The sequence below is a fragment of the Streptomyces sp. AC558_RSS880 genome (genome assembly GCF_019049255.1).
Taxonomy (GTDB): domain Bacteria; phylum Actinomycetota; class Actinomycetes; order Streptomycetales; family Streptomycetaceae; genus Streptomyces.
The window spans coordinates 1-57,671 of the sequence record NZ_JAGMUJ010000108.1; the positions used below are offsets into that span (position 1 = coordinate 1).

Here is a 57,671-nt window from a genome sequence, read left to right on the forward strand (position 1 = left end):
CGCCTCACCGGCGAGAGCACCATCTCCTGGCGCGACCCCGCAAAGCACCATCAACCACAGATTCCGGGATGAAACAACGGGAGAAAACGACCTCTGAGTGCCCAAGCTCCAGCCATCCGTGCGCAGAGACTCCGTGGGAAGAGTTCCTCAGCCCTTGCCGGCACGCGCGCTGTCGAGTGGTCAGGTCGACCACCCTGGTTCGCCGGGCCTGTCGGGAACACGACCGGCTGAAGCGCCGGAAACGGCAGGCAGGAGAGTGGATGGCGCAAGGAGTCGTACGCTCGACGACGCTGTTCGGCCGCGCGGACAGGCGCGGTTGGGAAGGTAGGCAGCCGAGCGGGCACAGGTCCCGTTGATCATGGAGTTGCCAACGCTCTGTGCTCACCGAGGAAGCCTGTGCCTGCGCTTCCGTCATGGCTGACCGAGCCGCTCCGGGAGCGATTCGCAGTCCTGCTGCCCGAGCGGCCGGAATACCACCCGGACCATCCACTTGGCTGCCACCGCCGACGCATCAGCGACCGGATCATCTTCGACAAGACGCTGCACCTGCTGCGCTTCGGCTGTTCTTACGAGGCGATCGCCGACACCACCTGCCCGGCCACCACGATCCGCAGCCGCCGCGACGAATGGATACGACTGGGCGTCTTCGCCCGACTCAAGCAAATCGCGCTCGACGCCTACGACCGGATCGTCGGTCTCGCCCTCGACCAGATCGCCGTAGACGGCTCCATCACCAAAGCTCCAGGAGGCGGCGAGGTGGCCGGGCGTTCCCCGGTCGACCGCGGCGAACAGGGCCTGAAACGCTCGGGCATGACGGACGGATACGGCATTCCACTGGGTCGTGTTCTGGCCGGCGCCAACTGCCACGACTCCCCGCTGCTCGCCCCGACCCTGGACCGTCTGGACGACCTGGGTCCGTTGCCCGACGAGGTCACCGTCCACCTGGACGCCGGCTACGACTCGAACAAGACCCGCACGATGCTCGACGAACGCGGCCTGCACGGCCGCATCGCGAACAAAGGCGAGAAGGCGCCCATCCAGGCCAGTCAGCGCCGGCACGTCGAACGCACCCATGCATGGCAGAACGCCTTGATCGCGGTCGGCGTCGACGCCGACGGACACCGCAAGATCCTCGGCCTCGACGTCGCCACCGCCGAGGACGACACCGGCCGGCCGGCCTTCCTGCGCTCACTGATCGCCCACGGCCTGCCCGGCGTCCAGCTCGTCGTCTCCGACGCCCACGCCGGCCTGGTGGACGCGATCGGCGCGGTCCTGCCCGGCGCCCCCTGGCAGCGCTGCCGCACCCCCCCCACGCCCTGAACGGGCGAGAGCCAGGGCCCGCGCCGGTGGGCGTCACTCCTCTGCTCCCCAGCAGCGGGGCGGGTCCCGGCGCGGCCGCCCGGTCAGCCGCCGAGCGCGGCGGAAGGTGCGTCCCCGTTCTGGGTCTGTCGGGCCCGCTCCGCGAACACCGTGGCCAGGTCCCGGACACCGTCCTCGTCGATGCCTCCCTTGTCCGCGGAAGCCGCCAGGGTCCACAGCAGCGTCGTGCCGACCCGGACCTGGGTCACGGCGCCGGGCTCGCCGCGGAAGCCGGAGGAACCGAACCGGGCGTCGCGCTCGTCACCGATCGGGCCGAGCCCGAACGTCTTGGCCCTCTGTCCCGCCCTCTGGCCGTAGTAGCCGTCCCAGAGCACGTCGTACGCTTCCCGGGCGGCCTGTTCGCTGTCGTAGGCGACGATCAGAAAGGTGGCGGTGGCGGCAGTGTCGTCGTGCCGGAAGGTCGAGGCGCCGTAGAAGCGGGAGTTCTCGCAGCCCGCGTTGTCCTTGATGGGGCAGGCCTGCGACCTGTAGAGCTTGTCCATCTCGACGGCCTTGGGCCGAGCGGACTCCTTCCAGCCCGTCATGGCCTCGCCGTCCGGCAGCGTCTGCCGTGCCTGTTCCTTCGTGAGCGCCACCGCCTCGCCGTTCCCGCTGTCGCTCTCCGCGCCGCCGCCACAGCCTGCCAGCAGCAGCGTCGCCGCGGCCGCCACGCACCACCGGTAGTTTTTCATGATCATGCCACCACCCCTCGGGCGGTGATCCTACGCGGACCGTCTTCGCGTAGGGGCGCCGCCACGAACAGGGATCGTCAGCCGCCGTCGCAAGCGATCCACCGGCCGATACCGGTCCAGGTCGGCTCGGCCGCTTCCCCCGGCACGGTGCCAGTGAGGCCGTCGAGGTGCTGGACGGCCTCGTCGGCCTCACTCATGGCTCGGACACGGCGCGCACGTCCGGGTACTTCTGCCGCCGGGGACGCAGTGCGTCGGCCCTCTCGCGGGCGAACTTCTCAGAGGTCTCGCGCGGTTCGGGTCCTACGGTGCGGACGGAGGAGGACGGCGCGTTCCAGGCCGGCACGACGTGCGAGTCCGTGGTGCGGCGCTGTGATGCTCGGAAGGCGAAGTCGATGACGTGCCGTCGGGGCTGCCGGTGTCCAGGCCGAGCACGGCGGGCCGGAACGCGGTGGCGGCGGGCAGGCCCTGCGCGGTGAGGAACTCCGCGGCCGTGTCGGCGCCGTCCACCTCGAACCGCTGGTGGCGGTCGCCCGCCCGGGTCAGGCCGATGTCGTGCAGGACCCAGACCGGGAACAGCAGCTCCGGATCGTAGGCGCGTCCCGGCTTCGCGCCCTGGTGGTCGGCGCGGAGGCGGGCGAACAGCGCGCTGTGGTCGGCGGTCGTGGTGACCACGGCCGCCTCGTCGGCCAGGCGGCCCGATCCCGGTAGCTCTCCTCGGCGTGGTCCGGCCGGGGCCGCGTCCGGCTCGTGGGGCCGGGAGGCGACTGCTGCTGTGCAGGTCGACTCACTCGGCCCTCTGGACGTCAACGCGCTCGCGGGCCGCCCGCACGCGTCACCGTCTCCTCACGGAGGCGGTGGCATGCGGTGACCCGTGTCCGGATAGCCGCTTTCAGGTGGCTTCACGCATGTACAGGGCGTTCATCCGGGGTACCTGTCACCGGTCACGGCATTCGCAGACCGCCGGCGCGAAAGGCGACGTACAAGTGAGCACACGACGCGGCACGGCCCTGGTGACGGGAGCCTCCTCCGGCATCGGAGCGGCGTACGCCGGGCGACTGGCCTCCCAGGGGTGGGACACCGTTCTCGTGGCCAGAAGGGCGCAGCGACTCGACGACCTCGCGCGGCGACTGCGCGAGGCGACGGGCACCACGGTGGAGCCCCTCGTGGCCGATCTGTCCGAGCCCGACGATCTGGCACGGGTGACTCGGCGTGCGGCGGACGACGACATCGGGTTCCTCCTCAACAACGCGGGGATCAACGGCTACGGCCCGTTCGCCGGACTCGAACCGGAACTCATGGCGAAGATCCTCGGCATCAACGTCCTCGCCGTCACCGCGCTCACGCGGGCCGCGGTCCCGGCCATGCTGGAACGCGGGCACGGCACCCTGGTCAACGTGGCCTCCCAGCTGGCCTTCGCGGGCGCGCTGCCGCCGCATCCGCTGCCCGAACGCGCGGTGTACGGCGGCACCAAGGGCTACGTGGTCACCTTCACCCGCACCCTCGCCGCCGAACTGGCCGGCACACCGCTGCGGATCCAGGTGCTGTGCCCCGGCCTGACCGCCACCGAGTTCCACCGGTCGCGTGGTGACGAGCCCGTCCCTGGACGGGACCAGTCCGTGCACGAGGACGGCGGCATGCCCGTGGACCGAGTCGTCGACGCGTCACTGTCCGCACTGGGCACCGGCGAGGTGGTGTGTGTACCGGGACTCGAGAACCCGGCCTTGATCGACGGTCTGGCAGAGGCCGAGCTGGCGATCCGCACGGCGGCTCGCCGGGGCGGGAACTGACCTCGGCCCGTCGGCACGGCGGACGGCATCGGCCACAGCGGGCCCCTCCCGCCATGTGCGCTCCCCCACCGCGTCCGGCCGGACGCGAGCAGGTCCATGGTTCCGAGTACGCGGTCCGCGAAGCACAGGGGAAACACACGTACCGTCCTCACCTGCGGCAGTCGCTCGCTCATGCTCCGCCTTCCGTATCCGCCGACATCCCGCCCGTAGAGGGCAGCGCCCCGATGCGGCAGCGGGCGGGAGAGCGGTCGAACTGTCCGGCATCCGGCTGACGGTCTCCTCCGGAGGGCGCCGGCCCCGGCGGGGCCGATCAGGCCCTCACCGGCCACTTCACGCAGGAGGACACGCGCCCTGCACGGTGAGCGATGCGCCGCGGGCCGCTGTGACGGCGCGCCCGGCTCCACCAAGTGTCGATATCTCGACATCGGGTACAAGCGGTGCCATGCCGACGCCCGCATCCCCCACCGCCGCCTTCGAGGCCGCGTTCTTCGGCTCACCCGCCCCCATGGTGATCCTGCACACCGACCTGCGGATCCAGAACGTGAACCACGCCTACGCTCACGTCACACGGCGGGAACGGGACGAGTTGACAGGCCGGCACATGTTCGAGGCGTTCCCGGACAACCCGCACGACCCCCATGCGGACGGTGTGGCAAAACTCGGTGCGTCGCTGCGGCGCGTCATGCACGACCGCGCGCCCGACACCATGCACGTCCAGAAGTACGACATACCGTGGAAAACCTCTCCCACCGGTTTCACGGAGAAGTTCTGGAGCCCGGTCAACAGCCCGATCCTCGACCCCGAGGGCGCCCTGGTGGGGATCGTGCACCACGTGGAGGACGTGACCGACGTCCACATGGAGCTGCGGCGGATCCGCCAGGCCTACGAACGCACCGAGACGCCCACCGCCCACGACGCCGAAGCGCAGAGCCGGTTCGTCCGCTACCTCGCCCACGCCGACGAGGAACGCGACCGGCTGGAACGCCTGGAGAACCAGGTCGGCCAGCTGCGCCAGGCGCTCACGTCGCGCGCGGTGATCGACCAGGCCATCGGTATCGTTCAGGCCGAGCGCCGCTGCGCTCCGGATGACGCCTTCCAGGTCCTGGTCAGGATCTCCCAGCGCACCAACGTCAAACTCCGCGAGATCGCGGCCGCACTCGTGCACCACGCAGCCGCTGGGGATTCCGCTCCGCTGCTGCCGTCGACGTGGTGACGTCGCCGCCCGCCCTCATGGCTACGTGTCCGGCGAAGACGACCGGGTGGGCCTCGTCCGGGCCGACGCAGCGTCCAGGACCGCTCGGGCCTTCTCACACGGCACGCCATAGCGCGTCCGTCGAACAGGGCATCGCCCGGTGACTGCCGCCCCTCCCCCGCCGGGCCCATACAGCCGCCTCGCTTTCGAAGCGTTTCCCGTCACCCGCTCGCTTGCCCGAAAACGACACCTCGGTCCCCGGCAGTCGTCAGGAAACCCTTCAGGCACCCGGTTGACCGACCATGTCGGTGAGGACCTGCGCAAGGTCACGCAGGTCACGGTCGGTCGGCGCCACGCTCGACCGGTCCAACGGGCGCGGGCGGCGAGTTCCCCTGGCCGGCGATGGAAACCGCTTGACGAGGCACGCTGATCACGGGAAAGGATCGTGCCGCAGGCGGACGACGAACTGCTCGCCTCCGACACCAGCGACCTCGAGACGTGAACAGGCGACGTGCACGCGCCCTCAGATGCGGACGCACCTCCCTGTGCCGCGACCATTCGCGTAACGCACCGCCCCGGCCGACGCCCGCAGACAGCGTGCGTTCAGCGTGGTGCGCGGCGGTTCGGGTACTACGGACGGCCAGGAGGGAACATCATGACGCGCGTGAAGAGGTACGCCGTAGCCGCCACCGGACAGTGGACCGACCAGGAGGTGGGCCGCCGTCGGCTGCCCACAGGCGAGGTGCACGCCTGGGAGCCGGGCCTGAACCAGACCGTTTGCGGGTTGTCCCTGAGTCGCTCGCAACTGGTCCGCTTTCCGCATGTGGTCTGGCAGGACACCTTCCCCGAATCCGGAGGCGCGGCGGACCGCGTCCAGCGCGTGTGCCCCCGCTGTGCCTCCGTCGCAGGACGCCGCGGCGGTGACGCCCGTCCTCGGTGGCACCGCACGAACCCCCGACCGTGAGCGAATGGGCGAGAAGCCCCGTCCGTCAGCGGCACCGCATGGGCAAGGGCCCAGGTCGGATCTGTCGGTCACACTCCGTGCGTCTGAAGCCGATCTCCGACAGGGCCGCTTGCCTCACCCGGTGCTCGTGGACCTGTCCGGCGCCACTGTCCTGGACTCCTCCGGGCTCACCTGTCCGATCGCCGCCTGCCGCACCGTCCGGAGCGTCGGCCACCGCCTCGCGCTGATCGCACCCGGTCAACCGTGCAGTACAGCGCGTTCAGGGAAATCTGCCGACCGTGGGCGGCGTGGGGTTGACCGGTGCTCGGGGAACGCTCCTGTCCCGCAGGGCCGCGGTTCAGGGGATCAGGGGATCAGCTCGTCCTGGTGTCCGCCGCGCCATTCGGTGAGCAGGACGGTGGCGTCGTCGTCGAGTTTCCCGTCGTGGTGATCCATGACGGCCGCCATCAGCCGTCGCAAGGTTTCGTGCAGGGTGTGCCGACCGGAGTGATGGCGCCGGACGAAGTCGACGAACCGGTCCCGGCCGAACTGCCTGCCCCGGATGTCGCGGGCCTCGACCACACCGTCGGTGTACAGCAACAGGCGGTCGCCGGGCTCCAGCTGCTCGGTGCACTCGGCCACCGGCAGGCCCAGACCCGCTCCCATGGGGCCGGCCGGCGGGCAGGCCAGCTCGATCGTCCACCGGTTCCCACGGATCAGAATCGGAAGATGGTGACCGCGGTTGACCCAGGTCAACCGCCCGGTGTCCATGTCGAGGTCGGCCAGGATGCCGGTGACGTAGCGGCTCGCGTCGAACTGATCCAGCAGCGTCTGTTCAACCCACTCGCTGGTCTCGGCCAGTGACGCGCCGTGGCGGCGGGCATTGCGGCAGGCCGCCACAGCGACGTTCGCGGTGATCCCGGCAGTGGTGTCGTGGCCCATGGCGTCGAAGACACCCAGGTGGAGCACGTTGCCGGTCACGGCGTAGTCGAAGACGTCTCCGCCGACCTGGTAGGCGGGTTCCATGATCGCGCCCACCGTCACGTCGTGCCCGGCGTACGCGGGCGGAGGGGTGAGGTTCCACTGCATCTCCGCCGCCACGTTCATCGGCTCGGTGCGCACCAGGCGCGCGAAGGAGTCACTGAAGGACCGCTTGCTGAGCAGGAGCAGGGCCGTCATCGACGCCAGATCACGTACGGCTTGGCGGGTCGACTCGTCATCGGTGTCGGTGTCGGTCCGCAGCACGCCCAGGCGCTCCACGCCGTCGGTGACGGCCACCCACCACCGTCGCCGGCCGTGCGGCACGTTGTCCGTCGCCGGCTCGGCGAGCAGGTCCACGCGCTGGTACGCCTGACCGGGCAAGCTCCCCTGGACGGTGAATTCCTGCCCGTCGGTCCCGGCGTCCGGGCCCTTGCCCGTGAGCCTGCGCAGCACCGTCTCGCGGATGTCGACGACGAAGACGGCCGTGTCGTACGCCCCGGTACCGGCGGCGTACTCGGCGATGAGGTCCGGCAACTGCTCGAACGTGGCGATGTGGCTGGACTGCATCAGCCGTACCAACGCCAACGCCGCCGCACCTCTGTCAACCACGGCCGACACCCGGCAGGGAGCAACCGTCCCGAACGGGCGGGTCCAGGGGGAGCGAGGGCTTGCACCTCCGGCGCGGGTTCTCTTCGCCTCCGTCGGCATGGTCCGTACGCATGCGTCCCGGCGATGTCCCACACCCGGACAGACGTCCCGGCAGCGCAGGGCGGACGATCGGCATGACGGCTTCCCTCCCGCCCGGCACCTACCGGGCGTCCTGTTACTGCGGGGTCTACCCGTTCCCGGACAACCGCACGCAAACCGCACCGACAGGCCACAAGTGTTTCACGCGTGTGGGACAGTCGTCCGGGATCGGAGCGCGACGAGAACACGCCCCGCCCGGCGCCCCTGCGGCACGCGGACCCCGACCTCCTGAGCCGCTCCGGCTTCCGCGCCCGGGCCCTCGCCGACGGGATGCCGCAACCATTGCGCGATCCCGACCCGGCACCGGAGCCGCAGTACGGAAGTGAAGCGCGAGTGCCCGACGGGATCGCCTACCACCTCGCCTGCGCCCCGCTGGACGCCACCGTCACCGACCTGGTCCACGTCGCCGGATGCCGCTGGAAGACCGAGGAGTGCTTCCAGAGCGCGAAGAACGAGTGCGGCCTGGACCAGTACGAGGTCCGCCGCTACGTGGGCTGGTACCGGCACATCACACTCGCCGTGCTCGCCCACACCTTCCTTGAACGCCTCCTTGAGGACGTCGACCTCGCACTCCTCGCCGGTGTCCGGATCGGTGACGAGGAACCGGCCGCTGAGCGGACCGGTCTGGACGTGCGTGGTCCGCCGTCCGCGCGCGCTGAGCCCTGCTGTGGGTGAGGCGACGATCTCCTGCATCGGAGCGGGGGTCTCGGTGGCGACGTCGAGGTCGCGGCTGACGCGTTCGACCAGGCCGTGCGCCTGCACGGCGTGTCCGCCGGTGAGGACCAGAGGACAGGGGAGCCGAGGTCGAGGATGTCGGCGAGGAGACGCTCGTGGAGCGGAGTGAGCTTCACACGGCGGTCGTGTCGGCCGGAGCGGTACGGAGCAACTCGGGGAAGGCGTCCTCCCAGACCTCGCGGATGCAGGGACTGACCAAGCGCCGCAGCACCTCGGCACGGGGAGCGGTGGTCGTCGTGTCCATACGTCCAGTATCGCTGCCGGGAGGCGGCGGCACGGCGCATGTGCGGCAGCGGCCGCAGGCGACATCCGCAAGACACGCTGCTCGGGCCCGGCACACAGCCCACTCGCTCAGGATTCATGCCGCGGACGAGCTGTCGAGTCACGCAGCGAACCCTCCGAGCGGGAGCCAGGCACATGTGCCCAGGTTCCCCGTCATGGCGGTCACCAGGTCCGCAAGCCAGGACGCTCCCTCGCCCGATGCTGACCGTTTGCTGACTCGAGCGACCCGATCACGTCTCTGACCTGTGCAAATACCCAGATGCCAGATCTTGGACCTGAACAGAGTACGCAGCACTTCGGACTGCTGGAAGACGGCTCCCTGCCTGCGTTCCTGTGCGAACCAGGCTGTTGTGACGGCACGTCAGGAACTTGAGGGGCACGGGGCGAGTCGTTCCCCGAGGGGCCTTGACGGGCCTTGGGTCAAGGCCCCCCGGGGGCGGTGAGGATGCGGTTGAGCGCGCTGCCGGGGCGGCTCGTGAGTTCCTCCCAGGTTCCCTCTTCCCTGATGCGGCCCTCCTCGAGAACGGCGATGCGGTCGGCACGGCGAATGGTGGCCGGGCGGTGCGCGATGACGATCGTCGTGCGGCCCTCCTCCTGGAGCGCGGTGGCGAGTTCGGCGTCGCCGGTGTTGTCCAGGTGGGCGGTGGACTCGTCCAGGATGAGGACCCGCGGCCGGACCAGCAGTGCGCGGGCCAGGGCGATGCGGGCCCGCTGGCCCCCCGAGAGCGTGGCGCCCCGCTCGCCGACGAGGGTGTCCATCGGGGCGATCCGATCGACGCCGCACAGCCGTGCCGCCTCGGCCAGCGCCTGGTCGTCGGCCTCGGGTGCGGCGAGCCGCAGGTTCTCGGCGAGGGTGCCGTGGAAGAGGGGCGTGTCCTGTCCCACCAGTACCACCGCACGCCGCAGTTCCGCGTCGCTCACCTCCCGCACGTCCACGGGGTCGGCATGGGCGGGCACCAGCCGGACGGCGCCCGCGGAAGGGTCCCAGAACCGGGCCAGCAGGTGGGCGCAGGTCGACTTGCCGGCACCCGAGGCGCCGACCAGGGCGAGCGTCTGCCCCGCAGAGACCGTCAGCTCGACGCCGTCCAGCACGGGCCGTCCTCCGTAGTCGAACCTCAGCCCGTGCAGCCGGACGCCCAGCGGTCCGGGCGGCAGGGCGCGGGGTGCGGCGGGCGGCGGGGCGAGAGCCGGGGCCTTGACGGCCGCGTCGACGCGGGCGGCGGCGGCGCGCAGCGCCACGGCCTGGCTGAGGGCTCGGGCCGACTCCGCGACGGGGCCGAGGACGGACAGGGCCAGGGTCATCGCCGCCGGGGCCCACGCGCCGTGCAGCCGTCCGGAGGTCGCCGACTGTGCCGCCGCCGCGACCACGCCGAGGATTGCGGCCACGATGAGGAGGTCGCGGACCGCGGCCGCGACGGCCTCCCAGGTGGTCTCGGCGCGTTGGGCGTCGCCCACCTGCCGCCCTCGCTCGGCGAGCTTGCGGCGGTGCTCCGCCAGGGCGCCGAAGGCGAGCAGTTCGCGCAGCCCGTCGACGGCCTCCACCGTGTCGGCCGACAGCTTCGCCATGGCAGTGCGGGTACGGGTGCCGCGCGCCGCGCGGGCGCGTGCGTCGGCGAAGGGGGCCGCGGCGAGCAGGGCCGCGACCGGCAACACGGCAGTCAGCAGCCACGGCTCGACCGTGGCAAGGACCGCGGAACCGCCGGTGAAGACCGTCCCTGCCGCCAGCAGTTGGGCTGTCGTGTGGGCGTAGAAGAACTCCAGTGCCTCCACGTCGGCCATGGCGGTGGCGGCGAGGTCGCCGCTGCGTCGGCCCGCGACCCTGGCGGGCGCGCTGCGGGCGAGTCCGTCGAAGACGCGTACCCGCAGGGCGGCCAGTACCCGGTAGGCCAGGTCGTGCGAGAGGTCCATCTCCCGCCAGGTCGTCAGGGCACGTACGAGGACGAGGGCGACGAGCGCGGTGACGGTGGCGGCCGAGGGGGTGTGCCCTTCGATGACGGCGGTGCCCACGGTGTGGGCGGCGAGGGTCAGCAGCGCGACGAGGGAGCCCTGTTCGAGGAGCGCGGCGGCGCAGGTGCGGGCCGTCATGACGCGGTGCTCGGCGAGGGCGGGGAGGAGGGCGCGCAGTGCGCCTCGCGCGGGTACGTCCGCGGCGGCGGTGTCGGTGGTGACGGCGGTGCTCATGCGGCGCGTTCTCCTCGGTGGGCGTGTCCGGCCTCGACGAGCCTCGTGTAGACGCCGCCGGCCCCGGCCAGGTCGGCGTGCTCGCCGACGGCGTCCACCCGTCCCTCGTCGAGGACGACGATGCGGTCGGCGTGCCGGACGGCGTCCAGCCGGTGTGCGACCACCAGGACGGTCCGGCCGTCGGCGGCGTTCAGCAGTTCTCGGACGATGTCCGCCTCGCGGCGTTCGTCGACGGCGCTCGTGGCCTCGTCCAGGACGAGTACCGGGGCGTCGGCCAGCAGGGCCCGCGCGAGGGCGAGCCGCTGGCGCTGCCCGCCCGAGAGGGTGGCGCCGCGTTCGCCGAGGACGGTGGCGTAGCCGTCGGGGAGGGCGGTGATCTCGTCGTGGACGCCGGCGACGCGTGTCGCACGGGTCAGGTCGTCGTCCGTGGCGTCCGGCCGGGCCAGGCGCAGGTTGTCGGCGATGGTGGCGTGGAAGAGGTACGTCTCCTGGGAGACGACGGCGATGCCCTGCCGCAGCGAGTCGAGCGCGTACGCGGTCGTGGGGCGCCCGTCGAGGGTGATCCGGCCCGCCTGCGGGTCGTGGTGGCGCAGGAGCAGGGCCAGCAGCGTGGACTTGCCCGCGCCGGACGGGCCGACGATCGCGGTCGTCCGTCCCGCCTCGGCGGTGAAGGAGACGCCGTCCAGCGCGGGCGCCGGCGCTCCGTCGTAGGTGAAGAGGACGTCGTGGAAGCGCAGTTCGGGCGGTTCCTGCCAGTGCGCGGGTGCCGTTCCGGTGTCGGGGACGGCCGGCTCGGCGGTGCGCAGGGCCGCGAGACCGTCCGCGGCCGACGCCCCCAGGTATCCGGCGTGCCACTCGCGGGCCAGGTCGCGGACCGGCCGGAAGCACTCGGAGGCCAGCAGCAGCATCAGGTAGGTGCCGGTCGCCGTGGTGGATCCGGTGACGGCCGACCAGCACGCCAGGAGCGCTGCGGCGGCGGTGCCGCCCTGGATGGCGAGGTCGGTGATGCCGGTGTCGACCAGGGACACCCGCAGTTTGGCGACGGTCGCCCGGTGCAGCGCCGCGGACCGCTCCTCCAGGCGTGCGCGGGTGCGCCCGACCGCGCCGGCGGCACGCAGGGCGGGCATGCCCTGCAGGGCCTCCAGGTAGTCGGCGCCCAGCCCTTCGTAGGTGTCCCAGTGCTCCTTGCCGCGGGCGGCGAGGAGCCGGTCCCAGGCGCGCGGCCCGGCCAGGGCGAGGAGCAGCGCGGGGACGAGGCCGAGGAGGGCCCGCGGTTCGACCACGGCCAGGGCGCTCAGGACGAGGGGCGGCACGGTGAGGGTGATCAGGAGCTGGGGCAGGTAGCGGGAGACGTAGGCGTCGACGCCCTCCACCCCGTCGACGAGAGTGGTGCGGACGGCTCCGGCCCGCGCGGTGGTCAGGTGAGCGGGACCCAGCCGGCCCAGGTGGGCCAGGAGTTCGTCCCGCAGGGCCACCCTGACCCGGGCCCCGGCACGGGTGGCGGTGCGCCGCTGCCACACGGCGAGCCCGGCGCGCGCGGCGACGACGGCGAGCACCGCGGCCAGCAGCCACGGGAGCCGTCCGGTGTCACCGCGGGCCAGGCCTGCGAGCCCGAGGGCCAGCAGTGCGGCCTGTGCCAGGTGGGTGAGGGTGACGGCGCCCTGCAGGAGAGTGGCCGCCAGCAGGGGGCGCCGTGCGCGCCCTGCGGCGCGGCGCAGTTCGGGGTGGACGATCATGTGGGGTTCTCCTCGTCGGCGTGACGGGTGCCGAGGGCCAGGGCGTGCACGACCCAGTCCCGGTCCGGCGCGGCGCAGAGGGCGGCGACGAGGTCCACCGGGCGGTCCTCACGGAGGTCTTCCACGGTGGCCCTCACATGTGCGGCGGAGGCGCCAGCGTGAAGTCCTCCGGCGCGCTCGGCGCGGTCGTGCGCCATCCGCGGGCGACGGCGGCCTCGGCGAGGCGCGGGCAGTCGAAGTAGCCGAAGGCGGCGGGGGCGTTGGGCAGGAGTCCGGAGACGAGGACCCGGGCGACGCGCGGCGAGGTCTCGGCCACGTCCTCGGTGGTGAGGTCGAAGGTCATGACACGGTGACCGCCCGCGCGCAGCGTGCCCTCCAGCCGCTCCCGGCTGCCGGTCTCGACCGCGTCGACGGACACGGTCCCGAGGGCGGGCGCGGTGAAGCGCCGGGCCTCGGCCGCCATCCGTTCGTCCAGCCCCACCTGCACGTGCGCCCCCGGGTCCCGCACGTGCTCGAACTGCTCGCCGCACACATCGAGATAGCGGCCGTCGGCCCGGTGCTCCAGATACAGCCCACGTGCCGGCAGCCCGGCCTCGACGGCCTGGAACACCCAGCCGTCGGGGTCGGTCAGGCCCTGGGTGAGGACCCAGGTGTGGACGGCTTCGAGGACAGCCTTGCGGGCGGCCTCGGCCGGGTCGTACTCGCAGGCGAACCCGGCGGCGCACAGACCGAGACGCGGGTCGTGGACGAGTGCGGCCGTGCAGGGGGCGAACTCCGAGCGCATCTCGACGATGTGGACGTCGAGCGCGGAACCGGCCGGTTCGCGGTGAGCGGGCGTGGCGGCGAGCCGACGGGACCGGACGTGCGCCGAGGTGACGTCTCCGGGAGCGGCGGCCACCGGCTCGACGTACGCCTGCCAGCCCTCGCGGTGGCAGCGCAGCCACGCGACGCCGTGCTCGGGCAACCGATCGGCGGCGTCCCACCACCCGTCCGGCACAGGTCCGTCCAGGCACCACACGACCGCGGAGGGGTTTCCGTCGAGCAGGTCCTCGATGCCCACCGGTGATCCGTCGGAGGCGGTCACGGCCGAAGTCGTGCGCGGTCGCGCGCCCAGGGCGGCCAGCTGTGCGGCGAGCGGTTCGGTCAGCACCGGGTCGCCGAGGATCCGGATGTCCCGGCGAGCGGCGGGCCACAGCGAGGGCCACGGCCCTTCCGTCAGACAGCCGACTTCCTCGAACGCCCGCACCACCCACTCCAGTTCCTCGTCCACTGGGGCTGTGGCCCCCTCGGTGAGCAGGGAGAGCAGGGCGTCCTCGTCCGCGTCTCCTGTCCTGACGCTGAAGAACTCCCCTTCCGGGGTACGGACGGCGAGCCCTCGCCCGGGCACGGCGACGCCCTCGGCACCGGGGACCAGTCGGCTGCGGGGCACGGCGTTCCTCCTGTCGACGGTGGCTGGGACGGGCGTGGGCGGTGAGGCCCTCGCTCACTCCTCGGTGTCCTCGAAGGGGTTCTCGACGAGCGCCGTGATCACAATCTAATGAATCTGATTTTCATATTCTAGAGCGGGGAGGGGGTGATCCGGGTAACACACCGGCCAGCCGCCCTCGGGGTCCCGGCCGACCCGGCCGGCCACCTTCAGCACGTCCGCCAGCAACCGCGGTGTCACGACCTCCTTCGGTGTTCCGTCGGCCACCACCCGGCCGTCGCGCAGGGCGACGACGCGTTCGGCGAACCGGGCGGCGTGGGCCAGGTCGTGCAGCACCATCACCACCGTGAGCCCGCGTTCCTCGCGCAGGCGAACCACGGTCTGCAGCACGTCGAGCTGGTGGTGCAGGTCCAGGTAGGTGGTCGGCTCGTCGAGCAGGAGAACGCGGGTGTCCTGGGCGAGCGCCATCGCGAGCCGGACACGTTGCCGCTCACCGCCGGACAGCGCGTCGACGTCACGGTCGGCCCACTCCTCCACCCCGACGTCGCGCAGCGCCCGGTGCACGACGGGGTCGTCGCCCTCGCGCAGCATGCCCAGCGGGCCGCGGGCCGCGTACCGCCCCTGACGGACGAGGTGGCGCACCGTCATACCCGGCACGGCCGGAGCGGACTGGTGCAGCAGCGCCACCCTCCGTGCCGTGGCGCGTCTGGAGAGCCGGGCGAGGTCGTCCCCGCCGAGCAGCACGCGCCCTTCGCCGGGCTGCAGCAGCCCGGCGGCCAGCCGCAGCAGGGTCGACTTGCCGCAGCCGTTCAGGCCGATGAGGGCGGTCAGTTCGCCCGGACGGACGGTCAGGTCGACGCCCCGCAGCACAGGCCGTCCGGGGTAGCCGAAGTGGACCCCCTCGACGTGGATCCCCACGGACTCGGTCATGCTCTGTCCTTAAGTCGACTTCAGAACGTACGGTTCGGCGTGCGGCGCACGACGACCAGCAGCAACGCGGCGCCGAGACAGGCGGTGAGCGCCCCGACCGGCAGCGTGAGCCGTCCCGAGTCGAGCACCGCCGCCAGCAGCCGCGAGGACAGCTGCGCCGCCGCGTCCGCCCCGCACACCACCACCGCGCCCGTCAGGGCGGCACCGGGAAGGCTCCTGCGCAGGTCCGCGCCGAAGACGGCCACGGCCAGATGCGGGACGAGCAACCCGACGAAACCCAGCGCCCCGACGGCGGCCACCGCGCCCGCCGTCAGCGCCACCGCACACAGCAGGGCCAGGGTCCGGGCCGGGCGGGCGGAGAGGCCGACGGCGAGGGCGATGTCGTCCCCGCAGCGCAGCAGGGTCAACGGCCCCGCCAGCAGCCAGGCAGCGACCCCCCAGACCAGCGCCCACGGCCACAGCAGGTGCCAGTGCTCCCACACCCGGCCCTCCGTGGTGCCCACCAGCCACTGCACCACACTGCCGAGTTCGCCCGGCTCCACGAGCAGCACCATGGCGGTGAGCCCGCCGAGCACCGCCGACACCAGCACCCCGTGCACGGCGGTCTGCGCGGGATCACCGCGCCCGCGGCCGGCGAGCAGCCACAGCAGCGCCGCTCCGGCACACCCGCCCGCGCACGCGGCGAGGACCACCGCCAGGGGCGAGTCCCACCCGGCGAGTCCCAGGGCGGTCGCGGTGACGGCGCCGAGCACCGCCCCCGGCGTCACGCCCGTCACCTCCGGCCCGGCCAGGGGATTGCGCAGGGCGGACTGCAGGACCAGCCCCGCCACGGCCAGGCAGGCGCCCGCACAGAGGGCCACCAGCAGCCTGGGCAGGCGCAGCTGGAACAGGATGTGGCGTTCCGTCGCGTCACCGCCCCCGTTGAGGACGTCCCAGACCGCGCCCGGGGACATGCCGCGTCCGGCCACCAGTTCCACGCCGGCGCACACGGCGGCCAGTGCCGCGAGCGCCGTGAAACGCCGGGTCATCGTGCGTCCTCCACTCCGGTCGTCCTGAGAGCGCGCGAGGGGGTACCGCCGGGCCCGCCGCGCCCGGGGCCGCCCTCGCGAGCCTGGTTCGACGTCCCGGCGCGAGGAACCTCGTCCGCCGCGCCGGAAGCCGTCCTCCGCGGTCCGGGCAGCGGCTCGCGCGCCGCGGCCGGAGCGGCCGGTCCACGCCGGGCGGCCCGGCGGCGGCCGCCCGACCGCATCAGCGCGACACCGGCCGGCACCCCCAGCAGGGCCGTCCAGGCACCGGCCGGCGTCTCCACGGGCGCCAGCGCCAGCCTGGCCGGGACATCGGCGACCGTCACGACGACAGCGCCCCAGGCCGCGGACCACGGGAGCCAGCGCACCGCCCCCGCCGTGGGATCGAACCAACGGCTCAGGTGCGGAGCGAGGAACCCCACCCACGCGACGGGCCCGCACACCGCCGTCACCGGGGCGATCAGCACCACGACGATGGCCAGCGCGGCCAGCCGGGCGCGATGGGCGCGCACACCCAGCGCCTCCGCGTCCTCGTCACCCAGCCGCATCACCGACAGCACCGGCGCGCACAGCACGAGAGCGGGCACCGCGACGAGCAGCCACGGCCACAGGCCCGTCACGTCTTCCCACGTCCGGGCGGAGAGGGAACCGAGCAGGTAGCGGTAGATCAGCTGGAGGTCGAGCTGGTCGGCCATGACCATCAGGACGAGCAGCGCGGCCTGCAGTGCGGCCGCCACCGCGGCACCGGTCAGCAGCACGGCGGACGGGCTGCGGCCCAGCCCCGCGACGAACAGCGTCAGCCCGCCGCCGAGTGCGGCGCCGCCGATGGCCGACAGCGGCTGGACGGCGGCGGGCAGTGAGAGGGTCAGCACCAGCGGCGCGGCCACCCCGAGCGCGGCCCCGGACGACACGCCCAGCATCTCCGGCACCGCCAGGGGGTTGCGCAGCGCCTCCTGGAGCACCAGTCCGGCCGCCCCCAGACAGGCTCCGGCGACGAGCGCCAGCAGCAGGCGGGGCACGCGGAGTTCGGTCACGACGATCCCGGCGAGGGTGGTGTCCCCGTCCAGCACCGCGGCGACCAGCCGGTGCGGGGGGACGTAGGGGGTGCCGAGGCTGAGCGCGCAGACCGAGGAGACGGCCAGCAGTACGACCACCAGAAGCGGTTGCCACCTCCGCGCACCGCGCGACGGCCGCTGTCCGCCCGCCGCGGCACGATCGGCCGCGGTGGGCACCGAGAAGGACTTCCTCACCGCAGCGCGGCCGTGGCCTCGTCGAGGACGATGCCCAGCGAACGGGTGCCGCGCCCCTTGGCCCACACCTCTGAGTTCACCTCGTGGACGTCACCGTTCTTCACTGCCGGGATCTTGCCCCAGAGAGGGTTCTCGGCCAGCTTCTCCGACAGCTTGCCGTCCGCGTCGCCGAAGCTCATCGTCTCGACGAACAGCACGTCGACGTCCTGGGCGAGGATCTCCTCGAGGCTGTAACCGCCCTCCACACCGCGGGACTTCCACGGGTAGTCGGCGATCTTGGGGAACAGGCTGGCGGCCACGTCACCTTCCGGCGTCGCGACGCCGAAATTCTCGTCACTGCCGTAGATGACGAGCGCGGTCTTCTCGCTCGGGGCCTTCTCGGCCTCGGCGAGCTTCGTCCGGAAGGTCCGCTCCGCCTTCTCCCCCTCGGCGGTGCGGCCGGTGAGCGCGGCGACGTCGCGCAGGTACCCCACGCTGTCCTGCCACGTCTCGGGCTGCATGGCCCAGAACGTGGTGGCACCCTTGAGCGCCGGGGCGAGCTTGCCGTGGGTGTCCCCCAGGCCGATCACGAGATCGGGCTTGTGGGAGAGGATCGCCTCCACCTCCGGGGCGATGAATCCACCGGGGATGACGTCGACCTCCTCGGACTTCTCCTCCCCCAGGAAGTCGGGGTGGGCGAGCAACGCGCTGTTGGTGGCCGTCGGCACGATGCCCAGTTCCGTCAGGATGTCGTCGCACAGGGCGAACAGGCAGACGATCCGCTCGGGTTCCTTCTTCAAGGAGACCTCGACGCCGTTCGTGTCGGTCAGTTCCGTCGACGCCTTGATGGGTTCGACGGTCACCTCCGTCCTCGCCGCGGGCCCGGCCTCGTCACTCGCGGGTTCTTCGGAGGACGAGCCGCAGCCGACCAGGACGGAACCCACCGCCGCTGCGGTGATCCAACTGCGGACGAATCTCGACGGTGAGCGCAGCATCGATGCCCTCGCTTCTTTTCAGGTACCGGGAACGCATCGAAGATACATGATAATCGTTTTCACTAGACCGGTCTCCGGAGGATTCATGCCCGATGCCACACCCGTCCTGCTCGTCTCCGACCACGTGGCCGGATCCGTACACCTGCCGACCGTGCCGGACGGCGCCGTCACCGGACGCCTCACCGGCCGTCACCTCTCCGAGCACGCTGGGTTCCTGGCGCTGCCGGGAGGGCGGGTGGCCTGCGTCGACGACCGTCGCGGGGAGCTACTGGTGCTCGATCCCTTCGCCGGGAAACTCGTGGAACGCGCGATCCCGGTCGCCGTGCCCGCCGAGCACCTCGCCTGCGATCCGTCCCGTCGCCGACTGGTCGTCACCACCGACCTCGGCAAGAACAGCGAACCGTGGTCGGACCTGCCGACGGTCGTCGGCCTGGCCACCGGAGAGGCCGCGCGGGTACGCACGCGCGTCGGCGAACCGGGGGTGACGGTGCTGGGCGGCGGCGACCCGCTGGTCGTGCTGCGGCACCGGGAGCCCGACGCGCCGGCCGCCCACCGGTTCGCGGACCTCCTCGCGGCTCCGCCCGGCTGTCCTCCGGTCACACCTCGCGCGGTCCTGCCGCTGCCGGACGGCGGACACGGGGACGCCCGGGCACCCGGCTCGGGGCACGTGTTCGCGGCCACGGGCGAGGGAGTGCACCGGGCCCGGAGGAAGGGCGACGCACTCGCCGCCGAGGCGGTCATTCCGTGGGGATCGCCCGCCCGGGGCGGGTACCTCCGGCTCGACACCCGGCGGCAGGCGTGGTGGACCACGCTGCGCGGCGGCCCGGACCCGCTGCGACGGCCGGAGTGGACCAACCGGGCATGGCGCCACGATCCGGGAACGGGCCGCACGCTGCTCACGGACCTCGGTCCCGGACTCGTCTTCCGGCCGGCCCTCGCCCGGCGCCACACCGCCTTCACCCGTGTCCATCCCGACGGCGACGAGCTGATCCTCCTCGGCGCCGACGCCGTCGTCCGCCGCTCCCCGCTGCCGGCCATGGACGGTGATCCCGTGGGGCGGTGACGGCGTCCCCTCGCGGTTCCTCGCACATCACATCCGGGGAGGCGACGCGCTCGCCCTTGCGGTCGAGGACGACGAGTTCAGTGGTGCCGCCCCGAGCCGGGGTGCGCGAGTGTGGGGGAAATGAGGGCGTGCGCAGGCGCGACACCAACCACCGGGAAGATCGGGGACAGAAGGTGCCGCGCGGGCCGCTCTATATCCGCAGGAGTTGGGGTCGGGAAAGGTCGGGCGGCGCCCGACTGCCCTCGGCCGACTCCAGCATGCTGCCGCTCCGAGCGACAGCGGCGGGGACGTCTGTGAACGCGGCGCTCAGTGCCGGTGGGGTGCAGGAGGAACCGACGCCGGTGGCCGCGCACACCTGTGGGGCCCTCCTCTCACAAAGCCGAGTTGCTGGACGGACAGGTGTCGGTCGTCGCCGGCCTTCCGGGGGTGTTGGGGATCGCGGAGGACGACTGGACGGCGTTGGGTACGGCGGAGTTCCTGCGGACCTGGGTCGGGCACCCCGCCTTCCGGCTGGTCGAGCAGTCCGGACGGATCCGCGGCGGAGGTGGTGCGGTGACCTGGAACGTTCGCCATGTCGCCTGATCATGCGGCGAGAGCGGATCGGCCGCCCCAGCGGATGTCTCTCTCGCTGTGGGTGCGGGCGTGTTTCCTGCGCTCGGCTGCCAGGACGTCGGGTGGGATGTGGCCGGTTCCCGTCACCGGGTCCATCGCGTCTGTCGGCTCCATGACGGATCCGCCATGGGTCATGGAGTGCACGGCACGGCCGGCGTGCGCCGTGGAGGCCGAATGACGCGTGTCCGCCGCCGGACATCCGGCCCTTCCATGCCGCCTCCTCGCTTCCTCCCAGCAGTCGGACGGAAGAGGTGGTCGGTTCCCGGAGGGGCGAAGAGGCCGCAGGAATGCCGGGCTTCGCCTCCCTGCCGCCTGACGGCAGGGAGGGCGGCTCTCCGAACGTCGGGCAGTCGGTCGAAATGGCCCCGGGTTCAGGAGCCGAGGCGCCTCAGGTCCGCCGCGAGTGAGCTGACGGCCGCGGGGTTGCGCGGGCTCTCGACGAGGTCGACGTAGTCGAGGGTGACGATCCGGTCGTTCTTGACGGCGGAGACGTTCGCGAGCGGCTTGTAGGACGTGAGGAACTTTCGCTTCTGTTCCGCGGTGGTGTCGCCGTAGTCGTTGATCACGATGACCTCGGGGTCGCGGGCGACGACCGTCTCCCAGCCCACGGTGGTCCAGCTGTCCTCGATGTCCTTCATGATGTGGTCGCCGCCGGCCTTGGTGATGATGTCGTGGGGTCCGGCGAAGGCGCCGGACGTGAGCGGCTTGTCCTCCCCGCTGTCGTAGAGGAACACCCTCGGCCGGTCGGCCTCCTTCGGAGCCTTCGCCTGTGCTGCGGCCACCTGCTCCCGGAACGAACCGATGAGGGTTTCGGCCCTGTCCTCGACGTCGAACACCTCGCCCAGGTTCCGCAGGTCCGTGTACAGCGCGTCGAGCGGTGGCATCACGCCGCGGGCCTTGCCCTGTCCGTTGCGGCACGACTCACTGAGCAGGTACGAGTCGACGCCCAGGCGTCGCAGCGCGGCGGGCGTGAAGCCCTCGCCCTCGTTGAAGCCGTAGTTCCAGCCCGCGAAGACCAGGTCGGCACGGGCGTCCAGGACCAGCTCCTTGTTGATCCGTTCCTTCGAGAGCCACTCGGTCTTCCGGTAGCCGTCCTTCCACGGCACCTTCGCGAGGTCTCCCTTGTCGTCGGGCATGACGTATCCGGCCATGTGGTCCTCGAGACCGAGGGCGAACATGATCTCGGTGATGCCCACGTCGTTGGTGACCACGCGCTGCGGAGCCCTCTCGAACGTCTTCTTCTCACCGCAGTTCTCGATCGTGACCGGATAGTGGCTGCCGGACGCCCGGGCGCCGTCCCCCCTCCCCTCCTCCGACGAGACGTCCGCCCCGCAGCCGGTGACGGTGAGGGCCAGGACGAGGGCGAGGGCGGCGGGGCGTGCGCGGTTCGGCATGGGACGGTGACTCCTTCGAGGGGACCGGGGAGGGGGCTACGGGGAGGGGAGACGGTCGAAGAGCAGTTGGACCGCGCCTGTTTCGGGGTGGGGGACGCGGTGCGCCCGGACGCCGAAGACGTCGGCCAACAGGGCGGGCGTGAGGACGTCGTGGGGGGCGCCGGAAGCGGCGATCCGCCCGCCGTCGATGACGTGGAGGACGTCGCAGTGGAGCGCGGCGAGGTTGAGGTCGTGCAGCGCGGTGAGCACGGTCAGCCCGCTGGCCCGGACCAGGGAAAGGACCTCCAGCTGCTGGGCGATGTCCAGGTGGTTGGTGGGCTCGTCCAGCACCAGGACCTGCGGCTGCTGGGCGAGTGCACGGGCGATCAGGACCCGTTGCTTCTCGCCGCCGGAGAGCGTGAGGAAGCCCCGGTCGGCCAGGTGGCCGACGCCGACTCCGTCCAGTGCGGCGGCACACGTGCGCCGGTCCTCGTCGGTGTCCCGGGCCACCGCCCCCTGGTGCGGCAGCCTGCCCATGGCCACGACCTCGGCCACCGTGAAGTCGAACTCCGCGACCGCTTCCTGGGGAAGGGCGGCGAGCCGGCGTGCGCTCTCGCGCGTGTTCATGGCCAGCAGGTCGTCGCCGTCCAGACGTACCGCACCGGCCGTGGGACGCAGGGCCCGGTAGACGCATCGCAACAGGGTCGACTTACCACTGCCGTTGGGTCCGACGAGTCCCACCACCTGGCCACTGCCCGCCCGCAGTGAGACGTCCTCCACCACCCGCGCGCCGGAGATCTCCACGGTGACCGTGTCGATGTCGACCCGCATCACACGCCTCCGAAGGTGTAGGCGCGGCGGCGCATGAGCAGCACGAAGCAGGGCACGCCGATCGCGGCCGTCAGTACGCCCAGTGGCAGTTCGGCGGGGGCGAGCACCACGCGCGACAGGATGTCGACCCAGACCAGCAGCACGGCGCCGGCCAGGGGCGCGACGGCCAGCAGCCGGCGGTGGTCCGCCCCGACCAGCATCCGGGCGGCGTGCGGAACCATCAGGCCCACGAAGCCGATCGCTCCGCTGACCGCGACCACCGCCCCGGTGACGGCGGCGGTCGTGAGGAAGAGTTCCTTGCGCAGCCGCCCGGGGTCCACTCCCAGTGCGGCAGCGGTCTCGTCGCCCATCGCCAGGGCGTTCAGGCGCCGGGCCGACCATCCGAGGTGGACGAGGCCGCCGAGCACCGCGCCCGCGGCGATCGGTACGGAGGCCCAGCTCGCGCCGCCCAGACTGCCGAGCAGCCACATCATCGCGGAGCGGGCCGCTTCACCGTGTTCGGCGGCGAAGACCATGAACGTGGTCACGGCGGAGAAGCCGTAGTGCATCGCGGTCCCGGTCAGCAGGAGGCGGAGCGGTGTCAGTCCCCGCGGGGTCCGGGCGATCGCGTACACCAGTGCCATGGCGGCGAGCGCGGAGAGGAACGCCGCCGTGGACAGTGCCCAGACGCCGAGTGCGCCGAAGGCGCCGAAGATGAGCACGGCGTTGGCTCCCACGCCCGCGCCGGAGGAGATGCCGAGGACGAACGGGTCCGCGAGCGCGTTGCGGACCATGGCCTGGACGCCGACACCGACGGCTGCCAGACCGGCGCCGACGACCGCCGCGAGCACGGCGCGCGGGAAGCGCAGTTCCCACACGATGGTGTAGGAGGAGACCTCGTCCGGGGCGATGGCCCCACCGGTCAGCCCCGCCCAGAGGTAGTGCAGTGCCTCGCTCCACGAGAGTCCCGACGCCCCGATGCCCGCCCCGCAGGCCAGGGAGACGGGGAGCGCGACGCACAGGCCGGTCACGAGCAGGGGCAACGGGACGCGCCGGGGTGGTGGGGGCCCGCCGCTCGTGGTGCGGTGCGGTACGGCGGGTATGCGGTCGCGGAGCGTGGCCACAGGCGGATCGCTTTCGCCTCGGGCCGTGCACCTACGTGATCGAAGGAGCGGCTCCGGGCGCCGGGCGCCGTACGCAGCGCCCTCTCGCAGTCCACGGCGATTGACAGGAGCTTCACCACCGCGGGTAATCGGGCTCACGGAACCCCGTACGGGACTCCGCCTACCGTTGCGGGTCAGCGCCGGACTTCGACCGGACTTCCCCCGCGAGGCGCTTGCAGCTTAGCGTGTGCCGCGGCACAGGCGTTCGGTCTGGGCCGCGTGGTCGACGCCGGTCGCTCCGGGGCTGCCGCAACAGCAGTCGCGGCACACGACGATGCGGCACGGCACGGGGCCGGTCGCCGTTCCGGTCCGGGCGCCGTCAGTCGTTCGTCCGGTCGGCGTTGTGGGCCTGCGGTGCCGTCCCTCTCTCCGGGGAGATCCGCCCCGGTGGCCCGTCGGGGAGGCGACCGCGTGAGTCTCCTGGCTCCCGGGTCGATGCTCGTCCCGGCCTTCCCACCCGCTGCCGGGCAGTGGCCTGTCGGGAATCGCTCGCCGATCACAGGGGCGGGACCGCGCCGGATCCACACCGGCTTCCTCGTCCGCCGTCACCCTGTCGCCGGCCGTCATCCCCTCCCGGGACACCGTCCCGCCCGCCCCGTTCCGGCCGTCAGTCCGTCTCCTGGGCGTGCGGGGCCGTCGCGGGCGGATGGGTCGGACGGTCCCGTCCGCCGTCACGGCCGGACACCACCACGATGACCAGCCCGACAAGGACGGCTCCGGCGACGACCCGTCCGACCGCGCGCGCCCACCAGGCCGGACGGGCCGCGCCCACGCCTCCCTTCGGCGGGCCCAGCCGTTCGGCCCGCCGGGCAGGTCTCAGCAGACGCAGCAACAGCAGTGCGGCGACCGGCAGTTGCAGCAGCCACAGCACGGTGCGCGGCCACTCTCCGTACCAGACGTTGGTTCCGTACAGCAGTGTGTGCCACACGCTCAGCACGTAGACGACGATCACGAAGCGGTGCAGCCGTCGCCAGGTGTTCGCTCCGATGCGGTGCCGGACGTAGAAGAGCAGCCCCAGCGGAACCGCCAGGTAGAGGGCACCCTGTCCGAGCGGGATGGCGATCCTTCCGGTTCCGGAGTCGTACCAGCCCGGCACGAAACTGTCGGCGAAGCCCACCCACAGCCGTTCCGCCCAGTCCACCTTCGTCTCGTAGCGCACGAGTTCCGCGGCGAACATCAGCGCGTGCGCGGACATCAGCGCCGTCGTCGTCAGGCTCGTGGTGCGGTGCCAGCGTTCCAGCACCTGCCGGGAGACCGGCAGCCGGGCGGGGCGCGGCCCCGACAGCAGCAGGCCGAGCATGACCGTGCCCCAGGCCCACAGCAGCCCCGACCACCCGAACGCCTGGCTGAGCAAGTACATCCAGTAGGTGCCGGGATCGTCCATGAACGGCATGACCGCGACCGTGTCCGACGCACCCGACTCCATGCGCGCCCACAGAAGCGCGAACACGAGCGCCGTGACCACCACCGCCGCGGCGGCGTCGGGCAGGGCGGACCGCAGGTCGCCGCGGAGCGCGACACGGTCGCCGGGAGGCCGTTGCCGTCCGGACGATGCTGCCCCGTCTTCGTCCGGACTCGCGTCTGACAGCATCAGGGGCCTCCCGTGCACGGAGCACCGCAGCAACGGTGCGCATGTGGCGTCAGGCAGCAAGTCTGGCTGAGGGGACGGCGAACCACCGAGGCGGTATCCGGCCAGAGCCGCCGCGAAGACCGCACGGGGCACATCTGATCGCCTGTCCCCTCCACGTGCAGGACAGCCGCCGACGCCCCCTGTCGCGGGACCGGACCGTCGTGACGCCCCCACCGGGCCGTGCCGATCGCGAGGGTCGTCGCCACCGTGGCGGCGACCCTCGCGATCATCAGCGATGTCTTCGTGCAGGCCTTGTCAGGCGCGGGTCCAGCGTTGGTTGTTGCCGTTCGAGCAGGAGTAGAGCTGGATCAGGGTGCCGTTGGCGGTGCCGCCTCCGACGGCGTCGAGGCAGAGGCCGGACTGGACGCCGACGATGGATCCGTCGGTGTTGAGGCGCCACTTCTGGTTGTCGCCGCCCCAGCAGCTGTAGATCTGGACCTTGGCGCCGTTGCCGGTGCCGGCGGCGTCCAGGCACTTGTTGCCGTAGACCCTGAGCTCACCGGCGTCGGTGTACGTCCACTGCTGGTTGGTGTCGTTGTGGCAGTCCCACAGCTGGAGCTGGGTGCCGTCGGTGGTGCTGGCGTTGGGCACGTCCAGGCAGCGGCCCGAACCGACGCCCTTGATCGTGTTGCCGTCCGCGGGGGGCTCCGAAGTGTCGCCGCCGTTGAGAGCGTTGAGGACGGCGGTGTACGCGGGCTTCTTGCTGCCGTCGTTGTTGAACAGCAGCGGCGTGTCCCCCGATCGCCAGGAGTCGCTGTCGCGCACACCCCAGACGGTGACGCCGAGGCAGCGGGAGACGGCCAGGCAGTCGTTGACCACGTTGGCGTAGGTCGTGGACGAGGCGCCCTGGATGTCGAGTTCGGTGACGGCCACGTCGACGCCGAGGGCGGCGAAGTTCTGCAGGGTGGTGCGGAAGTTGCTGTTGTAAGGGCTGCCGCTGTTGAAGTGCGACTGGAAGCCGACGCAGTCGATCGGCACACCGCGCTGCTTGAAGTCCCGCACCATGTTGTACATGGCCTGGGTCTTGGCCCAGGTCCAGTTCTCGACGTTGTAGTCGTTGTAGCAGAGCTTGGCGGACGGGTCGGCGGCGCGCGCGGCGCGGAAGGCGACCTCGATCCAGTCGTTGCCGGTGCGCTGCAGGTTGGAGTCGCGCCGGGCCCCCGAACTGCCGTCGGCGAAGGCCTCGTTCACGACGTCCCACTGCGCGATCTTGCCCTTGTAGTGGCTCATCACGCCGTTGATGTGGTCGATCATCGCCTGGCGCAGCTGGCTGCCGCTGAGGCTCTGCATCCAGCCGGGCTGCTGGGAGTGCCAGGCCAGGGTGTGGCCGCGCACCTCCTTGCCGTTCTGCACCGCCCAGTTGTAGACGCGGTCGGCGGCGCTGAAGTTGAACTGACCCCGCTGCGGTTCGGTGGCGTCGATCTTCATCTCGTTCTCGGCCGTCACCGAGTTGAACTCACGGTTCGCGATCGACGCGTACGTCGAGTCGCTCAGCCTGCTCCCGGCGATGGCGACGCCGAAGTAGCGGCCGCTCTGCGCCGCCGCGGCGCCGAGCGTGCTCTCGGCGGCTTGAGCGGGCGGCGGCGCGACCAGTGCGGCGACCGTACCGAGGACGCCGGCGACCAGCGCCAGCAGCAGAACGCGGATCTTCCGCCGGACACCGGGTCCGGGAAGGGCATGAGAGCCCATTGCTGTGCCTCCGAGGTAGGTAATGACGGGATCACCGGACACCGCGGTCATGGGGCCCGGGAGGATCTCAACCGGCATGGACGGGCCCGGTCGGCCGCCGAGTGACGTACGCCGGGCGGCAGCGGTCTTTCGACGCAGACACGGGGTACTCCATCGCGGCTCAGCCGGGAGGCCGTCACGTGGCGTCGCACACCTCTCCTACCGCACGGAGGGTCGGGACGCGTCGGTGCGAGCCTCACCGGGACGAAAAACGGGGTGGCGCAGGTGCTTTGGCGTGCGGATCCGTCGTGCAGCTGTGCGCGGCTCTGCAGTGCGGCACAGTCTGCCCGGAACCAGCACGGTTCGAAATCTCGTACTGCGGTCGGTTTACCAGACAGGATGATTGAGGGGTTGACGGTGACTCGTCAACCCTCGTGAAGGAAAAGTTTCCACTTGTGTTTCGAAACTTTCGACACCTGGTCAAGGCGTGCGAATCCCTGAGCCGGCGAGCCATACCGCGAACCACCTGGGGATTTCTGGTCGACACAAGGGCTTGTCACACCCGGAGGGAGAAAATGCTTGCGGACATATCGGCGACAGGCCTTGACCGGAAGGCCCCGCCTTCCTAGCTTGTGGCGTCACAGAGCCGAGATCACTTCGAAACTTTCGTATCCCCTGCCCCGGCGCGGCTGCCGCTCCGCGGTTCATCGGCGGCACCTCACCCCGCCCCCAAGGAGGCCCTCTGATGTGGTTTCGCCACCCGTCCCCGGTCCGTCCAAGACGCTTACTCGGCGTCCTCGCGCCCTTGCTGCTGGTGGCCGCCTTCCTCGGCGCCCAGCCCGCCGAGGCCGCGACCGTGGACACCAACGCCTCGTACGTACTGGTCAACCGCAACAGCGGCAAAGCCCTGGACGTCTACAACATGGCGACCGGCGACGGCGCCCGCATCACCCAGTGGACCAGGAACGACCAGAACCAGCAGCAGTGGCAGTTCGTCGCTTCCGGGGACGGCTACTACCGCCTCAAGTCCCGCCACTCGGGCAAGGTGCTGGACGTCTACAACTGGTCCACCGCGAACGGCGGTTCGATCGTCCAATGGACCGACCTGAACGCCACCAACCAGCAGTGGCGGCTGGCCGACAGCTCGGACGGCTACGTAAGGCTCATCTCGCGCCACAGCAACAAGGCCCTCGAAGTGCAGGGCGCCTCCACCGCCGACAACGCGAACATCGTCCAGTACGACGACTGGGGCGGCACCAACCAGCAGTGGCAGCTCGTCAAGGTCGGCTCCGACACCCCCGGCTCGTGTGATCTCCCGTCGAGCTACCGCTGGACGTCGACGGGCGCGCTGGCGCAGCCCAAGCAGGGGTGGGTCTCGCTCAAGGACTTCACCGTCGCCCCCTACAACGGCAGACAACTCGTCTACGCCACCACGCACGACACGGGGACGAGGTGGGGTTCGATGAACTTCGGCCTGTTCACCAACTGGTCGGAGATGGGCTCGGCCAGCCAGAACGCGATGTCCAACTCGACCGTCGCACCCACGCTCTTCTACTTCGCGCCGAAGAACATCTGGGTGCTCGCCTACCAGTGGGGCGGAACCGCCTTCTCCTACCGGACGTCGAGCGACCCCACCAACCCGAATGGCTGGTCGTCCGAGCAGGTGCTCTTCTCCGGAAGCATCTCCGGCTCCGGAACGGGACCCATCGACCAGACACTCATCGGTGACGGCACGAACATGTACCTGTTCTTCGCCGGCGACAACGGCAAGATCTACCGGGCCAGCATGCCGATCGGGAACTTCCCGGGCAGCTTCGGCTCGACCTCGACAGTGATCATGAGCGATACGACGAACAACCTGTTCGAAGCCCCGCAGGTCTACAAGCTGCAGGGCCAGAACCGCTACCTCATGATCGTCGAGGCCATCGGCTCGCAGGGCCGCTACTTCCGCTCGTTCACGGCCACCAGTCTGAACGGCTCCTGGACACCCCAGGCCGCGACCGAGAGCAATCCCTTCGCCGGCAAGGCCAACAGTGGCGCCACCTGGACCAACGACATCAGTCACGGCGAACTGATCCGTACCAGCCCCGATCAGACCATGACCGTCGATCCCTGCAATCTGCAGTTGCTCTACCAGGGACGCAGCCCCAACTCCGGCGGCGACTACGGCCTCCTGCCCTATCGTCCGGGTCTGCTGACCCTGCGGCGCTGACGTCTCTGACGGCGCTGACGGCGCTGACGGCTCCTGACACCGGCAAGGCCGGCGTTGAGGTCGCGAGTGACGAAGGGGACGGGCCCGGGAAAACGGACGCCGGTCCGGCTCGGAAGCCGCTGCACACCGTGGAGCGGGGACCAGGAGCCGGACCGGCGATGACGCGGGCCGCCCCGCCGGGACGGCGGGCGTGATCGTGTACACGCGCCGCACGCGCTGAGCCGGCTTCCGGTCCGGCTCGGGGTCTCAGGGCGCGGCAGCCGCCGACAGGTCCGGCTGCTCCGCCCGCCGCCGCGGTGCCGTCCGTACGGCGAGCACCATGGTCAGGCCGCCGCCGGGTGTGTCCTCGACGTCGAGCGTGCCGCCGATGGCCTCGGCGAAGCCTCGTGCGACCGCGAGGCCGAGGCCGACGCCGGCACCTCGGGGTGAGTCGCCGTACCGCTGGAACGGCTCGAAGATCCGGCCCTTGGCCTCGTCCGGGACGCCGGGCCCGCGGTCGACGACCCGTATCTCGACCCGGTCGGCGATGGCGCTCGCGGCCACCAGCACCTTCTCACCCGGCGGGCTGTACTTGACGGCGTTCTCGACGACGTTGGCGACGGCTCGCTCCAGCAGCCCCCGGTCGACGTGGACCATGGGCAGCGTCTCGGGGATGTCCAGGTCGACGCTGTCCTCGGGGACCCCGCCCAGTCCCATGGGCACGACTTCGTCGAGGTCGGTCTCGCGGAGGATGGGGGTGACGGTGCCGGTCTGGAGGCGGGACATGTCCAGCAGGTTGCCGACCAGCTGGTCGAGCCGGTCGGCGCCCTCCTCGATGGCCTCCAGCAGCTCCGCCCGATCCTCCTCGGACCACTCCACGTCGTCGGAGCGGAGCGAGGACACGGCGGCCTTGATACCGGCGAGCGGAGTGCGCAGGTCGTGGCTGACGGCGGCGAGCAGCGCGGTCCGTATGCGGTTGCCCTCGGCCAGTTCCTCGGCCCGGCCGGCCTCGCGCCGCAGGCGTTGGCGGTCCAGGACGACTGCGGCCTGGGCGGCGAACGCGGCCAGCACACGGCGGTCGGCGGCCGGCAGCACCCTGCCGCGCAGGGACAGCGCCATGTGATCACTGACGGGGACGTCGACGTCCGCGTCCTCGGGGATCCCGGCGGGCCGGGGTCCCACGCTGCCGGCGCAGGTCCAGGGATCCGTCTCGCCGGTCCGCTCCAGCAGCGCCACCGACTCCATGCCGAAGGTCTCGCGGACCCGCTCCAGGAGCGCCTCCAGCGTGGTTTCGCCGCGCAGGACGTTGCCCGCCAGGAAGGAGAGGATCTCGGACTCCGCGCGCAGCCGGGCGGCCTGGTGGGTGTGCCGGGCCGCGAGGTCCACCACCGAGGCCACTGCCACGGCCACGCCGACGAAGACCACGAGGGCGACGATGTTCTTCGGGTCGGTGATCGTCAGGGTGTCCACGGGCGGGGTGAAGAACCAGTTGAGCAGCAGCGAGCCCACCCCTGCGGAGGCCAGCGCCGGGAGGAGCCCGCCCAGCAGGGCCGCCGCCACCGTCAGGGTCAGGAAGAGCAGCATGTCGTTGGCGAGGCCGACGTCCGCGGCGGCGCCGGTGAGGAGCCAGGTGAGCAGGACGGGACCGAGCACGCCGACCAGCCAGCCGCTGATCACCCGGGGGCGTCCCAGGCGTGCTCCGCGCGCCACCGGCAGTCCGCGGCCCCTGCCGACCGCGTCGTGGGTGACGAGGTGGACGTCGAGGTCGGGGCCGGACTCGCGGGCGACCGTGGCGCCGACGCCCGGCCCGAAGGCGTACTGCCAGCTCCTGCGCCGGGAGACGCCGAGGACGATCTGGGTGGCGTTCACTCCCCGGGCGAAGTCGAGGAGGGCGGCCGGGATGTCGTCGCCGACGACGTGGTGGAAGGTGCCGCCGAGGTCCTCGACCAGGGTGCGCTGGACGGCCAGCTCCTTCGGGGACGCGGCGGTGAGGCCGTCGCTGCGGGAGATGTAGACGGCCATGACTTCGCCACCGGCGCCCTTCTCGGCCAGTCGCGCGGCCCGCCGGATCAGGGTGTGTCCCTCCGGGCCCCCGGTCAGACCGACCACGATCCGCTCCCGGGAGCCCCAGATGGCCGAGACCTGGTGTGCGCTGCGGTACTCGGTCAGGTACGCGTCGACCCGGTCGGCCACCCACAGCAGGGCGAGTTCGCGCAGCGCGGTGAGGTTGCCGGGGCGGAAGTAGTTGGACAGGGCGGCGTCGACCTTGTCGGGCTTGTAGACGTTCCCGTGCGCCATACGGCGACGCAGCGCCTCCGGGGACATGTCGACCAGCTCGATCTGGTCCGCACGCCGTACGACCTCGTCGGGGACGGTCTCGCGCTGCCGCACCCCGGTGATCGCCTCGACCACGTCGCCCAGCGACTCCAGGTGCTGGATGTTGACGGTCGATATCACGTCGGTGCCGGCGGCGAGCAGTTCCTCGACGTCCTGCCACCGCTTGGTGTTGCGGGAGCCGGGCACGTTGGTGTGGGCCAGCTCGTCGACCAGGGCGACCGCGGGGGCGCGGCGCAGGACGGCGTCCACGTCCATCTCGGTGAAGGTGCCGCCCCGGTACTCGATCTCCCTGCGCCGCACCTGTTCCAGGCCGTGCAGCATCACCTCGGTGCGCGGCCGGTCGTGGTGCTCCACGAAGGCGACCACGCAGTCGGTACCACGCTCGATACGGCGGTGCGCCTCCGAGAGCATCGCGTACGTCTTGCCGACGCCGGGTGCCGCGCCGAGGTAGATCCGCAGTTTGCCGCGTGCCATGTCGTCCCTCGGTCAGCCTTCGAAGCGGTAGCCCATGCCGGGCTCGGTGATCAGGTAGCGGGGGTGGGAGGGGTCCTTCTCCAGTTTGCGGCGCAGCTGGGCCATGTAGACGCGCAGGTAGGTGCTCTTGTTGCGCTGTGAGATGCCCCAGACCTCCTGGAGGAGGTGCTTCTGGGTGACGAGTTGGCCCGGATGGGTGACCAGGATCTCCAGCAGGTGCCACTCGGTCGGGGTGAGCCGCACGTCCCGCCCGCCCCGGACGGCCTTCTTGGTGAGCAGGTCGATGGTGAAGTCGTCCGTCTCGATCAGCGAGGTCTCGGGGGCGAGCGGGATGTCCTCGGTGCGCCGGACGGCGGCCCGCAGCCGGGCCAGCAGCTCGTCCATGCTGAACGGCTTGGTGATGTAGTCGTCGGCGCCGGCGTCGAGCGCGGACACCTTCTCGCCGGACGACTGCCGGGCGGACAGGACCAGGATCGGCGCCCGGGTCCAGCCCCGCAGGCCCTTGATGACGTCGACGCCGTCCATGTCGGGCAGGCCGAGGTCGAGCAGCACCACGTCGGGCTGACGCGCGGCGGCGAGCCGCAGGGCCGTGGCTCCGTCGGGGGCGGCGTCCACGCCGTAGTGACGTGCCTGCAAGTTGATCACGAGGGCCCGCACGAGCTGCGGGTCGTCCTCCACCACGAGCACCCGGGTCATGGGTGGATCGCCTCTCCAGTCGTACGTCGGGTCGTGCGCGCCGGTCGGCAAGCCGACTTCATGACTGTGGGAGTCGGCGGGTCCGGCATGTCTCCGGAGCCGCCGACCCCCGTGGGATCGCATGACGTCCTCAGCTCCGGGCCAGGAGTTCCTCGAGGGCGATGTTGAGTTCGAGGACGTTCACCCGGGGCTCACCCATGAAGCCGAGCGTGCGTCCCTCGGTGTGCTCGTCGACGAGCTTTTGGACCTCGGCGACCGGCAGTCCGTTCCTGTCGGCGACCCGGTGGACCTGGATCTCCGCGTACTCGGGCGAGATGTCCGGGTCCAGGCCGGAGCCGGAGGAGGTCACCGCGTCAGCGGGCACCTCCGAGGGCTCGACCGTGTGGTCCGCGGTGGAGTTCTCCTCGACGACCTCGGCCTTCGCCTCCTTCACCCACGTGATCAGCTCGGGGTTGTCGCCGGAACGGTTGGTGGCGCCGGACAGGATCAGCTCGTACTGGGTGTTGACCGAGTTCTCGCCCAGACCGTTGGCAGGCCGAGGCTGGAAGTGGTCCGCGCTGTAGCCCTGTTGGCCGATCAGCGAAGAGCCGGCCACCTTGCCGTCCGCCTCGATCTCCGAGCCGTTCGCCTTGTCGTTGAAGAGAGCCTGCGCCACACCTGTGACGGCCAGCGGATAGACGACGCCCGTGAGCAAGGTCAGCACGAGCAGCGCCCGCAGGCCCGCGCCCAGCAACCGCCCGGTGTTCACAACGGAGTTCTTCATGGTCCTTCACCCGATCCCGGGGATCGCGGAGATGAGCAGGTCGATGAGCTTGATGCCGATGAACGGGGCGATCAGACCGCCGAGTCCGTAGATCGTGAGGTTCCGCCGCAGCATGAGATCCGCGCTGACCGGCCGGTACCGCACGCCCTTCAGGGACAGCGGCACCAGCGCGACGATGATGAGCGCGTTGAAGATCACCGCGGACAGGATCGCGGAGTCCGGCGAGGACAGGCCCATGATGTCGAGCCTGTCCAGGCCCGGATGGACGGCCGCGAACAGCGCCGGGATGATCGCGAAGTACTTCGCGACGTCGTTGGCGATGGAGAACGTGGTCAGCGCCCCGCGTGTGATCAGCAACTGCTTGCCGATCTCGACGATCTCGATCAGCTTGGTCGGGTCGGAGTCGAGGTCGACCATGTTGCCGGCCTCCTTGGCGGCCGACGTACCGGTGTTCATCGCCACGCCGACGTCCGCCTGCGCGAGCGCGGGCGCGTCGTTGGTTCCGTCGCCGGTCATCGCGACCAGCTTGCCGTCGGCCTGCTCCCGCTTGATCAGGGCCATCTTGTCCTCGGGGGTGGCCTCCGCGAGGAAGTCGTCGACGCCCGCCTCCTCGGCGATCGCCCTGGCTGTCAGCGGGTTGTCACCCGTGATCATGACGGTCTTGATGCCCATGCGGCGCAGTTCCTCGAACCGCTCCCGCATGCCGTCCTTGACCACGTCCTTGAGGTGGATGACGCCCAGGATCCGGGCGCCCCGGTCGTCCTCGACGGCGACCAGCAGCGGCGTACCGCCCGCCCCGGAGATCCGCTCGGCGATCCCGTCGGCGTCCTCGGCGACCGTCCCGCCCCGCTCCTCGACCCAGGCGATGACCGAACCGGCCGCGCCCTTGCGGATCCTGCGGCCGTCGACGTCGACGCCCGACATACGGGTCCGGGCGGTGAAGGCGATCCACTCGGCGCCCACCAGTTCGCCCTGGTGGCGCTCGCGCAGGCCGTACCCCTCCTTGGCGAGGACGACGACCGAGCGGCCCTCGGGCGTCTCGTCGGCCAGCGACGACAGTTGCGCGGCGTCCGCGACCTCGGCCTCGGTGGTGCCCCGGACCGGCAGGAACTCGGCGGCCCGCCGGTTGCCGAGGGTGATGGTGCCGGTCTTGTCGAGCAGCAGCGTGGAGACGTCACCGGCTGCCTCGACCGCACGGCCGGACAGGGCGAGTACGTTGCGCTGGACCAGGCGGTCCATGCCCGCGATGCCGATCGCGGAGAGCAGGGCGCCGATCGTGGTCGGGATCAGGCAGACCAGCAGGGCGATCAGCACGACCATGGTCAGCTCCGTGCCCGCGTGGTCCGCGAACGGCGGCAGCGTGGCCACCGCGAGGAGGAAGACGATCGTCAGCGAGGCCAGCAGGATGTTCAGCGCGATCTCGTTCGGCGTCTTCTGCCGCGCCGCGCCCTCGACCAGGTTGATCATCCGGTCGATGAAGGTCTCGCCCGGCTTCGTCGTGATCCTGACGACGATGCGGTCGGAGAGGACCTTCGTACCGCCGGTGACCGCCGAGCGGTCACCGCCCGACTCGCGGATCACCGGGGCCGACTCGCCCGTGATCGCCGACTCGTCGACGGACGCGACACCCTCGGCGACGTCACCGTCGCCGGGGATGATGTCGCCGGACTCGCACACGACCAGGTCGCCGATCCTCAGATCGGTGCCTGGCACCCGCTCCTCACGGTCGCCCACGAGCCGGCGCGCCACCGTGTCGGTCCTGGTCTTGCGCAGGGTGTCGGCCTGCGCCCTGCCGCGGCCTTCGGCGACCGCCTCCGCCAGGTTGGCGAAGACGACGGTCAGCCACAGCCAGGCGCTGATCGTCCAGCCGAACCGGTCGCCGGGGTCCGTGAAGGAGAACACCGTGGTCAGCACGGACCCGATCCACACCACGAACATCACGGGCGACTTGATCTGGACCCGCGGGTCGAGCTTGCGGAAGGCGTCCGGGAGCGACTTGACCAGCTGCTTCGGATCGAAGAGGCCGGCGCCGACACGGCCTTCGGCGGGCCTGTGCCCGGTGGGGACGTCGCTGTGCGGCGCCCGGGTGGGAGTGGCTGTGGACATGGAGTCCTCTGACTTCTCTGTACGGGTGGTCATCACGCCAGCCCCTCGGCGAGCGGGCCCAGCGAGAGGGCGGGGAAGTAGGTGAGACCGGTGATGATCAGGATGGCGCCCACCAGCAGGCCGGTGAACAGCGGTTTCTCGGTGCGCAGGGTGCCCGCCGTGGCCGGCACCGGCTTCTGCTCGGCGAGCGAGCCGGCCAGCGCCAGGACGAACACCATCGGCAGGAAGCGGCCGAGCAGCATCGCGATGCCGAGCGTGGTGTTGAACCACTGCGTGTCCGCGTTCAGGCCGGCGAAGGCCGAGCCGTTGTTGTTCGAGGCCGACGTGTAGGCGTACAGGATCTCGGAGAATCCGTGCGCACCGCTGTTGGTCATCGAGTCGCCGGGGGTCGGCAGGGCCATCGCGAACGCGGTGAGGGTGAGCACGAGAGCCGGGGTGACGAGGATGTGACAGGCCGCCAGTTTGATCTCGCGGATGCCGATCTTCTTGCCCAGGTACTCGGGTGTACGGCCGACCATCAGGCCGGCGATGAACACCGCGATGACCGCCATGATCAGCATGCCGTAGAGGCCGGAGCCGACGCCGCCGGGCGCGATCTCGCCCAGCATCATGCCGAGCATGGTGATGCCGCCGCCCAGGCCGGTGAAGGAGGAGTGGAAGGAGTCCACCGCACCGGTCGAGGTGAGGGTGGTCGACACGGCGAAGATCGACGAGCCGCCGATGCCGAAGCGGACCTCCTTGCCTTCCATCGCACCGCCTGCGGCCTGGAAGGCCGGGCCGTGGTGGGAGAACTCGGTCCACATCATGAGCGCGACGAAGCCGAGCCAGATGGTGGCCATGGTGGCGAGGATCGCGTAGCCCTGCTTGACCGAGCCGACCATCAGGCCGAAGGTCCGGGTGATCGAGAACGGGATCAGCAGGATCAGGAAGATCTCGAAGAGGTTGGAGAACGGGGTGGGGTTCTCGAACGGGTGGGCGGAGTTGGCGTTGAAGTAGCCGCCACCGTTGGTGCCCAGCTCCTTGATGGCCTCCTGCGAGGCCACCGCGCCCCCGTTCCACTCCCGCGTGCCGCCCGTGAACTGGCCGACCTCGTGGATGCCGGAGAAGTTCTGGATCACCCCGCACGCCACCAGGACGACCGCGCCGACGGCCGCCAGCGGCACCAGGACGCGCACGACACCGCGTACCAGGTCGGCCCAGAAGTTGCCCAGCTCACCGGTGCGGGAGCGCGCGAACCCGCGCACGAGCGCCACGGCGACGGCCATGCCCACGGCCGCGGAGACGAAGTTCTGCACCGCCAGGCCGGCGGTCTGCACGACGTGGCCCATGGCCTGCTCGCCGTAGTACGACTGCCAGTTGGTGTTGGTCACGAACGACACGGCGGTGTTGAACGCCTGGTCCGGGTCGATCGAGGCGAATCCCAGCGAGCCGGGCAGGACACCCTGGAGCCGCTGGAGGGCGTAGAGGAGGAGGACGCCGGCCAGGGAGAAGGCGAGGACGCCGCGCAGGTACGCGGGCCAGCGCATCTCGGTGTCGGGGTCGGCGCCGATGCCCTTGTGGATCCACTTCTCGACGCGCCAGTGCCTGTCGGAGGAGTAGACCTCGGCCATGTAGGTGCCGAGGGGCTTGTGGGCGAGGGCCAGCGCGGCCATGAGCGCGAGCAACTGGAGCACGCCGGCGAGGACGGGACCCACGCCTCCCGCCGCGGTAGCAGCTGATGTCACCGTCAGAACCTCTCCGCGAAGATCAGGGCGAGGACGAGATGGCCCAGCAGGGAGACGGCCACGATCAGGCCGACGACGTTCTCGGCGGTCACAGCTTCGTCACCCCCTTGGCGGCAAGGGCCACCAGCGCGAAACCCGCGAGCACGGTGAAGACGAAGGCCAGATCGGCCATCGCGAACTCCTGGAGTGAGGTCGGTTGGAACGGACGATTAGAGGAAAGCGCCTCTTTGACCGGATCAGGCCGGTCGTTGACGTCTCCCTTACGGCGATGCCGCGACTTTGACGGAGTTCTTACGGCATCCGGTCGGAACCGGTGAGCAGGCCGCCCTGATGGTCGATGGCCCAGGTCACCAGGTCACGACACACCGGCTGACATCCGGAACCGCGCGAGGTCTTCGTCCTCTGTGGCGCACCGGAGCCCCGACCGTCGCCACCGCCCGGCCGGGACACCGCTCGGGTCGCCGCACGTGAACCTTCCCGTACAGAACGCGTCAGGACTGCTCCGTGACGGCCTTGCCTTCACGGAGCCGGCCATACGCTGCTCGGTGACGGTGTGTGGCATGCCGCACGGTGCCGCTCGCCCCGGGAGCCGGTGCGCCCTCCAGGACATCGGGCGGATCACCGCTGCCCTGCGCTCGGACTCGGTCTGTGGGCTGTTCCTGACCGTCCTCACCGTGGTGGCGGCGGAGTCGTGGCGCAGCGCGAAGGGGGCCTCGGACCTCGATGGTCTCCTCGCCGTTCGGCTGGCCAGCGGAGGCGGCTGGCCGGGCGCTCCCACGGACGGGAGCGACTCAGGGTCCGGCGGCCGGGATGCCGGGAGCGGGGCCGCTGGACCTCCGGGGACGAGGCGGAGGAGATCGGCCGTGGCGGGCGGCGGCGTCTCCCCCGGATCATCGCCGGCAGGGAGTGCAAGCGGCATCGGTCATTCCGTCGTACCCGCCCTTCCCGTCCGCCGCGACACACGGCCCACTGCGGCCGGAGAGCGAGCACCTGACCGTCCGGCGGCCGGGAGCCCGGCCGCCGGACGGGCGTTCAGCCATGCGTCACGACGCGTGACGCATGCAGGTCATCGGGTGTAGCGGATGGCCGGTCGGGCCGGCCGCTCCATGTCCTCTCCGATGAAGTAGCCGGTCCACGGCGGCTGGTTGTAGGCCACGTTCTGCCAGGCCACCCCGAGGCGGTACTGCGGATCGTGCATCAGGGTGCGCAGCCGCAGGTCCGTCCCGGCGGTCGTGGTGTAGACCCGGAGCGCCGACTCGTCCTGGGTGCGGTAGATGACTTCCTCGCGCCAGTCGCCGTACAGGTCGGCCTGGAGTACGGGGTTTCCCTTGGTCCAGTTGTTGGTGTAGACGCCCTCGGGCTGGAAGACGGTGTTCTGGGTGCCGGTCTTCCCGTCCCACTCGGCGACGTACGGCCGGCCCGCCGGGTCGGTCGACTCGCTGAAGTCGTGGTCGAGGATCTCCCGCAGGGGGTCGCCGTCCCACCAGATCATGTGGTTGGCCGACGGGATGGACGTGCCGAGCAGCGTGCCGTCGGCCGCCCTCAGTTCGCCCTCGCGCGAGTTCCAGGCGCCGGTCGCGGTGACCGCCCAGGCCTCCGCGCCCGGGTGGGCGGGGTCGATGTCGCCGGCTGCCGCGCGTCCGATGTCCCTGGTCGCGGGCATGTCGTAGAGGATCTCGCCGGTGGCCGCGTCCCGGAACGTCGCTCCGCGGTTGCCGGAGGCCGCCATCGACTCGTGGGCGGCGAAGACTTCCTGGCCGGGGCGGCTCGGGTCGAAGTCGGAGACGTGCAGGGAGTCGCCGTGGCCCAGCTTGGTGTTGTACAGCGGCGATCCGTCGTCGTCCAGGGTGAGCGAGCCGTAGACGATCTCGTCCTTCGCGTCGCCGTCCACGTCCGCGACCGCCAGGTTGTGGTTGCCCTGGCCCTTGTACTCGGCGCCCAGGTCGTCGGAGTCGAACGCCCAGCGCTGCTTCAGTTTCTCGCCGTCGAAGTCGAAGGCGGTCAGGGTGGAGCGGGTGTAGTAGCCGCGGGCGAAGACGACCGAGGGGCGTTCGCCGTCCAGGTAGGCGACACCGGCCAGGAAGCGGTCGGCGCGGTTGCCGTAGCAGTCGCCCCAGGCACAGGTGTCACCCCGCCCCGGGACGTAGTCCACGGTGTCGACGGCCGCGCCGGTCTTCCCGTCGAAGACCGTCAGGTACTCGGGGCCGGACAGTACGTGACCGCTGCTGTTGCGGTGGTCGGCCGCCGGGTCGCCGATCACGGTGCCGGTGCCGTCCACCGTGCCGTCGGCCGTCTTCACCGTCACCTCGGAGCGGCCGTCGCCGTCGAGGTCGTAGACCATCAGCTGGGTGTAGTGCGCCCCGGCGCGGATGTTGCGGCCGAGGTCGATGCGCCACAACTGCTCGCCGTCCAGGGTGTAGGCGTCGAGGTAGACGTTGCCGGTGTAGCCGCTGCGGGAGTTGTCGCGCGAGTTGCTCGGGTCCCACTTCTGGACGATCTCGTACCGGCCGTCCCCGTCGAGGTCGCCGACGCTCGCGTCGTTGAGGTGGTAGGTGTACGACTCTCCGGCCGGTGTGACGCCGCCGGCGGGCCGGTTGACCGGGATCTCCTGGTACTGCCGGGACCAGACGCCGAACCTGTCGGTGCGCTCGGTGACCCGGCTGCCGCGCAGGACCTCGACCCGGTAGACCGAGTCGGCGGTGCCGCGCGGGTCGGTGAGGCTGGTCGCGCCGCGGACCGGGGTGCGGGTGATGCGGCGGCCGTCCCGGTAGACGTGGAAGGCGACGCCCTCCGGGTCCAGGCCGAGCATCCGCCAGCCGACGAAGACGCCGTCCTCGGTCCGCACGGCGACCGGCGCCCGGTCGAGGTTCTCCATCTGGCGCAGCGGACGGTCGGGCCGGTGGTCGCCGGAGGCGGAGGCGGGACCGGTGAACGCGGTGGCGGCGAGGGACAGGACGGCGAGGCAGACGGCGATCGGCCGGAAGCGGGACCGGCCGGTCGCGGTGACTGCGGTGCGTCTGGCGTGTCGAGTGCCGGGAACGGTGGATTCCCTGCCCATACGGGTGCTCCTTTGCTCGCAGGACGAGAGGCCCTGCGGGATTGAATCGATTCATCAACCGGCCGTCCGAGTCTGGCAACGGCTGATCGACAGGGTCAACACTCGGGTCAGTGCGGTTAGTTGCGAAACATTGCGAGCGGTCCCCAGGAGTCGGACGTCGCGGTACGGCCGCACCCGATGGCGTCCGGTCACCCGACCATGCGCGCGCCCCGCACGCCTTCGGCGGTCAGGAGCCGGTCACCCGGCCGCCGGGTGCCTCCTGCGAACCGGGGTGGTGCGACGGTGTCGACGGCCTGCTCGCCGAAGGCTCCGTCGACGAGGCGTGAGCCCGTGGGGCGGGCGGGGCCGGTCAGGTCGTCGCCTGCCGCGTCAGCCGGGGAGCCGGCAGCTGCGGGCCGGGGATGTCCGTGCCACCGTCCAGTTGGACGAACAACGTGTTCACGGCGAGCCGGGACAGCTCGCGCGGCTGGGACGAGGTGGTCGTCGCGGACACGCGGAGGCCGGCGGCGAAGTCGTCCACGATGCCCCGCCGCGCGAGCCGCCCGATGCCCGCGTGCCCCTCGTCGGCGGTGATCAGCACCATGTCGTGGGCGTCGGGCGTGAGCCCCTCGACCGCGGCGAACAGCCGTTGCGCGCCGTCGCGAATCCGCGGATCGGCGCGCACGGGACGCACGGGACGCACCCGCGCGCCCGTCTCCCGCAGACTGCGCGCGGCGGACTCCAGCCGTTCGTCCTCGGCGTCGACCACGAGGCCGTAGCCGTGCTCGGCGAACTGCCGGGCCGGTTCGTATCCGATTCCGGCGGAAGCGCCGGTGATCAGGGCGAGAGACCGTGTGTCAGTCGTGCCGGCCGGGTGACCCGCGGGCGGATCGCCAAGTCCCGGCGACGGAGAGCGCGGCGGCGGCGCACCTGGAGTACCCGGCCGGGACCGTTCCGGGGCCTGGATCTGCGACTTCTCGTCCACACACAGCACCAGGGCCTTCTCCGGCGGGTCGAGGTAGAGGCCGACGACGTCACGGACCTTGTCGGTGAACAACGGGTCCGTGGAGAGCTTGAAGGTCCGCGTCCGGTGCGGGGCCGGGGCGAACGCCTGCCGGATCCGCGAGATCGCGGACTGCGACATGCCGGTGGCCGCCGCCGTCGACCTCGTCGACCAGTGGGTGGCGTTCTTCGGCTTCTCCCCCAGCGTCTTGACGACGACCCGCTCGACGTCCGCGTCGGTGATCTTCCGCGGGACACCGGGCCGCGGCTCGTCCGACAGGCCGTCCGGGCCGCGTTCGACAAAACGCCGCCGCCAGGTGCGGACCGTGTCCGCGGAGACACCCAGCCGGCGTGACACCTCCATGACCGAGTGCCCCTCGGCACACTCCAGCACGATGCTTGAGCGCTGGGCCAGCGCCCGGGCCGTCGTGCGGCGACGCACCCAGCCCTCCAGCACGGCCCGCTGGGCATCGGTCACCGGCAACGGCGGAATCCTCGGACCCGGACGACTCACACCCGACCAGCGACGAATCTCCGACTCAGGTCACTAGGACCGGCGGGGCACGGGGATCACATAGCGGCTGAAGAGCAGCTCGCGCAGAACGTCTTCGCCGCCTTCCACGAGGGAGACGTAGCGGATGTCGCGCATCAGCTTGCCGATGGGCAGTTCGTGCGTGTAGCCGAGTCCGCCGAACAGCTCGGAGCCCGCGCCGGCCACTTCCCAGCCGGCCTGGCCGCAGAACATCTTGGCGGTCAGGGCGGACTTCAGGGTGCCCTGGCGGTGGAAGAGGGCGGCGGCGCCGGGGTTCGTCATGATCGCGTCGTAGTCGCGGGCGGCGCGCAGACAGTGGCTCTTCATGACGTCGATCTGCATTTCCATCTGCCCGAGCCGCTGTGCGAACACGGGGCTCTCCATGAGGACGCCGTCGCGGAAGGGCTTGTTCTTGGCGTAGGTCATGCAGTGGTCGCGGATGCGGCGGGCCACCCCGATCGCGGTGGCCGCGATCAGGATGCGGCTGGCGTTGAGGCCGATCTCCAGCAGTCGCAGGCCGGAGCCGTCCAGGCGGTTCGCGGCGGGGACGCGGCAGCCGTTCAGGCTCACCTGGTAGGTGTGCGAGGCACGCAGGCCGATGACGTCCCAGCGTTTCACGACCTCGACGCCGGGGGTGTCGCGCGGGATCAGCACGGCGTGGTACGCCTCGGGGTCCTCGGCCGAGCGGGCGATGACGACGAGGAAGTCGGCGAAGTCGGTGTTGGTCGAGAAGAACTTCTCGCCGATGACGACGAGTTCGTCCCCTTCCGTCGCCACCACGGTCTCGATCTTGGCGAGTTCGCTGCCCGCGGCCCGCTCGCTGCCCAGCGTCGCGCAGAACGAGCCCCGGGCGGCCATGGGCGCGAGATGACGCGCCTTGAGCTCCTCGGAGCCGTACAGCTGCACGATGCTGGTGCCGAGCACCGAGATGAAGAGCGTGAAGGCCACCCCGGCGTCACCGTAGGAGATCTCGTTGACGATCTCGACGCCGTCCTCGAGGGTGAGTCCGCGCCCGCCCAGCTCCTCCGGCAGCCACCAGTTGGCCAGTCCGGTCTCCCGGAACCTGTCGTAGACGTCCGAGGGCTTGTCGTCGAGCGCGTCCAGCTCCGCGTGACGGCCCTCGAGGCACTCCTTGACGAACGTGCGAACGGCCTTGAGGTCTTCCTGCTTCATCTCTCCACCATGTCCAGGTCCGGCGCTCGGGGGCACGGACGGTGTCATTCGGAATTCACCCGCTGCACGAGGGCCTCGATGTCGAGGTCGTCGATCTCGTCGAGGTCGTCGGTCCCGTCGAGTGCGTCGGTCCCGTCGTCCGGCGGACCGTCGGTCCCGTCCCCCGTCTCCGGGGCGGGGAACAGCAGTTCCCGCACGCGCTCCGCCAGTGCGGCGGGCGTCGGATAGTTGTAGATCACCGTTGCCGGGACGTGGACCCCCGTGTCCTTCTTGACCTGGTTGCGGAACTCGACGCCGCTGAGGGAGTCGAAACCGATCTCCTGGAAGGACATGTCGGCGTCGATGTCGTCGGCGGACGAGTAGCCCAGCACCACGGCGGCGGTCTCCAGCAGCAGGGCCACCAGTTCCTCACGCTGCTCCTCCGGCGAGAGGCCGGCCAGCTTGCGCGCCATGGCGGACTCCCCGCTCTCCTCGGCGGGGAGGGCCCTCTCGGACGGCGCGGGCGCGGGCGCGGGCCGGACCAGGGTGTGCAGCAGTGCGGGCACGGTGTCCTGCCCCAGGGCGTCCCGGTCGACCCGCACGGGAAGCTGCAGCGTCCGGTCCGCGGCGAGGGCGGCGTCGAACAGGGCCATGCCCCTGTCCGCCGTCAGGGGTTCCATGCCGTGGCGCCGGAAGCGCGCCAGGTCGTTCTCGCCGAGCGTGCTCGCCATGCCGGTCTCCCACGGGCCCCAGGCCAGCGAGATCGCGGGCAGTCCCGCCTCGGCGCGGTGCTCGGCCAGGGCGTTGAGGAAGGCGTTGGCCGCCGCGTAGTTCGCCTGGCCCGCGTTGCCGACGACGCCCACCACGGAGGAGTACAGGACGAAAGCGGACAGCTCCCTGTCCTTGGTGAGTTCGTGCAGATGCCAGGCGGCGTCGACCTTGGGCGCGAACACGCGGTCCATCCGCTCCGGTGTCATCAGCTCCACCGTGGTGTCGTCGAGCACTCCGGCCATGTGCACGACCGCGGTGAGCGGCGCCTCCGGCGCGATCCGCGCAAGCTGCTCCGCCAGTGCCCCGGCGTCGGAGACGTCACAGGCCGCCTGGGTGACGTGGGCGCCCAGCTCGGTCAGTTCGGCGGCCACCCCGGCCGCGCCGGAGCGGCTGAGCAGCAGCAGGTTGCGCACTCCGTGCTCGACGACCAGGTGCCGGGCGAGCAGGGCGCCCAGACCACCGGTCGCTCCGGTGAGCAGGACCGTTCCGTCCGGGTCCCAGGCCTGCCGCGCCACGGACGGGGCGGGCGACGGGACCAGTCGCGGTGCGTAGACCCTGCCCTGACGGATCGCCAGCTCGGGCATGCGCGGGTCCAGGGCCTCCAGTGCGCGCAGCGACTCCTCGCTGCCGTCGGTGTCCACGAGCACGAACTGGTCGCCGTGCTCGATCTGCGCGGAGCGCACCAGACCCCACACCGGGGCGAGGGCCAGATCGGGCGTCTCCCCGGGAAGGGCCGCCACGGCGTTCCTGGTCACGATGGCCAGCGGGCGGTCGTGGTGGTCGTTCAGCCGCCGCTGCACCAGCCCCAGCGCCTCGCGGGTACCGGCCCGCGCCGCCGTGGGGGCGTCGCCGTGCCCGTCCGCCTCGACGTGCACGATGTCGGCCGGAGCGGCCGGCCGCTCCGGGCCCGGCTCCACCGGCGACCAGCGCACGGCGAACAGCGAGTCGGCCAGGGAGCCCCCGGAGAGCCGGCCGGCCGAGGCCGGCATCAGGGCGAGGGACTCCACGGTCAGTACGGGCGTACCGTCGGAACCCGTGATCGACAGCGACACCTCGGTCTCGCTGATCCGGGTGGCGCGGACCCGCAGACGGCCTCCGGCGCGCACCTGGCCGGCGACTCCCGACCAGGAGTAGGGCAGCACCACCTGGGCCGGGTCGTCCGGCTCCGTCAGTGCCAGCACCGGGTGCAGAGCGGCGTCGAAGAGGGCGGGGTGAACGGCGAATCCGCCTGTGGCGTGCGGTACCCGCTCGGGCAGCTCGACCTCGCCGTACACCTCGTCCCCGAGCCGCCACAGCGAGCGCAGGCCCCGGAAGGCCGGGCCGTATCCGTAGCCGCGGTCGACCAGCTCCGCGTAGAAGGCGGAGACGTCCACCGGGACGGCGTCCTGCGGGGGCCACACGTCCGCGGTGGCGGCACGCGCGGGGGTCCGCGGGACCACGTGCCCGGTGGCGTGCCGGGTCCAGGACCCCGCGGCACCGGACGCCGGACGCGAGTACACCCCGACCGGGCGCCGGCCGGACTGTTCCGCCCCGCCGACGACGACCTGCACCCGCACGGCGCCGTCGGCGAAGGTCAGCGGCGCGTGGAGGGTCAGTTCCTCGACGGCGCGGCAGCCGGTGTCCTCGATCGCGCGCAGCGCCATGTCCACCAGGGCCGCGCCGGGGAACACGGCGTTGCCGAAGAGGGCGTGGTCGGCCAGCCAGGGTTCGGCGTCGAGGTCGATCCGTCCGCTGAACACCGTCTGGTCGCCGACGGCCACCTCGGTGGCGGCGGACAGGAAGGGATGCCCGACCGGCTCCAGCCCGGCGCCCGCGACATCGCCGTGCGGCGCGGCCGGCCGCGCCCAGTAGCGCTGGTGGTCGAAGGCGTAGGTGGGCAGGTCGACGGGACGGCCGGCGATGCCGACGGCGTCCAGGTAGGCCCGCCAGTCGACGGGAACGCCGGCGACGTGCAGGCGTGCCAGGGCCTCCGCCGCCGAGCGGGTCTCGGAGCGGCCCTTGCGGGCGAGGGGTGTCGCCGTCAGGTCCGTGTCGGTGAGGGTGTCGGCGGTCATGGCGGACAGGACGCCGTCGGGGCCGACCTCGACCAGCGCCCCGGCGCCCGCCTCGACGGCGGCGGCGACCCCGTCGGCGAAGCGCACGGCGTCACGCACGTGGCGCACCCAGTACCCGGGCTGCTCCAGCTCGCCCGGTTCGGCGAGGGCGCCGGACACGTTGGACACGACCGGGACGCGTGCGGGCGCATAGGTGACCGACTCGGCGACGCGCCGGAACTCGTCGAGCATGGGGTCCATCAGCGGCGAGTGGAAGGCGTGCGAGACGCGCAGCCGGGTCGTCTTGCGCCCGTCGGCGGCCAGGGTCGCGGCGACCTCGGTGACGACCTCCTCCACGCCGGAGACGACGACGGCGGCGGGGCCGTTCACGGCGGCGACGGAGGCGGCCTCCTCGTGTCCGGCCAGGGCGGCCCGGACCTCCTCCTCGCTCGCCTGTACGGCCACCATGGCCCCGCCCTTCGGCAGTGCGCCCATCAGGCGCCCGCGCGCGGCGACCAGACGGGCCGCGTCGGACAGCGAGAACACCCCCGCCACATGGGCGGCGGCCAGTTCGCCGATGGAGTGCCCGACGAGCACCGCGGGCTCGACCCCGAGGGACGTCAGGAGGCGGTAGGCGGCCACCTCGAAGGCGAACAGCGCGGGTTGCGTCATCGCCGTCTCGTCGAGCGACCCGGCCGCCTCGGACCCGGGTTCGGCCGAGACAACCGCGTCGACGGGGTGTTCCAGCAGGGGATCGAGTTCCGCGCAGACCTCGCGCCAGGCCTCGGCGAACGCGGGGAAGGCCGCGATCAGTTCCCGGCCCATGCCCGGGCGCTGGCTGCCCTGCCCGGAGAAGAGGACGCCGACGCCGGGCGGCGCCGACGCGTGGCCGGTGACCACACCGGGCTCCCGCCGGCCCTGGGCGAGGGCGTCCAGTCCGGCGAGGAGTTCCTCCCGGTCCGCCCCGGTGATCACGGCGCGATGATCGAAGGACGAGCGCCGGGTGGCCAGGGACAGGGCCACGTCGGCCGGGTGCGCGGCGGTGTCGGCGGCGAGCGCCGCGGCCAGCTTGCGGGCCTGCCCGGCCAGCGCCTTGGCGCTGTGCGCCGACACCGGCCACACCGTCTCGCCCCGCGGCTGTGCGGCCGGGGGCACGGCGGGCTCGACGGGGTCGCCCTGTTCGACGATCACGTGCGCGTTGGTGCCGCTGATCCCGAACGAGGAGACGCCGGCGCGCCGGGCGCGGCCGGCCCGCGGCCAGTCGCGCTGTTCGGCCAGCAGCCGCACGGTGCCGGAGGACCAGTCGACCCGGCTGGAGGGCTGCTCGGCGTGGAGGGTCCTGGGCAGCACTCCCTCGCGCATCGCCATGATCATCTTGATGATTCCGGCGACGCCCGCGGCGGCCTGGGTGTGTCCGATGTTGGACTTCAGCGACCCCAGCCACAGGGGGTCCTCGCGATCCGGTCCGTAGACGGACAGCAGCGCCTGCGCCTCGATGGGATCGCCGAGGCTGGTGCCGGTGCCGTGCGCCTCCACCGCGTCGACCTCTGCCGGGGACAGGCCGGCCGAGGCGAGGGCCTGGCGTATCACCCGTTCCTGGGAGGGGCCGTTGGGCGCGGTGAGGCCGTTGCTCTCGCCGTCCTGGTTGATCGCGCTGCCGCGCAGCACGGCCAGCACGCGGCGGCCGCGTCGCCGCGCGTCGGACAGCCGCTCCAGCACCAGCACGCCGACGCCCTCGGACCAGCCGGTGCCGTCGGCGGCGTCGGAGAACGCCTTGCAGCGGCCGTCGGCGGCCAGCCCGCCCTGCCGGGCGAACTCGACGAACATGCCCGGCGTGGACATCACGGTGACACCGCCCGCGACGGCGAGGGAGCAGTCACCGGACCGCAGCGACTGGGCGGCCAGGTGCACGGCGACCAGGGAGGAGGAGCAGGCGGTGTCGACGGTGACGGCCGGTCCCTCCAGGCCGAGGGAGTAGGCGATCCGTCCGGACACGACGCTGCCGGAGCCGCCGGTCAGCGCGTGGCCCGCGAGGTTGCCGGAGACGTCCTGCAGGCGCGGCAGGTAATCCTGCGCCATGGCTCCCATGAACACCGCGGTGCTGGTGCGGCGCAGCCCGGCCGGGTCCTGGCCGGCGTGCTCCAGCGCCTCCCACACGGCTTCCAGAGCGAGCCGCTGCTGCGGGTCCATGGCGAGGGCCTCGCGCGGGCTGATCCGGAAGAAGCCGGCGTCGAAGTCCGCCGCGCCGTCCAGGAAGCCGCCGGCGGGGACGAAGTCCGCGTCCACGTCGACCCGCCAGCCCCGGTCCTCGGGGAAGCCGGTGATCGCGTCGACGCCGTCGGCGACCAGTCGCCACAGGTCCTCGGGGGTGGCGACCCCACCGGGCAGCCTGCAGCTCATGCCGACGATCGCGATCGGCTCGTCGGCGGCGGTGACGGGGACGACCGCCGCGCCGGCCCGGTTCTCCCCGGGCCCGGAGATCCGCTCGCGCAGGTGCCGCACCAGAGCGGCGGGGGTCGGGTGGTCGTAGACGAGCGAGGCGGGCGTCTGCAGGCCGGTCGCGGCGTTGAGCCGGTCGCGCAGCTGCACCGCCGTCACCGAGTCGAAGCCGAGTTCCTTGAAGGTGTGGTCCGCCCCGATCCGCGCGGCGTCGGCATGTCCGAGCAGTACCGCCGCCTCACCGGTCACCAGCGTCCACAGCTCCTGCTCGGACGCCCCCGCGGCGGCGGGCGCGGTCTCGGGCGCCGTGGCCCCCCGCGCGGCGGCGGGGGCCGGCCGCGCGGCGGGTGCCTCGACGGCGGCCCCGTCGACCCAGTGGGTCTCACGCTGGAAGGCGTAGGTCGGCAGCGGCACGCGCCGGGCTCCGGCGAACCGGCCCCGCCAGTCGAGGTCGACGCCCCGGCTGTACAGCTCGGCCATGGACAGCAGCAGGCGGTGCGTCTCGTCCTCGTGGCGGCGCAGCGTGGGCTGTACGACGGCGGAGCCGACCGTGCCGGCGATGTGCATCGCCAGCACCGGGTGCGGGCTGACCTCCACGAAGACGCCGTGTCCGGCGGCGGCCAGCACCTCGACCGTGTCGGCGAAGCGCACCGGCTCGCGCAGGTTCCGGTACCAGTACTCGGCGTCCAGGGCGGCCGGGTCGACCCGTCCCCCGACGACCGTGGAGTAGAAGGCCACGCCGGTGTCGGTGGTCGCGGCGCCCGCGACGCCGGCGAGCACCTCGTCCCGGATGGATTCCACGTGGTGGCTGTGGGAGGCGTAGTCGACGGGGACGATCCGGGCGCGGACGTCCCGGGCCTCGCACCGGGCGACGGCCGCGCGGACGGCGTCGGGGTCGCCGGAGATCACCACGGTGCCGGGCGAGTTCACCGCCGCGATCGACACGCGGGACTGGTCGACCTGGTCGGCGGGCAGGTCCAGGACGGCCATCAGGCCCCGCCCGGACAGCTTCTCGGTGATGACCCGCGCGCGGGCGACGATCAGCCGTACGCCGTCGGCGAGGGAGAGGATGCCCGCCGCGGTCGCGGCGGCGATCTCGCCCTGGGAGTGGCCGACGACCGCGTCGGGCTCCAGGCCCGCCGAGCGCCACACCTCGGCCAGGGAGACCATGACCGCGAACAGCGCGGGCTGTACGACGTCCATCCGTTTGAGGGCGGTCTCGTCGCCGAGCACCTCCCGCAGCGACCAGCCGGCGAACCGCTCCAGCAGGCGCTCGCACTCGTCCATGCGCTCGGCGAACACCTCGTCCGTGTCCCACAGGCCCTGGGCCATGCCGACCCAGTGCGCGCCCTGGCCGGAGAACACCCACACCACGCCGCCGCCCTCGGCGGCGGTGCCGGTGACGACCCTCGCCGACGGCCTGCCCTCCGCCAGCGCGGCGAGGCCGTCCAGCAGTTCGTCGCGGTCGGCGGCGAGCACGACGCCCCGGCCCTTCAACGACGACCGGGTGGTCGCCGCGGAGTAGCCGACGTCCACGGGGTGCAGGCCGGTGTCGTCGCGGACCCAGTCGTGCAGTCGGCGGGCCTGGGCCCGCAGGCCCTGGGGGGTACGCGCGGACAGCGTCACCGGGACGGGTGCGCCGGTGCCGGACGGCGCGGGCGCGGCGTCCGGCCGGGGCTCGGCCCCGGGCTCGGGAGCGGCCACGACGAGGTGGCAGTTGGTGCCGCCGATGCCGAAGGAGCTGACGCCGGCCAGCCGGGGGCCGTCGGGCCACGGCGCCGCGGCGGCGTTGACCCGCAGTTTCCACTCCTCCAGGGGGATGTCCGGGTGCGGCGTCTCGTAGTTGAGGCTGGCGGGCAGCAGGCCGTGCCACATGGACAGGGCGACCTTGATCAGGCCCAGGACACCCGCGGCCGCGTCGAGGTGGCCGATGTTGGTCTTCACCGATCCGACCAGCAGGGGCCGCGCGGCGTCGCGGCCCTCGCCGAAGACCTCGGCCAGCGCGCTCGCCTCGACGGGGTCGCCCGCCCGGGTGCCGGTGCCGTGCAGTTCGACGTAGCGCACCCGTGCGGGGGCCACGCCGGCGTCGCGGCAGGCCTCGCTCAACAGGGCGGTCTGCGCCTCGGCGTTGGGGACGGTCAACGCGCCGGGGCCGTCGTGGTTGACGGCGCCGCCGAGCAGCACGCAGTACACGGGATCGCCGTCGGCGACGGCGTCGGCCAGCCGCTTCAGCACGACCACGCCCGCGCCCTCGCCGCGGACGAAACCGTTGGCGCGGGCGTCGAAGGTGTGGCTGCGGCAGTCCGGTGACAGCGCCCCGGAGCGGGCGAAGGCGATCGTGCTCTCCGGTACGAGGTTCAGGTGGACCCCGCCGGCCAGCGCCAGGCGCGCGGTTCCCGAGCGCAGGCTCTCGCAGGCCATGTGCACCGCGACGAGGGAGGACGACTGCGCGGTGTCCACCGTCAGGCTCGGCCCGTGCAGCCCCAGTTGGTGCGAGACCCGGTTGGCGATCAGGCCCCGGCTCAGCCCGGTGACGGAGTGATGGGAGAGCGCGTCGCCGCCGTGCCGGTGCACCAGGGAGGCGTAGTCGTCTCCGGTGGCACCCAGGAACACGGAGGTGTCGCTGCCGCGCAGGCTCTCCGGCGGGAGGCAGGCGTCTTCCAGGGCCTGCCAGCTCAGTTCGAGGACCATGCGCTGGCGCGGGTCCATCACCGCGGCCTCTCTCGGGGAGATGCCGAAGAAGCCCGCGTCGAAGTCGGCGACGCGGTCCACGAAGCCGCCCCGCGGGTGGCGCGCCAGTTCCGCGATGTCCGTGGGCCACCGGTCGGCGGGGCCGTCCGCTATCGCGTGCTCGCCCTCGCTCAGCAGCGTCCAGAAGGAGCGGACGTCCTCGGCGCCCGGGACCCTGCACGACATTCCGATGACGGCGACAGCATTCTGATCCACCCCGGTGAGCCCTTCCCCGAACTCGTTCACGCCCATAGAGCTCCAGCCCTCTCTACCGCTTCGGCTGCACTGCAAGATCCGCCGACGGCCCCCGCGGATACACTTCCGCGGCCCCGATTCCGGCGAATGTTCCGTGCGGGAGCCTCGTCGGGCGTTCCGGCGCCGTGGGCGGGCCGCCACGGCGAGGCCGGCGGCGGAACGGCCACCGGGACGACGGCGTGCCCGGGAGCGGACCCGGACACGCCGAAAGGCCCGGCCGGGCGCCCGGGGGAAAGGCGCCCGGCCGGGCCGGTTCTCGGGGGAACGCGTGGCCGCGCCGGGGTCCGGCGGGGCCACGCCGGACGTCATCCGGCCGTTCGCGCGTTCCAGTGGCGGCCGATCGTCTTGACCAGGTTCGGCGTCACGAAGACGCGTCGGAAGGGGAGGATCAGGGGCATGTAGACCTTCCCCAGCAGGCCCTTCTTCTTGACCAGTACGGCCATCTGCGCGTGGTGCCCGCCGTTCCCGTCGTCCACCCAGCCGATGTGCATCACCGCGTGCACCGTCTTGTTGACGACCTCCGTCGCCCACTCGTCGGAGGTCTGGTAGACCGACTTCATCGGCACCGTCCTCAGGTCCGGGCCGCGCAGGCCCTCACGCAGGTCGTCCGGCAGCCGGTCGCGCAGGGAGGGATTGCGCGGGCCGACGCCGTGTTCCGCTCCGTCCCACTTGAGGAGGGCGCCGAGTCTCCAGCGGATCGCGAACAGCACCTTGTACATCCGCGACGGATTGAACTCGGAGCCGTCGCCGCTGAACTGCTTGACCAGGAGGGCCAGGTCGTCGGGTCCTCCCGGGGTGTCCAGGTCCCATACGTCCTCGACCTCGAAGTCCTTGATGAACTCGTGGATCCTCCACGGCCGTTCGGTGAACGCCGTGTTCGGCAGCCTCATTCGTTCTCCATGTCTCGTGGAACGGTCCCGCACAAGCGCGTGGCACTGCCCGCGGGTGCGTGCGACGGCACCAACCTATCCAGGGGGTGTCCGCCGGCTGCGGGGAATCGCCCGTCGGCTCCCCGCAGCCGGTGTCCTGCCGCGCGACAGCCCGCCTCAGGCCGTGGCCGCCCCGGCTTTCACCTTCCTGCGCGGGCGGAACACCATGCGGGCACCGTTCCTCGGAATGTTGACGACCGTGCGGCTGTGCGCGGACTCCGGCTCGGCGTCGGCGCGTTCGACGTCGCACGTCGTCAGGATCTCGGTCAGTGTGGCCTTCAGCTCCACGAGCGCGATGCGGTCGCCGAGGCAGCGGGTGTGGCCGCCGCCGAACGGGATCCACGTGTGCGAGGCGGGCTTGACGCCGAGGAAGCGCTCCGGCCGGAACTCGTCGGGCTGCGGGTAGTTGTGCTCGTCCCGGTTGAGCAGGTAGGCGCTGGCCCACAGGCGATCGCCGGGCTGGTAGCGCACGCCGCCGATCTCGATCGGCTTGACCACCTCGCGGGGGACGATCTGCTGGATGGGCGGGCCCAGCCGCAGCACCTCGTGCACCACCGCCGTCAGGTACGCGTCGCCCGTGCCGTCCTCGATCTCCTCGCGCAGCCGCTCGACCACGCGGGGGTGCCGGGTGAGGAACTCCAGTGCCCAGCAGATGGCGGAGGCGGTGGTCTCCGTGCCGGCCAGGAACTGGGTCATGATCTCGTCGCGCATCTCGGTCCGGCTCGGTGTGGAGCCGTCCGCGTCGGTGATGCCGAGCATCACGCCCAGCAGGTCGTCACCGGACTCGCCGGACCGCTCGCGCTCCTCGATGGCCGCCTCCACCATCCGGTGGACCCGGTCGCGGCGGGTCAGGAACTCGTTGACGCCGTTGGGCCGGAGCATGCGCGTCAGCTTCATCTTCCAGGCGGGCAGCAGGTGGAACGGGCGCATCGTCGCCGGGCGCGAGTTGAACTCCAGCATCTTCATCACCTCCCGGAACATCTCGTCCTCGCAGGAGGGACGGTGCTCGCCGAAGAGGACTTCGAGGATCACCTTGGTGGTGTAGCGGTGCGCGAAGGGGTGGACCGACACGGCGCGGTCGCGCGGCCAGGACGCGACCTCCTGCTCGGCCAGCCGGACGACCTCCTGCTCGACGCGCTTCAGCGCGTCGCCGCGGAAGCTCGGCATGACGCCGCGCCGCCGCGCGGTGTGCTCCTCCTCGTCCAGCCAGGCGAGGCCGTTCTGGCCGGTCCACTTCTCGATGGGGGTGTTGCTGGAACCGGTGTGCAGGACGTCCCGGGGCGCCGTGAACATCTGCTTGACGTCGTCCGGTGCCGATATCACGTAGAGGGGCACGCCGGGAATGATCGTCACGCGGAACCGGCTGCCGTACGTGGCGCGGCACTTCTTCAGGTAGGGCTCCGGGCGGGCCCAGATGCTCAGCACCTGCTTCAGCCGGGGCATGTCCACCACGGGCAGCGCGGTGGACGGAACGACCTCCCGCGGGGCCGGCGAGGAGTGGTCGACCGGGCACTTGCCCGCGGCCGTACCCGTCGCGTCGTGAGCGTTGCTGGAGTGGTCCATTTCTTTCCTTGCTTCCTTGTCTCGTTGCCGCTGGGTCAGGTGCTCCGGCGTGGTGTCCCCTGCGCCGCTCATCGCCCGATCCACCTCTCGATCGCCTCCGCGGTGTCCGCTGCGGCGGCCTCGATCAGGGCGAAGTGGTCGGCGACGACCTCGACGTGGTCGTCGGTGTCCTGCCACCGCGGGCCGTCGGGCGTCGCGGCGCCGAGCGGTTCGGTCGCCCGGATCATGAGGGTCCTGGCGGAGACGGGCTCCGGCCGCAGGCCGGTGAACAGGCGCAGGTAGGCGCCCATGGACAGCCAGCTCGCGTCGTCGACGGAGATCTCGCGCCGCTCCTGCGTGAGGATCTCGGCCAGCAGGGCGGCGAACTCGCGGCCGGCCTCGTCCTCGTCGCTGTCGAACGCCAGGGTGTCGATCATGGCCACCCCGGCGAGCGCGGCACCGGAGGACTCCAGGCGTTCGGCCAGCGAGCGCGCCACGGCGCCGCCCATGGAGTAGCCGACCAGCACGAACGGCGCGTCGCCGACGGCCCCGCGGATCGCGTCGTCCAGGAGTTCCAGGGCGGCCTCCCGGGACTGCGGGGACAGCTCGGTCCCGAATCCCGGCAGGGAGCAGACATGTACGTCCCGCACTCCCTCGAAACGGTCGGCCAGCCGCATGAACTGTTCCTGGCCGGAGCCGACCACGTAGACGTAGGACGGCACGCAGACGATCTTCACCCGGCCCGGTCCGGAGGCCAGCTGTGCGAGCCGCCCGCCGGTGTCGGGCAGTTCGGCGGCCGACGAGAAGGCCGGCCTGGTGGCCGCGGCGTCCACCAGCCGCCGCAGCGCCTCCGGCAGGGTTCCGGACTCGGCGGCCTGCCGGAGCCGCAGCCCGATCGTCTCCGCGGCGGGGCCGGGCGCGGCGGCGTCCGGCGCGCCCGAGCCGACCCGCTTGAGGAGCTGTCGGGCGATCTCCGCCGGGGTGGGGTGCTCGAAGACGAACGAGACGGGCAGGCTCAGGCCGGTGGCCTGCGAGAGCCGGTTGCGCAGCCCGACCGCGCTCATCGAGTCCATGCCGAGTTCCCTGAGCCGGCGCTCGGCGTCGATCCGGTCGTCCGCCGTGTGGCCGAGGACGGCCGCGACGTGCGCCTTGACCAGGTCCAGCACGACCCGCTCGCGGTCCGCGTCAAGGACTCCGGTCAGCCGCTGCGCCAGCGACCCGCCGCTCACCTCCCGCTGGGCGGGCAGGCGGACCAGGCCGCGCAGCAGCGCCGGCAGGGTCCGTTCACGGGCCGGCGTCCGCAGGGCCGCGAGGTCCAGCTGGACCGGGGCGAGCAGCGCGGCGTCCACGGCGAGGGCCTGGTCGAACAGTTCCAGGGCGCGCTCGGCCGGCAGTCCGACGGTTCCCGGGGACACGGTGTCTCCCGCCCACGGGCCCCACGCCAGCGCGGTGCCCGCGAGTCCGGCCGCGCGGCGCGCCCGTACGAGCGCCGCCCCGGCCGCGTCGCCCGCCGGGTCCTCCGCCCGGCCGCCGCCGAGGGAGGCGAACGAGGAGCACACCACGAAGGCGGAGAGGCCGGTCCGCTCGGTCAGCGTGTGCAGCCGCCAGGCCAGGTCCAGTCCCCGGGCCCCGCCCGCGGTGTGGACGACCGCGGTGAGCGGCCGGTCCAGGGACCCGACGAGGGCGGCCAGCCGGTCGGGGTCGTAGGCCTCGGCGCGGGCTCGCGCACCCAGTTCCGCCAGCTGCTCGGCCAACCCGTCCGCGACGGCGTGGGGTTCGTCCAGCAGCAGCAGGTTCCGGACGCCGTGGTGGGCGGCCAGGTGCTTGGCCAGCGACGCACCGACAGGGGTCGCGGCGCCGGTGATCAGCACCGTGCCGCCGGTGTCCGAAAGCGCCGGCCGGTCGGTGGAGCCGACCGGAACCAGGGCCAGCCGCGGCGCCAGGACCTGCCCGGGGCGTACGGCGAGCTGCGGCTCGTCGAGGCCGAGCACCGCGCCCCACTCCGGTTCGGGGGCCGCGTCCGCGTCCACGTCCACGACGAGGAACCGGCCGGGGTGCTCGGACTGTGCGGCCCGCAGCACGCCCCAGACCGCCGCCTGCGCCGGGTCGGGGACCTCACCGTCCCGGACCGCCACCGCCCGGCGGGTCACCACGACCAGCACGGCGTCACCCGACCGCTCGTGGTCCGCCCAGCGCCGCACCAGGGCCGAGGCCTCGTCGGCCGCGGCCCGCACCGCCGAGGGATCGTCGCCGGCGGGCGGCGTGGTGATCACGGCGAGCACGGCCTGCGGGGCAGCCGCGCCGCCCTCCACGGCCCGTTCGAGGGCGGCCAGATCGGCGTACCGGTCCGCGACCGCCCCGGCGGCCCCGCCCAGCGCGGCCAGCCGCACCGGCGTCGCCGCACCGGCCGGAACCGGAACCCAGTCGACGCGGTAGAGCGAGCTCTGGCCGCGGCGCAGTTCCTCCAGGTGGTCCGGGTCGGCCTCGTGGAAGGCGACGCGGTCCACGCCGAGCACGAGCGCGCCGTCCTCGGCGAAGACGTCCAGCCGCAGGGCGTCGCCGTCGGGGACGACGCGGACGCGGCCCGCGGTGGCGCCGGCCGCGGCCAGCCGCACCCCGGACCAGGAGACCGGCAGCTTCGGCGTGCTCCGGTCGGTGAAGCCCAACTGACCGCTGTGCAGCGCGGACTCGAACAGGGCCGGGTGGATGCCGTAGTCGGCCGCGCCGGTGTCCTCGGGCAGCGCCAGCTCGGCGTACACCTCGCCGCCGGAGCGCCACGCCGCCCGTATCCCGTGCAGCGCCGGTCCGCAGTCGAGGCCGAGGTCGGCCAGCGCGGCGTACAGCCCGTCCACCGGCACCGGTTCGGCGCCGGTGGGCGGCCACTGGCCGGCCCAGCCGACGGCGGGCTCGGTGTCCGGTGCGAGCCGGCCCGTGCAGTGGCGGGTCGACTCGGCGCGCTGGTCGCCGTCCGGGCGCGAATGGACCGTCACCGGGCGGTGGCCGTCCGCGTCGGGAGCGCCGACGATGGCCTGGATCTGCAGTGCCGCGCCGTCGGGCAGCAGCAGCGGCGACTCGAACATCATCTCGTCGAGCAGCGGCGTCCCGACGCCACGGCCGGCGGCCAGCGCGAGTTCGACCAGCGTCGCGCTGGGCGCGACGGGGAGGCCGAAGGCGGCGTGGTCACGGAGCCAGGGCTGGGTCTCGTGGGACAGGCGGCCGGTGAGCACCCACTCGTCCCGGTCGGCGAGTCGCATGCCCGCCGTCAGGACCGGGTGCTCGACGCGGCCGAGTCCGGAGGCGGCCGGGTCGCCGGCCGCCGGGCGGACGCTCGGCCAGTACCGCTTGCGCTGGAAGGCGTACGTGGGCAACGGGACCCGCCGGGCGCCGGAGCCGGCGAAGCAGGCGGCCCAGTCGACCTTCACCCCGGCGATGTGCGCCTCGGCGAGGGAGAGCAGGAACCGCTTCGTGCCGCCCTGGTGGCGGCGCAGCGAGCCGACCACCGCGACCCGGCCCGCGCCGGTGGCGGCGACGGTCTCCTCCATCGCCACGCCCAGCACCGGGTGCGGCGACATCTCCAGGAAGCAGCCCGCGCCGTCGTCGACCAGCGCGCGGATCGCGGGCTCGAAGCCGACCGGGTTGCGCAGGTTGGCGTACCAGTACTCGGCGTCCATGGTCGCGATGTCGACATACGCGCCGAGTGCCGTGGAGTACAGGGGGACGTTCCCACTGCGCGGCTCGACCGGGGCGAACGCCTCCAGCATCTCGGCGCGGGCCACCTCCACGTGCGGCGAGTGCGAGGCGAAGGTGGCCGGGATCCGCTTGGCCCGGATCTCCTCGCGGTCGCAGTGCTCCACGAGCGCGTCGATCGAGTCCAGGTCGCCCGCGACGATCACCGCCGCGGGACCGTTCACGGCCGCGACGGACACACGGTCCCCGTACGGCGCGATCAGCTCCTCGACCTGCTCCGGCGGCAGGGCGAGCGAGGCCAGGCAACTGGTGCCCATGAGCCGGTCGCGGGCGATCCGGCTGCGCATCGCGATGATCCGGGCGGCGTCCCGCAGCGACAGCCCGCCGGCGACGTACGCGGCGGCCACCTCGCCCTGCGAGTGACCCACGACGGCGGACGGCTCGACACCGTACGACCGCCACAGCGCGGCCAGGCCCGCCATCACGGCGAACAGCGCGGGCTGCACCACGTCGACCCGCTTCAGCGACGGCGCGTCGGGGAGGCCGCGCAGCACGTCCTCCAGACGCCAGTCCACGAACTCCGCCAGCGCCTCACCGCACGCGGCGACCTCCGCCGCGAACACCGGTGCGGAGTCGAGCAGTCCGACCGCCATGCCCTCCCACTGCGCGCCCTGTCCCGGGAACACGAACACGGTCCTGGCGCCGGCGGGGG

Annotated in this window: 36 protein-coding genes, 6 pseudogenes and 2 riboswitches (1 of these 44 running past the window's edge); of the genes and pseudogenes, 9 read left to right on the forward strand and 33 right to left on the reverse strand. The window is 72.1% G+C overall.

Translation table 11 applies throughout. The features are described 5' to 3' along the window. Positions 1 to 396 precede the first annotated feature (396 nt). Positions 397 to 1,086 (forward strand): annotated as a pseudogene (locus tag KUM38_RS28290) (IS5 family transposase); the annotation flags it as partial. A 3-nt stretch (positions 1,087 to 1,089) separates the two neighbouring features. Beyond that, positions 1,090 to 1,305: pseudogene (locus KUM38_RS28295) on the forward strand (transposase); the annotation flags it as partial. Positions 1,306 to 1,403: 98 nt separating this feature from the next. Here the strand turns inward: KUM38_RS28295 and KUM38_RS28300 are convergent. After that, complete coding sequence (locus KUM38_RS28300; protein WP_217133324.1) at positions 1,404 to 2,057, reverse strand: hypothetical protein; 654 nt, start codon at positions 2,055 to 2,057, stop codon at positions 1,404 to 1,406. A gap of 294 nt (positions 2,058 to 2,351) precedes the next feature. Beyond that, the gene (locus KUM38_RS42285; protein ID WP_254397885.1) at positions 2,352 to 2,723 is read right to left on the reverse strand and encodes a hypothetical protein; all 372 of its coding nucleotides are present in this window, start codon (positions 2,721 to 2,723) and stop codon (positions 2,352 to 2,354) included. A gap of 311 nt (positions 2,724 to 3,034) precedes the next feature. Here KUM38_RS42285 and KUM38_RS28310 point away from each other — a divergent pair, with 311 nt between their 5' ends. The 3 genes from KUM38_RS28310 to KUM38_RS42290 all read left to right on the forward strand — a co-directional run bounded on the left by KUM38_RS28310 (position 3,035) and on the right by KUM38_RS42290 (position 5,994). Next, entirely contained in the window at positions 3,035 to 3,838 is an 804-nt protein-coding gene (locus tag KUM38_RS28310) for an SDR family NAD(P)-dependent oxidoreductase (protein WP_308409070.1), read from the forward strand. Between the two features lie 442 nt (positions 3,839 to 4,280). Continuing rightward, positions 4,281 to 5,051 carry an ANTAR domain-containing protein gene (locus KUM38_RS28315; protein ID WP_217133328.1) on the forward strand — a complete coding sequence of 257 codons (771 nt, stop codon included), beginning with the start codon at positions 4,281 to 4,283 and terminating at the stop codon, positions 5,049 to 5,051. Positions 5,052 to 5,685: 634 nt separating this feature from the next. Further along, the gene (locus KUM38_RS42290; RefSeq protein ID WP_254397886.1) at positions 5,686 to 5,994 is read left to right on the forward strand and encodes a hypothetical protein; all 309 of its coding nucleotides are present in this window, start codon (positions 5,686 to 5,688) and stop codon (positions 5,992 to 5,994) included. A 345-nt stretch (positions 5,995 to 6,339) separates the two neighbouring features. Here the strand turns inward: KUM38_RS42290 and KUM38_RS28320 are convergent, their stop codons facing one another. Next, complete coding sequence (locus tag KUM38_RS28320; protein ID WP_217133381.1) at positions 6,340 to 7,521, reverse strand: PP2C family protein-serine/threonine phosphatase; 1,182 nt, start codon at positions 7,519 to 7,521, stop codon at positions 6,340 to 6,342. A 573-nt stretch (positions 7,522 to 8,094) separates the two neighbouring features. Here KUM38_RS28320 and KUM38_RS28325 point away from each other — a divergent pair. Next, positions 8,095 to 8,241 (forward strand): annotated as a pseudogene (locus KUM38_RS28325) (IS701 family transposase); the annotation flags it as partial. Here the strand turns inward: KUM38_RS28325 and KUM38_RS42295 are convergent. The 10 genes and pseudogenes from KUM38_RS42295 to KUM38_RS28360 form a co-directional block, all read right to left on the reverse strand. Beyond that, a pseudogene (locus KUM38_RS42295) lies at positions 8,242 to 8,552 on the reverse strand (hypothetical protein); the annotation flags it as partial. Then, positions 8,549 to 8,680 carry a hypothetical protein gene (locus tag KUM38_RS43040; RefSeq protein WP_302181289.1) on the reverse strand — a complete coding sequence of 44 codons (132 nt, stop codon included), beginning with the start codon at positions 8,678 to 8,680 and terminating at the stop codon, positions 8,549 to 8,551. The gene KUM38_RS43040 and the pseudogene KUM38_RS42295, both read right to left, overlap by 4 nt. Before the next feature lie 458 nt (positions 8,681 to 9,138). Next, entirely contained in the window at positions 9,139 to 10,899 is a 1,761-nt protein-coding gene (locus KUM38_RS28330) for an ABC transporter ATP-binding protein (RefSeq protein WP_217133331.1), read from the reverse strand. Further along, positions 10,896 to 12,635, reverse strand: coding sequence for an ABC transporter ATP-binding protein/permease (locus tag KUM38_RS28335; protein WP_217133333.1), 1,740 nt, complete (start codon positions 12,633 to 12,635; stop codon positions 10,896 to 10,898). The genes KUM38_RS28330 and KUM38_RS28335 overlap by 4 nt, the downstream gene beginning before the upstream one ends. Then, positions 12,632 to 12,760 carry a hypothetical protein gene (locus KUM38_RS43045; protein ID WP_302181290.1) on the reverse strand — a complete coding sequence of 43 codons (129 nt, stop codon included), beginning with the start codon at positions 12,758 to 12,760 and terminating at the stop codon, positions 12,632 to 12,634. Before KUM38_RS43045 ends, KUM38_RS28335 begins: the two co-directional genes overlap by 4 nt. An 8-nt stretch (positions 12,761 to 12,768) precedes the next feature. Beyond that, a complete protein-coding gene (locus tag KUM38_RS42300) occupies positions 12,769 to 14,064 on the reverse strand; it encodes a YcaO-like family protein (RefSeq protein WP_308409072.1) in 1,296 nt (431 codons plus the stop codon). A 105-nt stretch (positions 14,065 to 14,169) separates the two neighbouring features. Next, complete coding sequence (locus KUM38_RS28345; protein ID WP_217133334.1) at positions 14,170 to 14,991, reverse strand: ABC transporter ATP-binding protein; 822 nt, start codon at positions 14,989 to 14,991, stop codon at positions 14,170 to 14,172. Between the two features lie 20 nt (positions 14,992 to 15,011). Next, a complete protein-coding gene (locus KUM38_RS28350; RefSeq protein ID WP_217133336.1) occupies positions 15,012 to 16,019 on the reverse strand; it encodes an iron ABC transporter permease in 1,008 nt (335 codons plus the stop codon). Further along, positions 16,016 to 17,170, reverse strand: coding sequence for a FecCD family ABC transporter permease (locus tag KUM38_RS28355; RefSeq protein ID WP_374227094.1), 1,155 nt, complete (start codon positions 17,168 to 17,170; stop codon positions 16,016 to 16,018). The genes KUM38_RS28350 and KUM38_RS28355 overlap by 4 nt, the downstream gene beginning before the upstream one ends. A 92-nt stretch (positions 17,171 to 17,262) precedes the next feature. Further along, positions 17,263 to 18,240, reverse strand: coding sequence for an ABC transporter substrate-binding protein (locus KUM38_RS28360; RefSeq protein ID WP_217133338.1), 978 nt, complete (start codon positions 18,238 to 18,240; stop codon positions 17,263 to 17,265). A gap of 85 nt (positions 18,241 to 18,325) precedes the next feature. Between KUM38_RS28360 and KUM38_RS28365 the strand changes: the two are divergent. Beyond that, positions 18,326 to 19,291 (forward strand): annotated as a pseudogene (locus tag KUM38_RS28365) (hypothetical protein); the annotation flags it as partial. A gap of 202 nt (positions 19,292 to 19,493) precedes the next feature. Here KUM38_RS28365 and KUM38_RS43730 read toward each other — a convergent pair. After that, a complete protein-coding gene (locus KUM38_RS43730; protein WP_374227095.1) occupies positions 19,494 to 19,658 on the reverse strand; it encodes a DUF6153 family protein in 165 nt (54 codons plus the stop codon). 29 nt (positions 19,659 to 19,687) lie between these two features. On the opposite strand from KUM38_RS43730, the gene KUM38_RS28370 reads away from it, so the two are divergent. Next, a complete protein-coding gene (locus KUM38_RS28370; RefSeq protein WP_217133340.1) occupies positions 19,688 to 19,885 on the forward strand; it encodes a DUF6368 family protein in 198 nt (65 codons plus the stop codon). A 401-nt stretch (positions 19,886 to 20,286) separates the two neighbouring features. Here KUM38_RS28370 and KUM38_RS28375 read toward each other — a convergent pair whose 3' ends face one another. The 6 genes and pseudogenes from KUM38_RS28375 to KUM38_RS28395 all read right to left on the reverse strand — a co-directional run bounded on the left by KUM38_RS28375 (position 20,287) and on the right by KUM38_RS28395 (position 26,580). After that, entirely contained in the window at positions 20,287 to 21,309 is a 1,023-nt protein-coding gene (locus KUM38_RS28375; protein WP_217133342.1) for an ABC transporter substrate-binding protein, read from the reverse strand. A gap of 36 nt (positions 21,310 to 21,345) precedes the next feature. Further along, positions 21,346 to 22,119, reverse strand: coding sequence for an ABC transporter ATP-binding protein (locus tag KUM38_RS28380; protein ID WP_217133345.1), 774 nt, complete (start codon positions 22,117 to 22,119; stop codon positions 21,346 to 21,348). Continuing rightward, positions 22,119 to 23,222 (reverse strand): iron ABC transporter permease, encoded by a 1,104-nt coding sequence (locus KUM38_RS28385; protein ID WP_217133346.1) that lies wholly within the window; start codon positions 23,220 to 23,222, stop codon positions 22,119 to 22,121. The genes KUM38_RS28380 and KUM38_RS28385 overlap by 1 nt, the downstream gene beginning before the upstream one ends. Before the next feature lie 101 nt (positions 23,223 to 23,323). Then, a riboswitch (cobalamin riboswitch) is annotated at positions 23,324 to 23,474 on the reverse strand. Continuing rightward, positions 23,460 to 23,549, reverse strand: a pseudogene (locus tag KUM38_RS43735) ((2Fe-2S) ferredoxin domain-containing protein); the annotation flags it as partial. Its footprint overlaps the riboswitch before it by 15 nt. A 125-nt stretch (positions 23,550 to 23,674) precedes the next feature. After that, positions 23,675 to 23,800, reverse strand: a riboswitch (cobalamin riboswitch). 68 nt (positions 23,801 to 23,868) lie between these two features. Then, positions 23,869 to 24,852 carry a ferric reductase-like transmembrane domain-containing protein gene (locus KUM38_RS28390; RefSeq protein ID WP_217133347.1) on the reverse strand — a complete coding sequence of 328 codons (984 nt, stop codon included), beginning with the start codon at positions 24,850 to 24,852 and terminating at the stop codon, positions 23,869 to 23,871. Positions 24,853 to 25,146: 294 nt separating this feature from the next. Next, positions 25,147 to 26,580 (reverse strand): endo-1,4-beta-xylanase, encoded by a 1,434-nt coding sequence (locus tag KUM38_RS28395; protein ID WP_217133348.1) that lies wholly within the window; start codon positions 26,578 to 26,580, stop codon positions 25,147 to 25,149. Between the two features lie 724 nt (positions 26,581 to 27,304). Between KUM38_RS28395 and KUM38_RS28400 the strand changes: the two genes are divergently transcribed. Further along, positions 27,305 to 28,771: a non-reducing end alpha-L-arabinofuranosidase family hydrolase gene (locus tag KUM38_RS28400; RefSeq protein WP_217133349.1), complete on the forward strand. Its 1,467-nt coding sequence runs from the start codon at positions 27,305 to 27,307 to the stop codon at positions 28,769 to 28,771. A gap of 246 nt (positions 28,772 to 29,017) precedes the next feature. On the opposite strand, the gene KUM38_RS28405 is transcribed toward KUM38_RS28400, so the two are convergent. From KUM38_RS28405 to KUM38_RS28470, 13 genes are all read right to left on the reverse strand, one after another. Continuing rightward, positions 29,018 to 31,561, reverse strand: coding sequence for a DUF4118 domain-containing protein (locus KUM38_RS28405; RefSeq protein WP_217133350.1), 2,544 nt, complete (start codon positions 31,559 to 31,561; stop codon positions 29,018 to 29,020). 12 nt (positions 31,562 to 31,573) lie between these two features. Further along, positions 31,574 to 32,257 (reverse strand): response regulator, encoded by a 684-nt coding sequence (locus KUM38_RS28410; protein ID WP_217133353.1) that lies wholly within the window; start codon positions 32,255 to 32,257, stop codon positions 31,574 to 31,576. 130 nt (positions 32,258 to 32,387) lie between these two features. Then, positions 32,388 to 33,020: a potassium-transporting ATPase subunit C gene (locus tag KUM38_RS28415; RefSeq protein WP_217133355.1), complete on the reverse strand. Its 633-nt coding sequence runs from the start codon at positions 33,018 to 33,020 to the stop codon at positions 32,388 to 32,390. A 6-nt stretch (positions 33,021 to 33,026) separates the two neighbouring features. Then, on the reverse strand, positions 33,027 to 35,126 hold the full coding sequence (gene kdpB, locus KUM38_RS28420) for a potassium-transporting ATPase subunit KdpB (protein WP_217133361.1): 2,100 nt from the start codon (positions 35,124 to 35,126) through the stop codon (positions 33,027 to 33,029). A 32-nt stretch (positions 35,127 to 35,158) separates the two neighbouring features. Beyond that, positions 35,159 to 36,820 (reverse strand): potassium-transporting ATPase subunit KdpA, encoded by a 1,662-nt coding sequence (gene kdpA, locus KUM38_RS28425; protein WP_217133384.1) that lies wholly within the window; start codon positions 36,818 to 36,820, stop codon positions 35,159 to 35,161. Positions 36,821 to 36,852: 32 nt separating this feature from the next. Then, positions 36,853 to 36,942 carry a K(+)-transporting ATPase subunit F gene (gene kdpF, locus KUM38_RS28430; RefSeq protein WP_217133362.1) on the reverse strand — a complete coding sequence of 30 codons (90 nt, stop codon included), beginning with the start codon at positions 36,940 to 36,942 and terminating at the stop codon, positions 36,853 to 36,855. Between the two features lie 974 nt (positions 36,943 to 37,916). Then, entirely contained in the window at positions 37,917 to 39,908 is a 1,992-nt protein-coding gene (locus KUM38_RS28435) for a rhamnogalacturonan lyase (protein WP_217133363.1), read from the reverse strand. A gap of 349 nt (positions 39,909 to 40,257) precedes the next feature. Further along, positions 40,258 to 41,367 carry an IS630 family transposase gene (locus tag KUM38_RS42305; protein ID WP_308409075.1) on the reverse strand — a complete coding sequence of 370 codons (1,110 nt, stop codon included), beginning with the start codon at positions 41,365 to 41,367 and terminating at the stop codon, positions 40,258 to 40,260. A gap of 69 nt (positions 41,368 to 41,436) precedes the next feature. Then, positions 41,437 to 42,594, reverse strand: a complete 1,158-nt coding sequence (locus KUM38_RS28450) for an acyl-CoA dehydrogenase family protein (RefSeq protein ID WP_217133364.1) — start codon at positions 42,592 to 42,594, stop codon at positions 41,437 to 41,439. A 44-nt stretch (positions 42,595 to 42,638) separates the two neighbouring features. After that, a complete protein-coding gene (locus KUM38_RS28455; protein WP_302181291.1) occupies positions 42,639 to 50,798 on the reverse strand; it encodes a type I polyketide synthase in 8,160 nt (2,719 codons plus the stop codon). Between the two features lie 308 nt (positions 50,799 to 51,106). Next, positions 51,107 to 51,691 (reverse strand): DUF2867 domain-containing protein, encoded by a 585-nt coding sequence (locus KUM38_RS28460; protein WP_217133368.1) that lies wholly within the window; start codon positions 51,689 to 51,691, stop codon positions 51,107 to 51,109. 156 nt (positions 51,692 to 51,847) lie between these two features. Further along, positions 51,848 to 53,365, reverse strand: coding sequence for a cytochrome P450 (locus KUM38_RS28465; RefSeq protein ID WP_217133369.1), 1,518 nt, complete (start codon positions 53,363 to 53,365; stop codon positions 51,848 to 51,850). Then, on the reverse strand, positions 53,362 to 57,671 hold the 3' end of the coding sequence (locus KUM38_RS28470) for an SDR family NAD(P)-dependent oxidoreductase (RefSeq protein WP_308409074.1). The gene runs 4,561 nt beyond the window's last position; the window shows 4,310 of its 8,871 coding nt (coding positions 4,562-8,871); its start codon lies beyond the right edge, outside the window; it ends in the stop codon at positions 53,362 to 53,364. Before KUM38_RS28470 ends, KUM38_RS28465 begins: the two co-directional genes overlap by 4 nt.

Excerpts from the sequence above, each read along its gene's own strand:
- KUM38_RS28300 (WP_217133324.1), bottom strand. The coding sequence starts at position 2,057 with ATGATCATGAAAAACTACCGGTGGTGCGTGGCGGCCGCGGCGACGCTG.
- KUM38_RS28315 (WP_217133328.1), top strand. The coding sequence starts at position 4,281 with ATGCCGACGCCCGCATCCCCCACCGCCGCCTTCGAGGCCGCGTTCTTC.
- KUM38_RS42290 (WP_254397886.1), top strand. The coding sequence starts at position 5,686 with ATGACGCGCGTGAAGAGGTACGCCGTAGCCGCCACCGGACAGTGGACC.
- KUM38_RS28320 (WP_217133381.1), bottom strand. The coding sequence starts at position 7,521 with ATGCAGTCCAGCCACATCGCCACGTTCGAGCAGTTGCCGGACCTCATC.
- KUM38_RS43040 (WP_302181289.1), bottom strand. The coding sequence starts at position 8,680 with ATGGACACGACGACCACCGCTCCCCGTGCCGAGGTGCTGCGGCGCTTG.
- KUM38_RS28330 (WP_217133331.1), bottom strand. The coding sequence starts at position 10,899 with ATGAGCACCGCCGTCACCACCGACACCGCCGCCGCGGACGTACCCGCG.
- KUM38_RS28335 (WP_217133333.1), bottom strand. The coding sequence starts at position 12,635 with ATGATCGTCCACCCCGAACTGCGCCGCGCCGCAGGGCGCGCACGGCGC.
- KUM38_RS28345 (WP_217133334.1), bottom strand. The coding sequence starts at position 14,991 with ATGACCGAGTCCGTGGGGATCCACGTCGAGGGGGTCCACTTCGGCTAC.
- KUM38_RS28350 (WP_217133336.1), bottom strand. The coding sequence starts at position 16,019 with ATGACCCGGCGTTTCACGGCGCTCGCGGCACTGGCCGCCGTGTGCGCC.
- KUM38_RS28360 (WP_217133338.1), bottom strand. The coding sequence starts at position 18,240 with ATGCTGCGCTCACCGTCGAGATTCGTCCGCAGTTGGATCACCGCAGCG.
- KUM38_RS28375 (WP_217133342.1), bottom strand. The coding sequence starts at position 21,309 with ATGCCGAACCGCGCACGCCCCGCCGCCCTCGCCCTCGTCCTGGCCCTC.
- KUM38_RS28380 (WP_217133345.1), bottom strand. The coding sequence starts at position 22,119 with ATGCGGGTCGACATCGACACGGTCACCGTGGAGATCTCCGGCGCGCGG.
- KUM38_RS28390 (WP_217133347.1), bottom strand. The coding sequence starts at position 24,852 with ATGCTGTCAGACGCGAGTCCGGACGAAGACGGGGCAGCATCGTCCGGA.
- KUM38_RS28395 (WP_217133348.1), bottom strand. The coding sequence starts at position 26,580 with ATGGGCTCTCATGCCCTTCCCGGACCCGGTGTCCGGCGGAAGATCCGC.
- KUM38_RS28400 (WP_217133349.1), top strand. The coding sequence starts at position 27,305 with ATGTGGTTTCGCCACCCGTCCCCGGTCCGTCCAAGACGCTTACTCGGC.
- KUM38_RS28405 (WP_217133350.1), bottom strand. The coding sequence starts at position 31,561 with ATGGCACGCGGCAAACTGCGGATCTACCTCGGCGCGGCACCCGGCGTC.
- KUM38_RS28410 (WP_217133353.1), bottom strand. The coding sequence starts at position 32,257 with ATGACCCGGGTGCTCGTGGTGGAGGACGACCCGCAGCTCGTGCGGGCC.
- KUM38_RS28415 (WP_217133355.1), bottom strand. The coding sequence starts at position 33,020 with ATGAAGAACTCCGTTGTGAACACCGGGCGGTTGCTGGGCGCGGGCCTG.
- kdpB (WP_217133361.1), bottom strand. The coding sequence starts at position 35,126 with ATGTCCACAGCCACTCCCACCCGGGCGCCGCACAGCGACGTCCCCACC.
- KUM38_RS28435 (WP_217133363.1), bottom strand. The coding sequence starts at position 39,908 with ATGGGCAGGGAATCCACCGTTCCCGGCACTCGACACGCCAGACGCACC.
- KUM38_RS28450 (WP_217133364.1), bottom strand. The coding sequence starts at position 42,594 with ATGAAGCAGGAAGACCTCAAGGCCGTTCGCACGTTCGTCAAGGAGTGC.
- KUM38_RS28455 (WP_302181291.1), bottom strand. The coding sequence starts at position 50,798 with ATGGGCGTGAACGAGTTCGGGGAAGGGCTCACCGGGGTGGATCAGAAT.
- KUM38_RS28460 (WP_217133368.1), bottom strand. The coding sequence starts at position 51,691 with ATGAGGCTGCCGAACACGGCGTTCACCGAACGGCCGTGGAGGATCCAC.
- KUM38_RS28465 (WP_217133369.1), bottom strand. The coding sequence starts at position 53,365 with ATGAGCGGCGCAGGGGACACCACGCCGGAGCACCTGACCCAGCGGCAA.